The 57,671-nt window shown below is 62.2% G+C and carries 48 protein-coding genes and 3 pseudogenes (1 of these 51 cut by a window edge); 18 read left to right on the forward strand and 33 right to left on the reverse strand.

The genetic code is table 11. The annotated features are described in order from the left end of the window. The first annotated feature begins 242 nt into the window (after positions 1–242). The 4 genes from KWO_RS12615 (at position 243) to KWO_RS12630 (ending at position 5,711) form a co-directional block, all read left to right on the forward strand. Positions 243–902, forward strand: a complete 660-nt coding sequence (locus tag KWO_RS12615; RefSeq protein WP_026112444.1) for a TetR/AcrR family transcriptional regulator — start codon at positions 243–245, stop codon at positions 900–902. Between the two features lie 14 nt (positions 903–916). Further along, entirely contained in the window at positions 917–2,227 is a 1,311-nt protein-coding gene (locus KWO_RS12620) for an efflux RND transporter periplasmic adaptor subunit (protein WP_017112670.1), read from the forward strand. 12 nt (positions 2,228–2,239) lie between these two features. Beyond that, the gene (locus KWO_RS12625; protein WP_010376964.1) at positions 2,240–5,410 is read left to right on the forward strand and encodes a multidrug efflux RND transporter permease subunit; all 3,171 of its coding nucleotides are present in this window, start codon (positions 2,240–2,242) and stop codon (positions 5,408–5,410) included. A 79-nt stretch (positions 5,411–5,489) separates the two neighbouring features. Next, the gene (locus tag KWO_RS12630; RefSeq protein WP_010372231.1) at positions 5,490–5,711 is read left to right on the forward strand and encodes a hypothetical protein; all 222 of its coding nucleotides are present in this window, start codon (positions 5,490–5,492) and stop codon (positions 5,709–5,711) included. A gap of 204 nt (positions 5,712–5,915) precedes the next feature. On the opposite strand, the gene KWO_RS12635 is transcribed toward KWO_RS12630, so the two are convergent. The 4 genes from KWO_RS12635 to KWO_RS12650 form a co-directional block, all read right to left on the reverse strand. Beyond that, positions 5,916–6,485 carry a hypothetical protein gene (locus KWO_RS12635; RefSeq protein WP_010379687.1) on the reverse strand — a complete coding sequence of 190 codons (570 nt, stop codon included), beginning with the start codon at positions 6,483–6,485 and terminating at the stop codon, positions 5,916–5,918. Between the two features lie 30 nt (positions 6,486–6,515). Further along, positions 6,516–8,081, reverse strand: a complete 1,566-nt coding sequence (locus KWO_RS12640) for a phospholipase effector Tle1 domain-containing protein (protein ID WP_017113448.1) — start codon at positions 8,079–8,081, stop codon at positions 6,516–6,518. 25 nt (positions 8,082–8,106) lie between these two features. Further along, the gene (locus KWO_RS12645; protein WP_017112339.1) at positions 8,107–8,682 is read right to left on the reverse strand and encodes a hypothetical protein; all 576 of its coding nucleotides are present in this window, start codon (positions 8,680–8,682) and stop codon (positions 8,107–8,109) included. 196 nt (positions 8,683–8,878) lie between these two features. Next, positions 8,879–9,235 (reverse strand): DUF2235 domain-containing protein, encoded by a 357-nt coding sequence (locus tag KWO_RS12650; RefSeq protein ID WP_017113491.1) that lies wholly within the window; start codon positions 9,233–9,235, stop codon positions 8,879–8,881. A 101-nt stretch (positions 9,236–9,336) separates the two neighbouring features. Between KWO_RS12650 and KWO_RS12660 the strand changes: the two genes are divergently transcribed. Continuing rightward, complete coding sequence (locus tag KWO_RS12660) at positions 9,337–10,317, forward strand: IS5 family transposase (RefSeq protein WP_017114881.1); 981 nt, start codon at positions 9,337–9,339, stop codon at positions 10,315–10,317. 114 nt (positions 10,318–10,431) lie between these two features. On the opposite strand, the gene KWO_RS12665 is transcribed toward KWO_RS12660, so the two are convergent. Next, on the reverse strand, positions 10,432–10,743 hold the full coding sequence (locus KWO_RS12665; protein ID WP_010376662.1) for a DUF2235 domain-containing protein: 312 nt from the start codon (positions 10,741–10,743) through the stop codon (positions 10,432–10,434). Positions 10,744–10,942: 199 nt separating this feature from the next. Here KWO_RS12665 and KWO_RS12670 point away from each other — a divergent pair. Further along, a pseudogene (locus KWO_RS12670) lies at positions 10,943–11,026 on the forward strand (IS5/IS1182 family transposase); the annotation flags it as partial. A gap of 44 nt (positions 11,027–11,070) precedes the next feature. Here the strand turns inward: KWO_RS12670 and KWO_RS12675 are convergent. Next, complete coding sequence (locus KWO_RS12675) at positions 11,071–12,066, reverse strand: LacI family DNA-binding transcriptional regulator (RefSeq protein ID WP_010372270.1); 996 nt, start codon at positions 12,064–12,066, stop codon at positions 11,071–11,073. 161 nt (positions 12,067–12,227) lie between these two features. Between KWO_RS12675 and ptsP the strand changes: the two genes are divergently transcribed. The 4 genes from ptsP (at position 12,228) to KWO_RS12695 (ending at position 19,052) form a co-directional block, all read left to right on the forward strand. Further along, a complete protein-coding gene (gene ptsP, locus KWO_RS12680) occupies positions 12,228–14,744 on the forward strand; it encodes a phosphoenolpyruvate--protein phosphotransferase (protein ID WP_017112379.1) in 2,517 nt (838 codons plus the stop codon). Next, positions 14,741–15,697 (forward strand): 1-phosphofructokinase, encoded by a 957-nt coding sequence (gene pfkB, locus KWO_RS12685; protein WP_010376643.1) that lies wholly within the window; start codon positions 14,741–14,743, stop codon positions 15,695–15,697. The genes ptsP and pfkB overlap by 4 nt, the downstream gene beginning before the upstream one ends. Before the next feature lie 157 nt (positions 15,698–15,854). Beyond that, positions 15,855–17,597, forward strand: a complete 1,743-nt coding sequence (locus KWO_RS12690; protein ID WP_010376641.1) for a PTS fructose transporter subunit IIC — start codon at positions 15,855–15,857, stop codon at positions 17,595–17,597. 177 nt (positions 17,598–17,774) lie between these two features. Beyond that, a complete protein-coding gene (locus KWO_RS12695) occupies positions 17,775–19,052 on the forward strand; it encodes a carbohydrate porin (protein ID WP_010376638.1) in 1,278 nt (425 codons plus the stop codon). 329 nt (positions 19,053–19,381) lie between these two features. On the opposite strand, the gene KWO_RS12700 is transcribed toward KWO_RS12695, so the two are convergent. From KWO_RS12700 to KWO_RS12710, 3 genes are all read right to left on the reverse strand, one after another. After that, positions 19,382–20,305, reverse strand: a complete 924-nt coding sequence (locus tag KWO_RS12700; protein ID WP_010376635.1) for a hypothetical protein — start codon at positions 20,303–20,305, stop codon at positions 19,382–19,384. Positions 20,306–20,380: 75 nt separating this feature from the next. Continuing rightward, positions 20,381–20,749: a hypothetical protein gene (locus KWO_RS12705; RefSeq protein ID WP_010376626.1), complete on the reverse strand. Its 369-nt coding sequence runs from the start codon at positions 20,747–20,749 to the stop codon at positions 20,381–20,383. Between the two features lie 197 nt (positions 20,750–20,946). Then, the gene (locus KWO_RS12710; protein ID WP_010372294.1) at positions 20,947–21,354 is read right to left on the reverse strand and encodes a hypothetical protein; all 408 of its coding nucleotides are present in this window, start codon (positions 21,352–21,354) and stop codon (positions 20,947–20,949) included. A 473-nt stretch (positions 21,355–21,827) separates the two neighbouring features. Here KWO_RS12710 and KWO_RS12715 point away from each other — a divergent pair, with 473 nt between their 5' ends. Further along, the gene (locus KWO_RS12715) at positions 21,828–22,043 is read left to right on the forward strand and encodes a SymE family type I addiction module toxin (RefSeq protein WP_082320238.1); all 216 of its coding nucleotides are present in this window, start codon (positions 21,828–21,830) and stop codon (positions 22,041–22,043) included. Positions 22,044–22,135: 92 nt separating this feature from the next. On the opposite strand, the gene KWO_RS12720 is transcribed toward KWO_RS12715, so the two are convergent. Further along, a complete protein-coding gene (locus tag KWO_RS12720; RefSeq protein ID WP_010372297.1) occupies positions 22,136–22,720 on the reverse strand; it encodes a hypothetical protein in 585 nt (194 codons plus the stop codon). A gap of 223 nt (positions 22,721–22,943) precedes the next feature. Here KWO_RS12720 and KWO_RS12725 point away from each other — a divergent pair, with 223 nt between their 5' ends. Further along, positions 22,944–23,234, forward strand: a complete 291-nt coding sequence (locus tag KWO_RS12725; protein WP_017112382.1) for a phage integrase N-terminal SAM-like domain-containing protein — start codon at positions 22,944–22,946, stop codon at positions 23,232–23,234. 99 nt (positions 23,235–23,333) lie between these two features. Here the strand turns inward: KWO_RS12725 and secF are convergent, their stop codons facing one another. From secF to KWO_RS12760, 6 genes are all read right to left on the reverse strand, one after another. Continuing rightward, a complete protein-coding gene (gene secF, locus KWO_RS12730; RefSeq protein ID WP_010372305.1) occupies positions 23,334–24,302 on the reverse strand; it encodes a protein translocase subunit SecF in 969 nt (322 codons plus the stop codon). Between the two features lie 59 nt (positions 24,303–24,361). Then, complete coding sequence (gene secD / locus KWO_RS12735) at positions 24,362–26,206, reverse strand: protein translocase subunit SecD (RefSeq protein ID WP_010372308.1); 1,845 nt, start codon at positions 26,204–26,206, stop codon at positions 24,362–24,364. A gap of 186 nt (positions 26,207–26,392) precedes the next feature. Beyond that, on the reverse strand, positions 26,393–26,746 hold the full coding sequence (yajC, locus tag KWO_RS12740) for a preprotein translocase subunit YajC (RefSeq protein ID WP_010372311.1): 354 nt from the start codon (positions 26,744–26,746) through the stop codon (positions 26,393–26,395). A 131-nt stretch (positions 26,747–26,877) separates the two neighbouring features. Next, positions 26,878–28,023: a tRNA guanosine(34) transglycosylase Tgt gene (gene tgt, locus KWO_RS12745; RefSeq protein ID WP_010372314.1), complete on the reverse strand. Its 1,146-nt coding sequence runs from the start codon at positions 28,021–28,023 to the stop codon at positions 26,878–26,880. A gap of 74 nt (positions 28,024–28,097) precedes the next feature. Then, positions 28,098–29,168: a tRNA preQ1(34) S-adenosylmethionine ribosyltransferase-isomerase QueA gene (gene queA / locus KWO_RS12750; RefSeq protein ID WP_010372318.1), complete on the reverse strand. Its 1,071-nt coding sequence runs from the start codon at positions 29,166–29,168 to the stop codon at positions 28,098–28,100. Between the two features lie 506 nt (positions 29,169–29,674). Beyond that, entirely contained in the window at positions 29,675–30,106 is a 432-nt protein-coding gene (locus tag KWO_RS12760; protein ID WP_010376622.1) for an Lrp/AsnC family transcriptional regulator, read from the reverse strand. Between the two features lie 122 nt (positions 30,107–30,228). Here KWO_RS12760 and KWO_RS12765 point away from each other — a divergent pair, with 122 nt between their 5' ends. Further along, entirely contained in the window at positions 30,229–31,725 is a 1,497-nt protein-coding gene (locus tag KWO_RS12765) for an aminotransferase class III-fold pyridoxal phosphate-dependent enzyme (RefSeq protein WP_010376620.1), read from the forward strand. 356 nt (positions 31,726–32,081) lie between these two features. Here KWO_RS12765 and KWO_RS12775 read toward each other — a convergent pair. The 4 genes and pseudogenes from KWO_RS12775 to KWO_RS12790 all read right to left on the reverse strand — a co-directional run bounded on the left by KWO_RS12775 (position 32,082) and on the right by KWO_RS12790 (position 37,182). Next, a pseudogene (locus KWO_RS12775) lies at positions 32,082–32,790 on the reverse strand (glycosyltransferase family 32 protein). A gap of 467 nt (positions 32,791–33,257) precedes the next feature. Further along, positions 33,258–33,509 (reverse strand): hypothetical protein, encoded by a 252-nt coding sequence (locus KWO_RS12780; protein WP_010372333.1) that lies wholly within the window; start codon positions 33,507–33,509, stop codon positions 33,258–33,260. Continuing rightward, entirely contained in the window at positions 33,506–34,627 is a 1,122-nt protein-coding gene (locus tag KWO_RS12785; protein ID WP_010376612.1) for a phytase, read from the reverse strand. The genes KWO_RS12780 and KWO_RS12785 overlap by 4 nt, the downstream gene beginning before the upstream one ends. After that, entirely contained in the window at positions 34,624–37,182 is a 2,559-nt protein-coding gene (locus KWO_RS12790) for a TonB-dependent receptor (protein ID WP_017113565.1), read from the reverse strand. The genes KWO_RS12785 and KWO_RS12790 overlap by 4 nt, the downstream gene beginning before the upstream one ends. 151 nt (positions 37,183–37,333) lie before the next feature. Here KWO_RS12790 and upp point away from each other — a divergent pair, with 151 nt between their 5' ends. Beyond that, positions 37,334–37,966 carry a uracil phosphoribosyltransferase gene (gene upp / locus KWO_RS12795; RefSeq protein WP_010372342.1) on the forward strand — a complete coding sequence of 211 codons (633 nt, stop codon included), beginning with the start codon at positions 37,334–37,336 and terminating at the stop codon, positions 37,964–37,966. Between the two features lie 41 nt (positions 37,967–38,007). Here the strand turns inward: upp and KWO_RS12800 are convergent, their stop codons facing one another. Next, positions 38,008–39,753, reverse strand: a complete 1,746-nt coding sequence (locus KWO_RS12800) for a glycoside hydrolase family 9 protein (protein ID WP_010376606.1) — start codon at positions 39,751–39,753, stop codon at positions 38,008–38,010. Between the two features lie 610 nt (positions 39,754–40,363). Between KWO_RS12800 and KWO_RS12805 the strand changes: the two genes are divergently transcribed. The 3 genes and pseudogenes from KWO_RS12805 to KWO_RS22785 all read left to right on the forward strand — a co-directional run bounded on the left by KWO_RS12805 (position 40,364) and on the right by KWO_RS22785 (position 42,306). Next, a complete protein-coding gene (locus KWO_RS12805) occupies positions 40,364–40,993 on the forward strand; it encodes a LodA/GoxA family CTQ-dependent oxidase (protein WP_010376604.1) in 630 nt (209 codons plus the stop codon). 227 nt (positions 40,994–41,220) lie between these two features. Continuing rightward, positions 41,221–41,900 (forward strand): annotated as a pseudogene (locus KWO_RS22780) (phophatidylserine decarboxylase associated domain-containing protein). A 4-nt stretch (positions 41,901–41,904) separates the two neighbouring features. Then, positions 41,905–42,306: a phosphatidylserine decarboxylase gene (locus KWO_RS22785; protein ID WP_200858639.1), complete on the forward strand. Its 402-nt coding sequence runs from the start codon at positions 41,905–41,907 to the stop codon at positions 42,304–42,306. A gap of 73 nt (positions 42,307–42,379) precedes the next feature. Here the strand turns inward: KWO_RS22785 and ggt are convergent, their stop codons facing one another. The 5 genes from ggt to rsmD all read right to left on the reverse strand — a co-directional run bounded on the left by ggt (position 42,380) and on the right by rsmD (position 46,374). Beyond that, on the reverse strand, positions 42,380–44,158 hold the full coding sequence (ggt, locus tag KWO_RS12815; protein WP_010376601.1) for a gamma-glutamyltransferase: 1,779 nt from the start codon (positions 44,156–44,158) through the stop codon (positions 42,380–42,382). Further along, a complete protein-coding gene (locus tag KWO_RS12820) occupies positions 44,155–44,439 on the reverse strand; it encodes a YfhL family 4Fe-4S dicluster ferredoxin (RefSeq protein WP_003489796.1) in 285 nt (94 codons plus the stop codon). The genes ggt and KWO_RS12820 overlap by 4 nt, the downstream gene beginning before the upstream one ends. Positions 44,440–44,670: 231 nt before the next feature. Then, positions 44,671–45,168 (reverse strand): hypothetical protein, encoded by a 498-nt coding sequence (locus KWO_RS12830; RefSeq protein ID WP_010376600.1) that lies wholly within the window; start codon positions 45,166–45,168, stop codon positions 44,671–44,673. A gap of 46 nt (positions 45,169–45,214) precedes the next feature. Next, complete coding sequence (gene coaD, locus KWO_RS12835) at positions 45,215–45,721, reverse strand: pantetheine-phosphate adenylyltransferase (protein ID WP_017112388.1); 507 nt, start codon at positions 45,719–45,721, stop codon at positions 45,215–45,217. Further along, positions 45,718–46,374: a 16S rRNA (guanine(966)-N(2))-methyltransferase RsmD gene (rsmD, locus tag KWO_RS12840; protein ID WP_170962538.1), complete on the reverse strand. Its 657-nt coding sequence runs from the start codon at positions 46,372–46,374 to the stop codon at positions 45,718–45,720. Before rsmD ends, coaD begins: the two co-directional genes overlap by 4 nt. Positions 46,375–46,578: 204 nt before the next feature. Between rsmD and htpG the strand changes: the two genes are divergently transcribed. After that, positions 46,579–48,483, forward strand: coding sequence for a molecular chaperone HtpG (gene htpG / locus KWO_RS12845; protein ID WP_017112302.1), 1,905 nt, complete (start codon positions 46,579–46,581; stop codon positions 48,481–48,483). A 564-nt stretch (positions 48,484–49,047) separates the two neighbouring features. Here the strand turns inward: htpG and KWO_RS12850 are convergent. From KWO_RS12850 to KWO_RS12880, 7 genes are all read right to left on the reverse strand, one after another. After that, positions 49,048–50,031, reverse strand: a complete 984-nt coding sequence (locus KWO_RS12850; protein ID WP_017113471.1) for an IS5 family transposase — start codon at positions 50,029–50,031, stop codon at positions 49,048–49,050. Between the two features lie 183 nt (positions 50,032–50,214). Further along, a complete protein-coding gene (locus KWO_RS12855; protein WP_010375075.1) occupies positions 50,215–51,120 on the reverse strand; it encodes a hypothetical protein in 906 nt (301 codons plus the stop codon). 126 nt (positions 51,121–51,246) lie between these two features. Next, entirely contained in the window at positions 51,247–52,230 is a 984-nt protein-coding gene (locus KWO_RS12860; protein WP_017113471.1) for an IS5 family transposase, read from the reverse strand. A gap of 38 nt (positions 52,231–52,268) precedes the next feature. Beyond that, positions 52,269–52,709 carry a hypothetical protein gene (locus KWO_RS12865; protein WP_227479767.1) on the reverse strand — a complete coding sequence of 147 codons (441 nt, stop codon included), beginning with the start codon at positions 52,707–52,709 and terminating at the stop codon, positions 52,269–52,271. Positions 52,710–53,551: 842 nt separating this feature from the next. Then, positions 53,552–53,842 carry a helix-turn-helix transcriptional regulator gene (locus KWO_RS12870; protein ID WP_235047229.1) on the reverse strand — a complete coding sequence of 97 codons (291 nt, stop codon included), beginning with the start codon at positions 53,840–53,842 and terminating at the stop codon, positions 53,552–53,554. Between the two features lie 344 nt (positions 53,843–54,186). Beyond that, positions 54,187–56,568, reverse strand: coding sequence for a glycoside hydrolase family 127 protein (locus KWO_RS12875; protein ID WP_010378140.1), 2,382 nt, complete (start codon positions 56,566–56,568; stop codon positions 54,187–54,189). Positions 56,569–56,716: 148 nt separating this feature from the next. Continuing rightward, on the reverse strand, positions 56,717–57,671 hold the 3' end of the coding sequence (locus KWO_RS12880) for a TonB-dependent receptor domain-containing protein (RefSeq protein ID WP_010378142.1). 1,940 nt of this gene lie beyond the right edge of the window; only the last 955 of its 2,895 coding nucleotides appear in the window; the start codon falls outside the window, past its right edge; it ends in the stop codon at positions 56,717–56,719.

Genomic DNA, 57,671 nt, shown 5'->3' on the forward strand with positions numbered 1-57,671 from the left:
GTACCGGTGCGCGATGACGACGCCTTGCTGCATAGCGCAAATATGCGGCCCGTCGTGATCCATGGCAGCGCGCAAAAGCACTACAGCTGTGTAATGTGTGGAACAAGGCAGCGCGGTGCCGAAGTTGGATCGCCACACCCGGCAAAGTCCGGTCGAGTGCTTGGCACGTAAGGCGTTGTGCAGACAAAACCGCGACCGTCAAGCCTGTTTAAAAACTAAACTGGACGGTATAGTCTACCGCCATGACCACTCGTCCCCACCGTGCTGCCAGGCGTTCGGACTGCGACCGCCGTATCCATGCGGCTGTGCATGCACTGCTGGCCGAGCGTGGAATGCGCTTGAGCATGGACGCGGTGGCCGAACGGGCCGGTTGCTCCAAGCAGACCCTGTACAGCTATTACGGCTGCAAGGAAAATCTGCTGCGCGATGTGCTGCAGGACCACGTGCATCTGGCAGCAGGGCCGCTGGGCACGGTCTCAGGCGATCTCCACGCCGATCTGCTGGCCTTCGCGGTGGCACATCTTGGCCGTTTGAACAACCCCGATGTGCTACAGACCTGCCGTCTGGTCGAAGCCGAGTCGCACCGGTTCCCCGACCAGTCGCAGCAGATCTTCCACGACGGCGTGGTCGGCATGCAGCAGCGCCTGGCGCATCGCTTCGAAAAGGCGATCGAAGCGGGCCAGCTGCGACATGACGATCCGCACTTCATGGCCGAATTGTTACTGAGCATGATTGTCGGGCTGGATTTCGACCGCCAACGGTTTCAGGTTCCCCATCGCGCCGGCCTCCCCGCCAGGCAGCAGTGGGCGCAATTCGCCGTGGACACTTTCTTGCGTGCGTTTGCTCCAGCACCTGCCGCGCCGACGCTGGCCCCCCCCTCTTTTCTCACTTCAAGACCCTAACGGAGTTCCTCCTGATGATTGCCCCGCTCCGCTCATTCGGCTTGGCCTGTGCCATCACCGTGGCGCTCGCTGCCTGCAGCAAGCCCGAACAACAGCAGGCACCACCGCCGCCGCAAGTGTCGGTCCTGGAGATGAAGCCGCAGACGCTGCCGCTGGAACGCGACCTGGTCGGCCGCCTGTCGGCGTACCGCTCGGCCGATGTGCGCGCACGCGTGGACGGCGTGGTGCTCAAGCGCCTGTACACCGAAGGCGCCAACGTCACCGAAGGCCAGCCGCTGTTCCAGATCGATCCGTCACAGCTGAAGGCCACGTTGCTGCAGGCACAGGGCCAGCTGGCTGCCGCCGAAGCGACCTACACCAACGCCAAGATCGCCGCGACGCGTGCGCGCAGCCTGGCGCCGCAGCAGTACGTCTCGCGTGCCGACATCGACACCGCCGAAGCCAACGAGCGTTCTTCCGGCGCCAACGTGCAACAGGCGCGCGGCACGGTGGAAGCGGCTCGCATCCAGCTCGGCTTCGCCAGCGTCACCTCGCCAATCACCGGCCGCGCCGGCATTCAGCGCGTAACCGAAGGCGCGCTGGTCGGTGCCGGTGAAGCCACCCTGCTGACCACGGTCGACCAGATCGACCCGCTGTACGTGAACTTCGCCATGAGCAGCGAAGAACTGGCCGCCCTGCGTCAGGCGCAGAGCAGCGGCAACGTGCAGCTCAGCGGCGACGGCAAATCCACCATCAACGTGGAACTGGGCGACGGCACGCAATACCAACACCCCGGCACGCTGGACGTGTCTGCGGTGACGGTGGAACCGAGCACCGGTGCGGTGTCGCTACGCGCAACCCTGCCCAACCCCGAACAATCGCTGCTGCCGGGCGCGTTCGTGACTTTCAAGGCGAGCCTGGGCCAACGCAACAATGCCTACCTGGTGCCGCAGCAGGCGGTGCAACGCGATGCCGCCGGACCCTACGCCCTGGTGCTGGGCAAGGACGGCAAGGTGGTACGCAAGAACCTTACCGTCGACGGCCAGCAGAAGGGCCAGTGGATCGTCACCGGCGGCATGACCCCGGGCGACCAGGTCATCGTCGATGGCGTGCAAAAGGCCAAGGAAGGGCAGCCGGCCAAGGGTGTGCCGTGGGATCCGAACAAGCCGGCACAAGGCGGCCAGCCGGGTGCACCGGGTGCGGCGCCTGCCGCAGCAGCCCAGGGTGGCGATGCGCAGGCCGCACCGGCTGCCGACAAGGCCGATGCAGCGGCGCCGGCCGCTCAGCAACAGCCCAAGCAGGATGCGGCCGCGCAACCGGCCGACTCCCAGTCCAAGCAGCAGTGACGGAACCCGGACATGCCTAAGTTTTTTATCGAACACCCGGTCTTTGCATGGGTGGTGGCGATCCTGATCTCGCTTGCAGGCGTGATCTCGATCCTGAATCTGGGTATCGAGTCTTACCCGACGATCGCCCCGCCGCAGGTCACCGTCACCGCCAACTTCCCCGGCGCCAGCGCCGACACCGCCGAAAAAGCGGTGACCCAGGTTATCGAGCAGCAACTCACCGGTATCGACCACCTGCTGTACTTCAACTCGTCCTCGGCCGCCAACGGCCGTGTGACCATCACGCTGACCTTCGAAACCGGCACCGACGCGGATATTGCGCAGGTGCAGGTGCAGAACAAGGTGTCGCTGGCCACGCCGCGTCTGCCGTCGGAAGTGACCCAGCAGGGTGTGGTGGTGGCCAAGGCCAACGCCGGCTTCCTGATGGTGGCCGCCCTGCGTTCGGACAACCCGTCGATCGACCGCGACGCGCTCAACGACATCGTCGGTTCGCGCGTGCTCGAGCAGATTTCGCGCGTGCCCGGCGTGGGCAGCACCAACCAGTTCGGCGCCGAGTACGCGATGAACATCTGGTTGAACCCGGAGAAGCTGCAGGGCTACAACCTGTCGGCCACCCAGGTGCTGACCGCGGTGCGTAACCAGAACGTGCAGTTCGCTGCCGGTTCGGTGGGCGCCGACCCCACCCCGGAAGGCATCAGCTTCACCGCCACGGTGTCGGCAGAAGGCCGCTTCAGATCGCCCGAGCAGTTCGAAAACATCATCCTGCGCACCGACAACAACGGCGCCACGGTGCGTTTGAAAGACGTTGCACGCGTCACCGTCGGGCCGAGCAACTACGGCTTCGACACCCAGTACAACGGCAAACCCACCGGTGCTTTCGGTATCCAGCTGTTGCCGGGCGCCAATGCATTGAACGTGTCTGAGGCGGTCGGCGCCAAGCTCGACGAGCTGCAGCCGACCTTCCCGCAGGGCGTGACCTGGTTTGCGCCGTACGAATCGACCACCTTCGTGCGCATCTCCATCGAGGAAGTGATCCACACGCTGGTGGAAGCCATCGTGCTGGTGTTCCTGGTGATGCTGCTGTTCCTGCAGAACTTCCGCGCCACCGTGATTCCCACGCTGGTGATTCCGGTCGCGCTGCTGGGCACGTTCTTCGGCATGTACATGATCGGCTTCACCATCAACCAGCTGACGCTGTTTGCGATGGTGCTGGCGATCGGCATCGTGGTGGACGACGCGATCGTGGTGATCGAGAACGTCGAACGCATCATGAGCGAAGAGCATCTGGAGCCCAAGGCGGCCACCCAGAAGGCGATGACCCAGATTACCGGCGCTGTGGTGGCCATCACCGTGGTGCTGGCAGCGGTGTTCATCCCCTCCTCGCTGCAGCCCGGCGCCTCCGGTGCGATCTACAAGCAGTTCGCGTTGACCATCGCCATGTCGATGGGTTTCTCCGCATTCCTCGCGTTGAGCTTTACGCCGGCGCTGTGCGGCGCGTTCCTCAAGTCGACCCACTCCACCAAGAAGAACTGGGTCTACCGCACCTTCGACAAGTACTACGAAAAGCTGGCGCACCGTTATGTCGGCGTGGTCGGTCACACCCTCAAGCGCTCGCCGCCGTGGATGATCGCGTTCGTGGCGCTGGTGGTGCTGTGCGGCTTCCTGTTTACGCGGATGCCGGGCAGCTTCCTGCCGGAAGAAGACCAGGGCTTTGCGGTGGCCATCGTGCAGCTGCCGCCGGGCGCGACCAAGATCCGCACCAACGAAGCATTCGCACAGATGCGTGCGGTGCTGGAGAAGCAGCCGGCCGTGGAAGGCATGCTGCAGATCGCCGGCTTCAGCTTCCTGGGCTCGGGCGAAAACGTCGGTATGGGCTTCATCCGGCTCAAGCCATGGGAAGAGCGTGACGTCACCGCCGAGCAGTTGATTCAGCAGCTCAATGGCGCCTTCTATGGCATCAAGGGCGCGCAGATCTTCGTGGTCAACCTGCCCACCGTGCAGGGTCTGGGCCAGTTCGGCGGCTTCGACATGTGGCTGCAGGACCGTTCCGGTGCCGGCCAGGAAGCGCTGATCAATGCGCGCAACATCGTGCTCGGCAAGGCGGCGGAAAAACAGGACACCCTGGTCGGCGTACGCCCGAACGGCCTGGAAAACTCGCCGCAGCTGCAGTTGCACGTGGACCGCGTGCAGGCGCAGTCGATGGGCCTGAATGTCAGCGACATCTACAGCTCGATCCAGCTGATGCTGGCGCCGGTGTACGTCAACGACTACTTCGCCGAAGGCCGCATCAAGCGCGTCAACATGCGCGCCGACGATCAGTTCCGTGTCGGCCCCGAGTCGCTGCGAAACTTCTTCAGCCCCAGCGCCACCGCCACCGGCGCCGACGGTCAGCCGGCAATGATTCCGCTGAGCAACGTGGTCAAGGTCGAGTGGAACTACGCATCGCCTGCGTTGAACCGCTACAACGGCTATTCCGCCGTGAACATCGTCGGCAACCCGGCCCCGGGCGGCAGTTCCGGCCAGGCGATGAGCGCGATGGAAGATATCGTCAACAACGATCTGCCACCGGGCTTCGGCTTCGACTGGAGCGGCATGTCGTACCAGGAAATCATCGCCGGTAATGCCGCGACGCTGTTGCTGGCGTTGTCGGTGGTGGTGGTCTTCCTGTGCCTGGCCGCGCTTTATGAAAGCTGGTCGATTCCGGTCGCGGTGCTGATGGTGGTGCCGATCGGCGTGTTGGGTGCAATCACCTTCTCGATGCTGCGCGGCTTGCCGAACGATCTGTACTTCAAGATCGGCATGATCACGGTGATTGGTCTGGCGGCGAAGAACGCGATCCTGATCGTGGAATTCGCAGTGGAGCAGCGTGCGGCAGGCAAGACGCTGCGCGAGGCCACGCTGGAAGCGGCGCATCTGCGTTTCCGCCCCATTTTGATGACCTCGTTCGCGTTCATCCTGGGCGTGTTGCCGCTGGCCATCTCCACCGGTGCCGGCGCCAACTCACGTCACTCCATCGGTACCGGCGTGATTGGCGGCATGGTGTTCGCCACCGTGCTCGGCCTGATCTTTATCCCGCTGTTCTTCGTAGTGGTGCGCCGCATGCTGGGCGACAAGCTGGACGAGCAGTCCAAGGAATATCTGGCCGTTGAGAACGAAGGTGGAACCCACCGCCCGGATCGCTGAGTCAGGCATTTGCTGCAACCAACAGCCCCGGCACTGCCGTAATGCTGTTCACTTAAGCAACTGTGTCACCGAGAATCCGATGCCAGCCCCTGGCATCGGATTTTTTGTGTCCATCCACCAGCAACGGCTCGACCTTGGTGAGCTCTTCAACTTCTCCGACCTGAGCACATTTACGCAGAACATCCCGGTGGAGTGGATAACCAGCGCGCTTGATTTAGAGCGGGAAAGGAGCACCGCGCGCGATCTACTGGCACGCCCCAGTCATTTCACTCAATTGATGAAGGCGCCTGGCCAGTCTTGAAACGCGGCGTCACCGGACGACCACGGCAACCGGCGTGGATGTTCATACCGGGGCCGCAGCCATGCGGAGCCGGAACCGGATCCATCGCAATGCGCTCCTGCGCAGCGGCGGTGCACGGTATCGCCGACAGCGACACAATCGCACGCACGTCGCCCCTGATGCCTGAAACCGCGGGGCGCATCACCCGTGGCGGCGGCGCCGGAATCAGCGCGGTTTGACCTGCCGATACTGCCGGCGATCGCCGTAGGACCGGCCCTTGGTCTCCACGTTAGCGCAGAGCTGGCCGTTGCACAGCGTCACGTCGGCGGCGTTGTAGGCGCGCAGCAACTCGGCACGCAACTGGTTGTCTTTAATTTGCTGGCGATAATGGGCCAGCAACCATCCGCCACCGCCCAGCAACACCAGCAGACTTCCGACCACCACCGCGGCGCCTTTCCACAGCAACAGGCGCTGCGCCCGCTCGATACGCGTGAGTTGATCGGACAGCGATTGCGCCCCTTCGGCGATCAAGCGGCCGGCCTGCTGCAGCCGTTTCTCGAACCCGGCCACCGACTGGTCCATCCCCTGCTGCACATTTCTCACCAACGTGTCGGGAACGCGCTGCAAGGTCTGCTCTGCCGAACGGGTCATCACCCCGGGCAAGGACTGCGCCACCTGTTCCAACTGCTGCGCGAGGCGGCGTTGTTGTTGTTCCATCTCACTGCAGCGGCGCTCGAACTGCTCCATGAGTGCGGCGGTCTTGTTGACCAACGTCAGTGGGTCTTTTGTATCCATTGTGCATCCTGCCTTTGTTGTTGCCCCTTGTTACATGCTGCGCCCACCGATGCGCACCGTTTCTTGTTGCTGTTGCTGTTGTTGCTGCGCCTGCATCGCCTGCTGGGTGGCCAGCTGTTCCTGTCGATTTACCGTCTCGATAGCCTCGGCGCGCAACGCGCGGCCGGCTGGTTCATTGGCCAGGGTCTGGGTCATCAGACGGAACTGATCGCGGTTGTCGTTCTGTCCGGCGGACAACATGCGGTCCAGGAATGCTTCCGGGTCGTCATGCAGGGAGGGCAGTTTATCGGCCGCTTTCTGGGCATCGGGCTTCATCGGGACTTGCCACTGCTGCGGATCATGGCTGTGCTCACGCTCATGCTGGCGCTCCTGCCCCCGCTGAATCTGCTGCTGATGCCAGCTTGTCGGCTCGGGTGGGCCATTGTGCAGGACGAACGCCGGCACCGAGGAATCGGTGCGTTCCGGCGACAGCGCCACAGGGCGCAAAGGAAACTGCGCGTGCAGACCGGTATCCAGGGCCTGGGCATCGGTACGGTTGAGGCTGACTGTGGTGCCGGCCAGATCCTTCACATGTACGCGTTGGCCCAGCGTGGTCGCCGCCATCGTGGTGTAGAAGGACTGGTGCTGTTCGGAATGGTGGATGACGTTCATTTCAGGCGCGCTGGACACCGTGCGCGGTTTCAGGAACGGCGTGTCGCTGAGAGTGTTGACGTAATCGGTAAGCAGGTTGCCATTGCGCACGGACAGGCCATCGAGCCGGTAGGAACCGCCGATATCCGAATGCGCGCCCGGATTGACCAGATTGAGCAGGCGCCCGTCGGGGGTGCGGCCCGGATCGATGATGTCCTTGACCGGGAACAGATCACGGCGCTCGTCGCGGGCGGTGAGTTGCAGGCCCGACACCACCGACGGCGGCAGGCGCGTGTCGCGCAGGTTCATGTCCCCGGTGGCCACCGGGTCCAGCAAACCCACCGCCTGCGCGGTCCGCCCGGGCGGTACCAGTGGCGGATGGGTTGGGGTGAGTTTGAGGATTTCGCCGTCTGGGCCACGGTCGATCTTCATGTCTTTGGGATTTTGGATGCCGCGCTCATGCACCATGCGGGTGAACATTGCCGCGGTGACCGCGCCACGGCTGAAGCCGGTGGAGACGGTGCTTATCTCGGCTTTGGGATCTTCGATCTTCCAGTCGTTGGCTTGGTTGATGAACTCCAGATACATTTTTTCCATGCGTCGCCCGTAGCTGTATCCCAGACCGCCATCGAGGTCGCGGGTGAAAGCATCGTCCTGGGTTCCTACCCCTGGGACGTAGTAGCCGCCGATATTGCGAACATTTGATTTTTTAGCGGCTTGTACTTGGTCGTACAGAGTCCCGATATTGGTAATGTGCTCAGGATCCTTGTACTTATCGTTGCCGGTGCCGTCGAAGCAGGCAACAAACAAACGGGTATGCGGATTCTTCTGGCTGACCAGCAAGGGCGCTTGGAACTGAGTCAGCGCATGGCGGCTCTGTTGGTAAGCAGCCAAATCCTGTGCAGTCGCCGGATAGGTTTCCACACCATTGGCCCATTTCTTCTCGTCGTGACGCTCGTTACCCATTGCATGCTCCCTGGCGATGACGCCATCAGTAGGTTTTGGTATAGGCGAGGATCGGGTCGTTGCGGAAATAACTATATTCGTTACCCGGCTTCTGCTGCACCGTCGTCTGCACCATCGCTTTCATATACACATTGATGGTGCGGTCGTTCACTTCCAGGATGATATGAGGAGAGATATCGGCCTGCAGGATTGGTGGCAGCTGCTCCTGCGGCACATGGTGCAGAACCACCTTGTCCTTGAAGATGGCATCGAGGTCGACCAGCGCATGGTGCGGCTGGCCATCCTTGGAGCGCCACGTCACCTCGGCAGGGGGCGGGAAGTGTGGGAAGTTGCGGATGCCGATCGTGCCTGAGTCAAGGTTACCTGGGTAACCATCGCCTAGCGACGCTGACGAGATCTGTTTGACATCATCGGGATCGTTTGCCTCATACCTGCCGTCATACAGCACCTTGCAGCCATAGGTGTCATAACACATCGCCCCGAACGCATGGTCGGCGAACGGAATCGGCTTGCTGGTATCGATATGCACGGTGTTATGGGCATCGACGGGGATATTGCCGATCAGGTGAATACCGGATGGTTCGTTGGTCGGTGTATTCATGCGCGAACATCCACTCAGAGGGAGGGCGAAGATGGCGCACACAAGCAGAGGAAGCGCTGCTCGGTGCTGCGGGAAGCAATCCGGTCGCACAGCCATGGGGCCACCTGTTGGAAGGAAATATTAGCCTACTACAGCCTGCTTGCCGATATGTGCTCAGCGCACGCGACTGCCCTGTAGTCCTGTGACCTGCCAGGCGTTACGTGGCAGCTCGCTCCCTCGCTTCCATCTGTGGCCCATCGCTATAACCCAGGCCACCGTCGAAGTTGCGGGTGAAGGCATCGTCCTGGGCGCCTACGCCGGGCACGTAGTAGCCGCTGATATTTTTAGCACCGTTACTTACTGCCGTCTGCACCTGATCATCCAGAGTGCCGATATTGGTAATGTGCTCAGGGTCCTTGTACTTATCGTTGCCGGTGCCGTCGAAGCAGGCAACAAACAAACGGGTGTGCAGATTCTTCTGGCTGACCAGCAAGGGTGCTTGGAACTGAGTCAGCGCATGGCGGCTCTGTAGATAAACAGCCAAATCCTGTGCAGTCGCCGGGTAGGTTTCCACACCATCGGCCCATGTCTTCGTATCGTTACGCTCGTTAGGGAACCTCTGAACAACTCACCACAGATACGCGACACTACCCGCCTCATGTTGAGGAGTGATCCATGCAACTGACGTTCGGTGACGCTGAGGGCCTGGGCAAGCGCAAGCAGACCCGGCGCGAGATCTTCCTGGCCGAGATGGAGCAGGTGATTCCGTGGCAGCAACTGCTCGGGCTGATCGCGCCGCACTATCCGGTGTCGGGGCGGCCCGGGCGGCAGCCGTACGCACTGGCGACGATGTTGCGGATTCATCTGCTGCAGCAGTGGTATGCGTTGAGCGATCCGGCAATGGAAGAAGCGCTGCACGAGATTCCGACCTTACGGCGATTTGCCCAGCTCGGCGGGTTGGACGACATTCCCGACGCGACCACGATTCTCAATTTTCGGCGCCTGCTGGAGACCCATGGTCTTGCCGCGCGGATGCTGGAAGCGGTCAACGCGCATCTGGCGCGCAAGGGCCAGAGCCTGCGGTCGGGCACGATCGTCGATGCGACGCTGATCGCTGCACCCAGTTCGACCAAGAACGCCGATCACGCACGCGACCCTGAAATGCATCAGACCAAGAAAGGCAATCAGTGGTATTTCGGGATGAAGGCGCACATCGGCGTGGATGAGTTTTCCGGGCTGGTGCACCACGTCCATTGCACAGCGGCCAATGTCGCCGATGTCACGGTGATGCACACGTTGCTGCATGGCAAAGAAGACAGCGTGTTCGGCGACAGCGGCGACACCGGTGCAGACAAACGCGAAGAGCTGCAGGACTGCGAAGCTGCATTCTTCATCGCCGCCAGGCCCTCGACGATCCAAGGCATCGGCAACAACCGCGAGCGTGCCCGGCAACAGCGTTGGGAGCACTTCAAGGCCAGCGTGCGCGCGAAGGTGGAGCATCCATTCCGGGTGATCAAACGTCAATTCGGCTACACCAAGGTCCGCTATCGCGGCTTGGCCAAGAACACCGCACACGTGCTGACCTTGTTTGCGCTCTCCAACCTGTGGATGAAGCGAAAGCAGTTGCTGCCGGCTATGGGGAGCGTGCGCCTGTAAACCGGGCAATTCCCCCGGAAAGCGCCAGAAATGGCAAAAATCCGAAGCTCCAAACGCCACTCTTCGGAAACATGCCACCTTCCGCCCTGTCAGGCATCGTTGTTCAGACCTTCCCTAGGTGCCTACGCCGGGCATGTAATAGCCGCCGATATTGCGAACATTTGCTTTATTAGCAGCGTAAACCTGATCGCTCAACACGCCGATATTGGTGATGTGCTCAGGATCTTTGTACTTATCGTTGCCGGTGCCGTCGAAGCAGGCGACGAACAAACGGGTGTGCGGATTGTTCTGACTGACCAACTGCGGTGCCTGGAACTGCGCCAGCGCATGGCGGCTTTGTTGATATACAGCCAGATCCTGTGCAGTCGCCGGAAAGGTTTCCACACCGTCGGCCCATGTCCTCGTATCGTTACGCTCATTATCCATTGCACGCTCCTTGGCGACTACGCCATCAGCAGGTTCTGGTGTAGGCGAAGATCAGGTCATTTCATGAGTTGCCATATTTGTTCCTGGCTATTGCAATACGGCAGTCGCTATAAAATCGTGCATCTACATATTGATGGTGCGACCATTCACTTCCAGAACAATATGCGGGAGATATTTTCCTGCAGGATCGGCGGCAGCCGCCAAACTCAAGCCGTATCGCGCCATTGCGACTCGATACGACAAGACCGCCTGCAAATTCCTCGGCGCGATCTACTGGATCGCCTTCCACTCAATTGATGACAGATCCTGGGCGTTACTTCGGAGCAGTCAGGTGCTGTGCGCGTGTGGACCAGTGGAACCACGCACCACGCAGCGCCCGGTCATAACCATGCGGCGGATCGGCAATTGCGGATTGCTCATCCGTTCGAGCAATAGCGACATCGCCGCGCGGCCCATGTCTTCGACCGGCTGCTCGACCACGGTGATGCCCGGCTCGACCAGGTCGGTCCAGCGCTCGTTATCGAACCCGGCCAGGGCCAGATCCTGCGGCAGGCGCAGACCGGCGGTGCGCGCGGCCTTCAGCGCGCCCATCAGCAGCAGGCTGTTGCTGGTGACGATGGCCTCGGGCCGGTCGTCGTTGGCGAGCCATTGACCCAATTCGGCAATCGCCGCCTCTGCAGTCGGCGCCACTTCGCGGTAATCCGGCTCCAGGCCCTGCGCACGCATCGCGGCCAGGTAACCGTCGCGACGCTCTGCGGCCGTGGTACTGGTGCTGCCGAACAGACCACCGATGCGCCGATATCCCTGCGCCTGCAAGTGCGCCACCAGCTCGGCCATGGCCGCACCGTTATCGAGCACCACGCTGTCGTAGCGGCTGCCGGGGCCGGCGCGGTCCACCAGCACGGTGGGGTAATCCAGCGCCAGTTCATGCATGCGCCCCACTGTCACCCGGGTGGGCGCAAAGATCAGCCCGGTGATGCGTTCTTCCTTCATTAGTTCCAGATATAACGCCTCGCGCTCGGGATCTTCGTCGGTATTGCACAAAGTGACGCGCATACCGGCACGGTAGGCGACCTCTTCCACTGCACGGATCAGCGCCGTGAAGTACGGGTTGCGGATGTCGGCCACGATCACCCCCAGGATGCCGGACTGCTGCGAGCGCAGCCGCCGCGCCATCAGATTGGGCCGATAGCCGGTCTGGCGCACCGCCGCTTCCACCTTGGCACGCACTTCCTCGCTCACCGGGCCGGTGCCCAGCGCGCGCGAGACCGTGGATTTGGACACTCCGGCCACGCGGGCCACGTCATTGATGCTGATACTCACTGGGACCGTTCCCGCTCCATTTGCGCACCTTAGACCCAGGCGCCGTGTGGGCTTTGATGCTAACCCGAAAGCACTACACCGGTTTTGTGCAGTGCACATTGACGTCGAAGGTGGGAACGTTCCCACTATACTTCCCAGCCCGACCTCATCCGGAGCCCGTCTTGCCCTCTCCGTCGCTTGCCCCCGTCACCCCCGACCTTGTGCGCCTGCGCGCGTCTGCCCGCGACAAGGACGACGCCATCGCCCAGGCCGCCCAGCTGCTGGTCGCGGCCGGCTGCGTCGCGCCGGGCTACGACGCCAGCATGCGGCGCCGCGAAGGCCTGGCAAACACCTTTCTGGGCCACGGCCTGGCGATCCCGCACGGCGTCGGCGAAGACCGTCACCTGGTGCGCCGCGACGGTATCGCGGTGCTGCAGCTGCCCGAGGGCGTGGAATGGAATCCTGGCCAGATCACCCGGCTGGTGGTCGGCATCGCCGCGCAGTCCGATACCCACATCACCTTGCTGCGCCGGCTGACCCGGTTGATCCAGGATCCGGCACAGCTCGAAGCGCTGTTCAGCACCGATGACCCCAGCGTCATCGTCGCCGCACTCACCGGGGACCGTGCGCCCGACACCAGCACCGCGCCAGCCACCGACCTGGCCGAAACGTTCGAGTGGACCATTGCTTATCCCAGCGGCCTGCACGCCCGCCCTGCCACGCGCTGGGCCGAGACCGCACGTGGCTTCTCGGCCCGTGCGCAGGTGCGTGCTGGCGACCAGGCCGCCGATGCCAAAAGCCTGGTTGGCCTGCTGCAGCTTGGCCTGCGTGCCGGCGACAGCATCACCGTGTCGGCCGAAGGCAGCGACGCCGCCGCCCTGCTCAAGCGCCTGCGCGCGGTGATGGACAGCCTCACCGCGCAGGAAAAGGCCGATGCCGAGCGTGCCGCGCAACGTCGCGCCGCCCCGGTGACCGGCTGGACCCCGCCGCAGGCACAGCCGGCCATCGTCGGCATCGGCGCCAGCCCGGGCGTGGCGATCGGCATCGTGCACCGCCTGCGTGCCGCGCAGACCGAGGTGGCCGACCAACCGGTCGGCCTGGGCGATGGTGGCGCGCAGTTGCACGACGCACTGACCCGCACCCGCCAGCAGCTTGCGGCGATCCAGGACGACACCCAGCGCCGTCTCGGCGCCTCGGACGCGGCCATCTTCAAGGCCCAGGCCGAACTGCTCAACGACACCGACCTGATCACCCGCACCTGTCAGCTGATGGTCGAAGGCCACGGCGTGGCGTGGTCCTGGCACCAGGCGGTGGAACAGATGGCCTCCGGCCTCGCCGCGCTGGGCAACCCGGTGCTGGCCGGTCGCGCTGCCGACTTGCGCGATGTCGGCCGCCGCGTGCTGACCCAACTCGATCCGGCCGCCGCCGGCGCCGGTCTCACCGACCTGCCCGAGCAGCCATGCATTCTGCTTGCCAGCGACCTGTCGCCGTCGGACACCGCCAATCTGGACACCGCGCGCGTGCTCGGCCTGGCCACTGCACAAGGCGGGCCGACCTCGCACACCGCCATCCTCTCGCGCACGCTCGGCATGCCGGCGCTGGTTGCGGCCGGCGGCCAGTTGCTGGATATCGAAGACGGCGTCACCGCCATCATCGACGGCAGCAGCGGGCGCCTGTACATCAATCCGTCCGCGCTGGATCTGGACGCCGCACGCACGCATATCGCCGAGCAGCAGGCCATCCGCGAGCGCGAAGCCGCCCAGCGCGCGTTGCCGGCCGAAACCACCGACGGCCACCACATCGACATCGGCGCCAACGTCAATCTGCCCGACCAGGTCGCGATGGCGCTGACCCAGGGTGCCGAAGGCGTCGGCCTGATGCGCACCGAATTCCTGTTCCTGGAAAGCGGCCGCACCCCCAGCGAGGACGAACAGCACGCCACCTATCTGGCGATGGCGCAGGCGCTGGATGGCCGCCCGCTGATCGTGCGTGCGCTCGATATCGGTGGCGACAAGCAAGTGGCGCATCTGGAATTGCCGCACGAAGAAAACCCGTTCCTGGGCGTACGCGGCGCCCGTTTGTTGCTGCGTCGTCCGGATTTGCTGGCGCCACAACTGCGTGCGCTGTATCGCGCCGCCAAAGACGGTGCGCGGCTGTCGATCATGTTCCCGATGATCACCTCGGTGCCGGAGCTGATCGCGCTGCGCGAGATCTGCGCACGCATCCGCGCCGACCTCGACGCACCGGAAGTGCCGATCGGCATCATGATCGAAGTGCCGGCCGCCGCCGCGCAGGCCGACGTGCTGGCGCGCCACGCCGACTTTTTCTCGATCGGCACCAACGACCTCACCCAATACGTGCTGGCGATCGACCGCCAGAACCCGGAACTGGCCGCCGAAGCCGACAGCCTGCATCCGGCCGTGCTGCGCATGATCCGCAGCACGATTGAAGGCGCGCACAAGCATGACCGCTGGGTCGGCGTGTGCGGCGGGCTTGCCGGCGATGCGTTCGGCGCCAGTCTGCTAGCCGGCCTGGGCGTGCAGGAATTGTCGATGACACCCAATGACATCCCGGCGGTGAAGGCACGCCTGCGCGGCACTGCGCTGAGCACCTTGCAGCAGCTGGCCGAGCAGGCGTTGAGCTGCGAAACCGCCGAACAGGTGCGCGCATTGGACGCCAAGCGCGAGGACGCGGCATGAGCCTGCAGGCCATCACCGTTACGCTGAATCCGGCGATCGACCAGACCATCCAGCTGGACCACCTGCAGCCGGGCGCCGTGCACCGCGCCAACAGCGTGCGCAACGATGCCGGTGGCAAAGGCATCAATGTGGCCGCCTGCCTGGCCGACTGGGGCAGCCAGGTCGCAGCGCTCGGTGTGCTCGGGGGCGGCAATGCCGGCGTGTTCGAAGCCTTGTTTCGCGAACGCGGCATCACCGATCACTGCCAGCGTGTGGCCGGCGAAACCCGCACCAATCTCAAGCTGGTCGACGCACGCAGCAACGACACCACCGACATCAACCTGCCCGGCCTGCGCTTAGGCCAGCCGCACCTGCAGGGCGTCGCCGATCATCTCGCCCCGCTGCTGTGCCCCGGCCTGCTGGTGGTGCTGTCCGGCAGCCTACCGGCCGGGCTGCCGGACGACAGCTGGGCGCGGTTGCAGGCCCAGGCCAGTGACGCCGGTGCGCGCGTGTTGCTCGACACCAGCGGCCTGCCCTTGGTGATGGCGCTGAATGCCGCGTGCGAGGCGCTGCCGTACGCAGTCAAACCGAATCGCTACGAGCTCGAAGCCTGGACCGGTCGCCCGTTGAACGACCACACCGCCCTCAGCGCCGCCGCGCAGGAACTGATCGCACGCGGCGTCCAACTGGTGGTCATTTCGATGGGCACCGACGGCGCTCTGTTCGTGCAGCGCGACCAGCGCTTGATCGCCCGCCCGCCACGCTTGGCGCACGGCAGCAGTGTGGGCGCAGGCGATGCGATGGTGGCCGGTTTGGCCGCTGCGCTGCTGGACGACGCCATCACGCTGGAGCAATGCGCACGACTGGCCACAGCGTTTTCGATGTGCCGGCTGGAAAGCGGCGACGCGCGTCGGATTACGCCCGAGGGCGTGCGCAGCGCCGCAACCGACGTCGTGATCGAAGCGCTGTCATGAGCCGCCATCTGCAGCGACCGATGCCGGCACCCAGAGGTTCGTGGGTTGTGGCAGTCGCAGGCAGCGGCACAACTCGCGCGCTTAACCGCCACGCATCACGTTAAAAAAATTCCCCCGCCGGTGACACCGGCGACCGCAACACAGCAGGAGTTTTGCCATGTCCTCTTCCATCGTGGTCATCGCCGCTGGCGAACGCAGTACCGAAGCCGTCCTGGCGGCTGAGGCGCTGCGCCGCGCGGCCACCGCCGCCGGGCGCAGCGTGACGATCGAAATCCGCAGCGACCAAGGCGTGCTCGGCGCGCTGCCGAGCGAACTCGTCAGCGGTGTCGCACAGGTCTTGGTGGTGGGCGACGCCGATGCCGACAGCGCCCGCTTTGGCGATGCGCAACTGGTACGCCTGAGCCTGGGCGCGGTGCTGGACAACCCAGCCGCTGCGCTGAGCCAGCTTGCTGCACCCGCTGCCGCAAGCGCATCGACCGGCGCAGGCGGTGCAGGTACAGGCAGCAAGCGCATCGTCGCCATCACCTCCTGCCCCACCGGCATCGCGCACACCTTCATGGCTGCCGAAGGCCTGCAGCAGGCCGCCAAGAAACTCGGCTACCAGATGCGGGTGGAAACCCAGGGCTCAGTGGGTGCGCAGGACGCACTCACCGACGATGAAATCCGCGCAGCAGACGTCGTCATCATTGCCGCCGACCGCGAAGTAGATCTGGCCCGTTTCGGCGGCAAGCGCGTGTTCAAGAGCGGCACCAAGCCGGCGATCAACGATGGCCCGGCGCTGATCAACAAGGCCCTGGCCGACGCCAGCGTGCATGGCGGCGCTGCGCCTGCCAGCGGCACGACTGCCAGCGCCACCGCGAGCAAGGGCAACGGACGCACCGGCGCCTACAAGCATCTAATGACCGGCGTCTCTTTCATGCTGCCGTTCGTCACTGCCGGCGGCCTGCTGATTGCGCTGGCATTTGCGCTGGGCGGCATCTATGCCGGCGACGATGCGCATCAAGGCACGTTGGCTTGGTCGCTGTTCCAGATCGGCGCCAAGGCCGGCTTCACCCTGATGGTGCCCGCCCTGGCCGGCTACATCGCCTACTCCATCGCCGACCGCCCCGGCATCGCGCCCGGCATGATCGGCGGCCTGGTCGCGGCCAATCTCAACGCCGGCTTCCTCGGTGGGATCATTGCCGGCTTCATCGCCGGCTACGGCGTGGCTGCGCTCAACCGCTACATCAAGCTGCCGCGCAACCTGGAAGGCCTCAAGCCGGTGCTGATCCTGCCGGTGCTGGGCACCCTGGTGGTTGGGTTGGCGATGATGTACGTGTTCGGCCAACCGGTGGCCGACCTGCTGGCCTGGCTCACCGCCTGGTTGCGCGGCATGCAGGGCAGCAGCGCGTTGCTGCTGGGCCTGCTGCTCGGCGGCATGATGGCCTTCGATATGGGCGGGCCGGTCAACAAGGCGGCCTATGCGTTTTCCACCGGCTTGATCGCCAGCCAGGTCTATACCCCGATGGCCGCTGCCATGGTGGCCGGCATGACCCCGCCGCTGGGCATTGCGCTGGCGACCTGGGTGTTCCGCAACCGCTTTACCGCCGAAGAACGCGGCTCGGCCACTGCCGCCGGCGTGCTTGGGCTGGCCTTCGTCACCGAAGGCGCCATCCCCTATGCCGCACGCGACCCGTTGCGCACCATCCCGGCACTGGTGATCGGCTCGGCCGTGGCCGGCGCCATCTCGATGACCGCCGGTGCCGAATTGAAGGCGCCGCATGGCGGCATCTTCGTGCTGCTGATCCCCAACGCCGTCACCCACCTGCTCAATTACGTGCTGGCCCTGGTGGTCGGCGTGGTGGTCACGGCGATCGCGCTGCGCCTGCTCAAGAAGCCGGTTGCCGACGTCGTCGCCTGATCCAGCAACGGCGGCACGGAGCTGCCGTCGAACCCAATGCGCCTGCGCTCTACCGCGCGTCCCCTGACCTGCTTCTACCGCTGCGCTGCACACCCTGGTGCGCGGCCAGCGGCTTGTCCACCCACCTGTTGTCGCGTTCGCCCCCAAGGCCACGCCCTTTTTGCCCGGAGTCCTGCCATGACCGCCCTCGCCCCCCGCCGTGCCCGCCCCCGTCTGCTGTGCCTGTCGCTGACCTTGGCACTCACCCCGCTCGCCTACGCGCAAGACGCCACCGACGCCTTCAAGCTCAAGCTGGGCTACACCGGCGAAGCAGCTTCGATGATCGACGGCGGCCGCAAAAGCGGCAACGCCTATGCCGGCCAGTTGATGGTCGGCACCGACGTCGACATGGACCGTCTGTTCGGCTGGAACGGCGCCACGGTGAAGCTGTACGTCATCAACCGCCACGGCACCAACCTGGCCAACAGCAGCCTCGGCAACAGCACCTCGGTACAGGAAATCTACGGCGGCCAGGGCACGCGTCTGGCCAACTTCACCCTGCTGCAGAAGCTCTTCAACGACCGCCTGGAGCTGGAAGCCGGCCGCAGCGTAGCCAACACCCACTTCCTTGGCTCGGACCTGTGCCAGTACTTCCAGGGCAACTCGGCCTGCGGCAACCCCACCTTCGTGTTCCGCACCAGTAACTTCACCTACTGGCCGGTCTCCAGTTGGGCCGCGGATGCCACCGCGTGGGTCATGCCCAAGGTCTACGTCCACGTCGGTGCCTATGAAGTAAACCCGGTGCAGGCCCAAGACGGCCAGCACGGCTTGAACTGGAGCACCAACGACACCACCGGCGTGGTGGTGCCCTATGCCGTTGGCTACAAGAACAAGGGCGGCGACGGCAGCATAGCGGCCATGTACGAACTGGGCGGCTGGCAGGACAACTCCGACTACACCGACCCGCTGCGCGACCGCAACGGCAACCCGGCCGTGCTGAGCGGCCTGTCGTATGAGAACAAGCAGGGCCGCTCTGGCCTCTTCGCGCGCTTCGAACAGCAGGTGACCAACCCCGACCCGTCGGGCACGCGGGGCCTTACCGTGTTCGGCGCGATCCTGCAAAGCACCAGCGGCCAGGCCATCGAAGACCATTTCATCGAGCTCGGTCTGGTGCAGAAAGGCACCTTCGCCAGCCGCCCGCAGGACAACATCGCCTTCGTCATCACCCAGCAGAAATACAGCGACGAAGCGATCGAAAACCTGCGCCTGGCGCGCGCCTCCGCCGGCGGCACCGGCACCCCCGCCGACAACCAGATCATGATGGAGCTGAGCTACGGCATCCAGGTCACCAAGCAACTGCGCATCGCGCCGAACCTGCACTACGTGATCAACCCCGACCAGTTCAACGAACCGACCCGCACCAACGATCTGAAGAACGCCTTGATCGCCGGCCTGCGGATCGACTGGAATCTGTGACCCTTAGCGAAGCTGCGCGCGTTGCGCGCATGCTTGGCGGGCACCACTATTTGAAGTGAGTGGCGGGTGCGTTGCATTTGACTGCAGTGCAACGCATTGCGTCGACTCGGTTGGCTTGGGCATTTGCCGGATGTGGCCGACGAGTTCGATGAGCCGCGCCGGTGCGCAATCGCACGTAATGAGGCGTTATCGGCCCATCTGGTCGCGCACAAGCCAGTCGCTGGACATGCAAGATCACGCGACAGCGGATGCCGAAGCTGTAATGCCTCACCACTGCCTAACGCCGGAATTAAGCCGACCCGAGAAGCGGGTTTGGCTTGAACGAATTATTATACGCCAGCCAGTTCATCGAGCAGCCTCGTGTAAGGCTCCGGGACGAGTGCAAACTCTCCCCAGCCGAGCTGCTCAGCGCAGTATCCGATGCCGTTGCCAGTGATAGCAGACCAGAAGAGTACGTAGCGGCCTACCTTGTCTGCGCCAATACCTTTGCCCTCTTGTGCGGCGTTGTTCTGCTTCAGATAGAAGTCCACGATGCGACCGCTAGCCTGTAGTTTTGTCATCCTGAGGTGGGAAGGCTGTGGATTCGCGCTCATGACAGAGCTAGACAGGATCTTGCCGTAGTAGAGCTTCGGCGTACTGTCCTCACCCGTTATCCAGGTCACCGGGTTGAGCAAGTCGTGCAAGGGCTGCGGGTTGGAATGGCCAGGAAATTGATAGTAGCGATGCAGGTTTTCATCAAGGCGCCGGCACAGCGTCTGTACCGACGAGATACGCGTTGGCAAGCGGAACGTCTGACCGCGATGGCGCGCTATCGGGAAGTTGGCTAGCGGCCCGGCTACATCTTCGACTGGTGTTTGCTGGTAAGTGCCGGAGGACTCTGGCGGTTGAGGCTGTTGCCTCATAAACTGATTAACTAGTACTAGGTCTCCGCGATCTAACGCTTGCGCGGCGGCCTCTTCCGTGGCGAAGCGCATTCCCTCAGGTTTTGTAGAGCGCAGCGGACATTTAATGTGCTGGTAAGAAGGCCAGTGAACGAAGCACGCCTTGCGGCCATTTTTGAACCGCTGGCGAGTTTTCGGGGATTTCGTTACGTTCGTGCAGCATTCCGGACAGAAGAGATGGCCCTCCATCTCATTTGTCACGTCCACTGCGACGACACTCTGGGCCTGAGATCGCAACGTGGCGGGGTCCCCGGCATCTGCTTGCCAGCTCGCATCGTAGTAGGCAAATTTGATTCTTTGGGTATCGGCCATGGTCTTCTGGCGTATAACGCTTGAGTTAAGCGGCGCGCGGCTTTTCGCGCGTCTGCTTGGACGAGTGGTTAGACCTCATCTTAGCGCGACGGGTGACAGCATTGACCTCCATGTAGCAAGGACTGTGCGGACGGCCGACAGCAAAGAGAGCGTGGTGCCGTCATCCAACGTGACGATAACCTCCGCTGCTTCGGCGAACACGCCATAGCCGAACGGTGCTTGAAAGATTCCTGGGGTGGCCGACAATTGCTCGGTCGATGAGAGCTGGCGCGGAAAATTTTTTGACAAAGCCAACTTCGCATGTTTAGACGCATCTGCCACGTCTCGGATTATTGCGAAATCTGGACATCCGGCTTGTAAGCCCGCCCGCACATTGGCGACCTCTTTGTCCATGAGGGTGCGATCGCGGCTTTCGAAGCCGTCGAGCGCGAAATGGTCTGCCATGTGATACAGGACAATTGCAGCTAACCTGCCGCGACGGATGTCGTACGGCGCCTTCTCGAACTCCGCAACTGTAGGCTCGACCGTGTGAGCGAGAAATATTGAGGCGTTCGAGCGCGCGGGAACTTCCGTATGAGCCTAACGCTTGAAATAAGCCGACTGGCGAAGCCAGTTCGGCTTGATTGAGTTGTTAGGCGCCATTACCGCGCAACCACCTGAGCAATGATGGCACCGACCGACAGAGCAAGAGCCACTAGAGAAACGCCAAGAGACCACGCGAACTTTGAATGCTCCTGATCATGCCCCGCAAGTATCGCTGCCAGATATGGGAAATTGACTGCATTCCTCATGTCCCCAACAACCGGAGCAAACAGATGCACGGCGCTGTTCTCTCCTGTCTTTTGGCGATATTTGTGATCTAGGTAAGAATTTAGATAGCCAAAGAGCAAATACTTGCTTGTGCCAAGGCGTGTAGCAACTGCCTCCACATCTATGGGGATAATGAACTGTCCGATAGAACCCTTTTCCGGCTGGAATGGATAGTTCGGCAAATACATGTCGTAGATGCAGCGGAGCACTTGTCTTTCAGTTGGGATCTTGTCTGACATGGTGCCTAACGCCGGAATTAAGCCGACCCGCGAAGCGGCTTCGGCTTGAATGAATTGTTAGGCGGGTCCGACAGTTGACCGGCGCCTCATTGCCGGCTAGCTTACATCACTAGGGAAGTTCTGAACAACTCCTCCATCGGCTTCTGATCGCCCCTGAGGTTGGAGCCATCACGCGTAAGCGATTGATTTTCAGCAACGGTGATTGTTGCAAATCAAGCGAAATCCCAAGTTCGCTCGTAGCGCCACGAGTTGTTCAGAGGTTCCCTAGGTGCTCAACACACCTTACCCGCTAGCAGTGCCCGCGGCTGTCATCGCGGTTTTTTTGCGCCCATAGATTCTCTATGGTCGAGTAGCGTCCAGTGATACAAGACCCGGCTTGCCGGGGAAAGCTGGGGGCCGTCTAGCGGCGGTGTTGAAGTACTCGGCCGCCCTCTCAACAAGGGCGTAAATCAACGAACCGCTAGGAGGCCGTCATGGCTGCTCGTACTCAAATCTCCGCTCGCCGTTTGCTTACAGTTGGTTACAGTTCCTATCCGCGCAAGCGGGACCGCTGGCCGGCGCCGCCGGCTGTCCCATATCTGCGACTGCGGGGGCACTGGCTAAAGCTGGCAGGCTTTGCTGTAGGTCAAAAAGTGACACTCCACATTGCTGATGGATGCATCACGATCATCCCGAGCACGGAAATCTGATCTGCATTGGCGGGTAGAGGAAGTATGCTTTTCCACCCGCCTAACGCCTGAATTAAGCCGCGCCGCGAAGCGGCGTCGGCTTGAATGAATTGTTATGCCCCACGCCGTTGTTCCACCAGTGCTGCTGCTGCACGCTTGAACTTGAAGATTCTTGCACCTTTGTCATTGCGCTCAAGATCTAGCAGGCCGAGGCTGACCAGTGTGGTCAGATCGTCCCCAACGAAGCGAGTCTCCGTGTAGGAAATGCTTCCGTTGCTTGGCGCATCCATGTACGCAAGTTCCATTTCACCAGACAAACACTTCACTTCCAGGATAGATGTTGCGCCAGAGTCATAGAATTGCTCAAGGATTGCGTACGCTTGTCCAGACAGCTCTGACGACGGGTAGGCGACTAAGGCAAGATCGCGATAGCTAGCAATGCCGGCAGCAACAGTCGCCATCATCTTGTCTAGGGTAGCGAGGCGTTCAAGGATGGTCTCGCGTGAATCGTTTAGAAGAGCCTTGATGCTGACAGTTGTGGTGGCATTGGTCTGCAAAAGGCTTCTAATCTCGGCATGGTGATGCTCTGTCAGCCAAGCCATGAAAGAATCAAAGTCTTTACTCTCCTTTCCTTCGCGGTGCGAAACGAAGTTAGAGAGCAGACTGACGATAGTTGCAAATGCAGTGACTGGGTCCATGTGCGGCCTAACTTTTATTGGATCGCCTAAACGCGGTGTTGTACCTAGTATCCGCAATCCGCGGATGCCAGGGAATAGGCTCGTCCCAATGAATATCAAACGCTTACCTGATACTGGGGCCACGCCCAACGTCGATGCTGGTGGTGTTACCCAACGGTTGAGCAGGCGTATGAATTACACCCCGGGAGATGGAAGCGTAACAGTGCGGTCGGGGCCGAAGCTGTTGGATCAGGTGCGCGACCGCCTGCGCGTACGGCACTACAGCCTGCGCACCGAGCAGGCATATCTGAGTTGGATACAGCGCTTCATCCTGGCCAGCGGCAAGCGTTATTTGGTGCAGATGGGCCAAGTGGAGGTCCATGCGTTCCTCATCCGCTTGTCGATCCAGGCACAGGTGTCTGCAGGCAAACAGAACCAGGCGTTGGCGGCTCTGTTGTTTCTCTACCGCAACGTACTACGTATCGATCGGCATCACGTGTCCGACGAAATCCCTAATGTTCAAGATCTTGAGTAGTGGCGTCACAGTGCATAACCGTGCAGTTACGACGCCCAACGCCAGAAACGAAAAAACCGCGCAATGCGCGGTTTTTTCGTCACACCGTTTGCCAACCGATCAAGGACGACGCGCCAGCGCCTCCACGTCCTTGGCCTTGGGCAGCAGATCCTGCTTGGTCACCGCAAACGGCCCGATGCTCAGCATCGGCACGGCCACGATCACCGAGGAGATCACCACGATCACCGCGCCAATCATGTGGGTCTCGGCCAGGCCTTCCATCGACTCGCCGCCGTAGATGTACAGCGCCAATGCCGACAGGAAGAACATCACCGCGGTGATCACCGTGCGCGAGAGCGTCTGGTTGATCGAACGGTTGAGCACTTCCAGCGGCTCCACGCGCAGTGCGCGGAAGTTTTCGCGTACACGGTCGAACACCACGATGATGTCGTTGATCGCAAAGCCCATCACCGACAGCAGGCCGGCCAGCACAGTCAGGTCGAACTCGCGGCCGGTCAGCGACACGAAGGCCACGGTGACCAGCAAATCGAACAACGCGGTCAGGCTGGCGACCACTGCGAACTTCCACTCGAAGCGGAACGCGATGTAGATCAAAAAGCCCACCAGCATGAACACCGTGGCATACACGCCGTTCAAGGCAAGGTCCTTCCCGACCTGCGGGCCGACGAATTCGCCAGGCTGCACGGTGGCCGGATTCTCATCGCTGGTCACCGCCTTGCGCACATCTTCGGCAACGGTGCGAGCGGCGTCGTCGCGATTGTTGTTCTGGCCATGCGGCTGCAGGCGAATCATCACTTCATTGCCGCCGCGGGCATTCTGCACCTGGGCGTTTTCGAAGCCGGCCTTGGACAGCTTTTCGCGCACCTGGTCCACGTCCACGGTCTTCTGGAACGAGGTCTGCACCAGCGTGCCGCCGGTAAATTCCAGCGCGTAGTTGAAACCCTTGCCGACGATGATGCCGACCGAGGCGACTGCCAGCACCAGCATCAAGATCAGCACCGGCTTGCGCCAGCTCATGAAATCGATCTTGGTGTCGTTGGGAATCAGGTGAAGCGGAAAAATTTTCATTGAAAGATCTTCCTAAAAAGTCCGCACATGGATGTGCGGGCTCTTGCGAGGGACTCGCATTAAATAGCGACAGACTTCAGCTTCTTGCGGCTGCCGTAGATCAACACCGCCAGCGCACGCGACACGGTGATCGCGGTGAACATCGAGGCGAAAATACCGATCATCATGGTCAGCGCGAAGCCCTTCAGCGGGCCGGTACCAAACGCGTACAAGGCCACCGCCACGATCAGGCCGGTGAGGTTGGCGTCGAGGATGGTGCCGCCGGCCTTTTCGTAACCAGCCGCAATCGCCGATTTGGCCGGTACGCCAAGGCGCAACTCTTCACGAATACGCTCGTTGATCAGCACATTGGCGTCCACCGACAGACCCACCGACAGCGCAAGGCCAGCAAAGCCCGGCAGCGTCATGGTGGCGCCGAACAGCGACATCACCGCCACCACGATCAGCAGGTTGAACAGCAGCGCCACCGAGGTGATCGCGCCGAACACGCGGTAGTAGATGGTGAAGAACACCAGCGTAAACAGGAACGAGTAGACCACCGCAGTGACGCCGCGTTCCACGTTCTCTGCACCCAGGCTCGGGCCGATGACGTATTCCTCGACGAAGTCCATCGGCGCGGCCAGCGAGCCGGATTTCAGCAGCTTGGCCAGGTTTTCGGCTTCGGTCTTTTCCAAACCGGTGGTCTGGAAATTCTTGCCGAATACACCGGCGATGCGTGTAGCAGGCAAGGCTTCTTCCTTGACCCGCACGCTACGCACTTCCTTGCCGTCGACCATGGTCACGGTGGGAATGCGCTCGATGTACACCACCGACATCAGCTTGCCGACGTTGGCGCTGGTGTAGTCGAACATGCGCTGGCCGGCCACGTTGTTGAGCGTCACCGCAACGGCCGGCATGCCGTTCTGGTCGGTGCTGACCGAGGCGCTGACCATCTGGTCACCGGTCACCAGTGCGCGCTTGTTCAACAGTACCGGAGCATTGCTGTCGCGCAGGCGATAGACCTTGGCCTCCGGCGGGATGTTGCCGCTGCGCACGGCATCTTCGGCGTTACCGTCGACCACAGCGCGGAATTCCAGCGAGGCGGTGGCACCGATCAGGCGCTTGGCTTCGGCGGTGTCCTGCAGACCGGGCAGTTCGACCACGATGCGATCTTCGCCCTGGCGCTGGATGGTCGGCTCGGACACGCCTAGGGCATTGACGCGGTTGCGCAAGGTGGTGAGGTTCTGCTCGATCGCACCGCTGGCGATCTGCTTGAGCTCGGCCTCCGGCACTTTGACTGCGATGTTCTGGCCGCTGACGTCGTAGGTCAGGGTCGGCTGCGCCTTGCCCAGCGCCACGCGCGCAGCATCGGCATCGGCGCCCTCGCCCAGGCTGACCTGGATGCTGTTATCGGCGCGACGCTCCACCGAGCGATAGGCGATGCGGGCATCGCGCAAGGTGGTGCGGATGTCTTCGGCAAAACCGTCCAGACGCTTTTCCAGCGCGGCTTTCTGGTCGACCTGCATGGCGAAGTGCACGCCGCCCACCAGGTCCAGACCCAGCACCATCGGCCGGCCGCCCAGCTTGGCCAGCCAGTCCGGCACGGTGGAAGCCAGGTTCAGCGCCACGGTGTAGTTCTCGCCCAGCTGCTGACGCAACACGTCATTGGCGCGGGTCTGCGCCTGCAGCGAGGGCAAGCGCACCATCAGGCTGTCGCCTTCCTTGGTGACTGCCTTGGGCGTGATGCCGGCAGCCTTGAGGTCGGCGTCGATGCGACTGCGCAACGCGTCGTCGAGCTGAGCACCGCGGCTGGCGGTGATCTGCACGGACGGGTCCTTCTGATAGATGTTGGGCAGCGCATACAGCGCACTGACCGCCAGCACCAGCAGGATCAGGAAGTACTTCCAGCGAGGAAATTCGAGCATTGCGACAGTCCTGCGCGACACCATCCCGGCGACGCGCCTAGCAGTGAGAACGACGTCAGGCGGCCGATACAGCGTCGCCAGCAGTCTTCAGATGGATACGGGCGGTACAGCAGAACCGGCAGTGTCAGCATCCGGCTGCGCGTGTCGACTGCGCCCGCCTGGGCGGCGCAGTCGTTTTAAAGACACTTAGCTAGCCGACTTCAGCGTGCCCTTCGGCAGCACATGGCCCACGGCGCTCTTCTGCACGCGGATGCGCACGTTGTCGGCCACTTCCACGCTGATGAAGTTGTCGCCGATGTCGGTGATCACGCCGGCAACGCCGCCGGAGGTGATGACTTCATCGCCGCGCGCCAGCTTGTCCAGCAGCGACTTGTGCTCCTTCTGACGCTTCATCTGCGGGCGGATCATCAGGAAGTACATGACCGCAATCAGGATGACCGGCAGCGCGAAGGTGGACAGACCACCCAGCGGGCCGGGTGCCGGCGCGGCGCCAGTGGCTTGCGCCTGGGCGACGGGAATCAGGAAATCGAGCAAATTCATTCAATGCATCCTAGTTTGGTGCCAGCGCGCCCATGAGGCCGCTCGCTATTCAGGTACCGCCGGAGCGGAACAGCCGGGAATTATGCCACGCAGGTTCCACGCCGTCCGCGCCAGGGCGCGGATGGCCGGTCTCAGCTGGTTTCCCCAGGCAACGGCGGCGTGGTGGCGCCGCGTGCCGCATAGAAGGACCGCCGGAACTCCACAAAGGTTCCCGAGGCGATCGCCGCACGCATGTCGGCCATCAGTTTTTCGTAGTACCAGAGGTTGTGCAGGGTGCCCAGCATCGGCGCCAGCATCTCGTTGCAGCGATCCAGATGGCGCAGATAGGAGCGCGTATAGCCACTGCTGCAGGCATGGCAGCCGCAGCCCAGCTCGATGGTATCCAGGTCGCGCTCGTACTTGGCGTTGCGGATACGTACGGTGCCGAACGAGGTGAAATAGTGGCCGTTGCGCGCATTGCGGGTGGGCATGACGCAGTCGAACATGTCTACCCCGCGGGCCACACCTTCGACCAGATCCTCCGGGCGGCCGACGCCCATCAGGTAGCGCGGGCGCTCGGCCGGCAGGCGCGGGTGCAGGTGTTCAAGCATGGCATTGCGCTCATGTTCGGGCTCGCCGACCGCCAGCCCGCCGATCGCATAGCCATCGAAGCCGATGCCTTGCAGGCCGTCCAGCGAGCGGCTGCGCAGGTCTGGATGCACCCCACCCTGCACGATGCCGAACAGCGCCGCATCGTTGCCCAGCCCGTCGTGCGCATCCCGCGAGCGCTGCGCCCAGCGCAGGCTCAGTTCCATGGAGCGCCGCGCCACTTCCTCGGTGGCCGGGTATGGCGTGCACTCGTCGAAGATCATCACGATGTCCGAATCGAGCACCTTCTGGATCTGCATGCTTTCCTCGGGGCCCAGGAACACCCGCGCGCCATCGGTCGGAGAAGAAAAGGTCACGCCCTGCTCGGTGATCTTGCGGCGATGCGCCAGCGAAAACACCTGAAAGCCGCCGGAATCGGTGAGGATCGGCCCATCCCAGCGTGCAAACCGGTGCAAGCCGCCGTGATCGCCGATCACATCCAGACCCGGGCGCAGATACAGATGGAAGGTATTGCCCAGGATGATCTCCGCACCCAGCGCACGGATCTGCTCGGGCAGGATGCCCTTGACCGAGCCATAGGTGCCCACCGGCATGAACGCAGGCGTTTCGACCGTGCCGCGCGGAAAGGTCAGGCGCCCACGCCGGGCATGCCCGTCGGTGGCTTGAAGCTGGAACTGGAGTCGGGACATTGAGAGGCCGGGAATGGGGAGTCGGGAATCGGAAGAGCGGTTAGCAGGTGGCTGATCGTTCGGTGGGTACCGCCTTACGATTCCCCATTCCCGACTCCCGATTCCCGGCTCCACAACAACATCGCATCGCCGTACGAAAAGAAGCGATAGCGCTGGGCGATGGCGTGGTCGTAGGCCTCGAAAATGCGCTCGCGGCCGGCGAAGGCGGAGACCATCATCATCAAGGTGCTTTCGGGCAGATGGAAGTTGGTGACCATCGCATCGACGCTGCGGATGCGGTAGCCAGGCAGGATGAAGATCTGGGTTTCGCCGGCGAATGGCTGCAATTCGCCCTCGGGCGCGGCATCAGTCTTGCGCCAGGCGCTTTCCAGCGAGCGCACCACCGTGGTGCCCACCGCGATCACGCGGCCGCCGCGGGCGCGGGTGCGGCGCACCTGTTCCACCAGCGCCGCACCCACGTTGAGCCATTCCTTATGCATCACGTGCTGGTCGAGCTTATCCACGCGCACCGGCTGGAAGGTGCCCGCGCCCACGTGCAAGGTGACGTGGCCGAACTCCACGCCGCGCTCGCGCAACTGCGCCAGCAACGGCTCGTCGAAATGCAGGCCGGCGGTGGGCGCGGCGACCGCGCCGACTTCGCGCGCGAACACGGTCTGATAGCGCTCGCGATCTTCAACGCCCGGCTCACGGCGGATGTAGGGCGGCAGCGGCAGGCGGCCGGCTTCCAGCAGCCAGTGTTCCAGCGGGGTCGGGATCTCGAAACGCAGCAGATAGAACTCGCCATCGCGGCCCAGCACCTCGGCTTGGCCACCGGCATCCAGCGCGATCAGACTGCCGGCCTTGGGCGATTTGCTGGCGCCGATCTGCACCCGCGCCTCGCGTTCACCGAGCAGGCGCTCGATCAGGATTTCCACCCGCCCGCCACTGGCCTTCTGCCCGAACAACCGCGCCGGAATGACCCGGGTGTCGTTGAAGATCAACAGATCGCCCGGCTGCAGCAGCTCGGGCAGATCGCGCACCTGGCGGTCAGCCAGCGCCTGCGGCGACGGCGGCACCACCAGCAGCCGGCTCGCTGCGCGCTCGGCCAGTGGCGCCTGGGCGATCAGTTCTTCGGGTAGCGAATAGTTGAAATCGGACTTCTTCAAAGGTTCGGCGGTGCAGCGATTGGGGGCGCTAGTTTAGCGGGACATGCTGGGGACATCCTTCTCCCATCGAGAGGCGACGCGAGCAGATTCAGCAGTCGGCGATGGCAAACGCGTCGCCACGCGCCAGCAAACGTGAATCGTCGACTGGTAGACGATGGTTCGCCCTATACCCGTTCGCACCCTCCCCGTCCAAGCCCCCTGCCCGCGCTTGCGAGTCGCGTGCTCCAAGGCACGCGCGGCAGTGACGCACAAACCGTGCCTTCTCGCCCTGGGGGAAAGGGGCTTTATTCACCAGAGCTGCGACCTGCTCCCTTCTCCCATTGGGAGAAGGTGGCGCGTAGCGCCGGATGAGGGTACGGGCGACGCCTCATAGGGTTGAAATGACACATGGGCTTCGCCCCCGTACCCTCACCCCCCCTCTCCCGGGGGGAGAAGGGCTTGGTTCGTTCGCGAATAATGGCTCTTACGATCCCCGATCCCCGATCTCCGACTCACGATTCCCGTCCCTACCGCTCGAACTTGGTCGACAGAATGATCGAGGTGGTAGTGCGCTCCACCCCGTCGATGGCACCGATGGCGTCGGTGAGCACGTCCATCTCGTTGACGCCGCCGACCACACCCAGGGCGACTAGGTCGTAGGCGCCGCTGACCGAGTGCAGCAGGCGCACTTCCGGGATATCGCGCAGCGCCTTGACCACGGCGGGCATCTTCTTGGGCAGCACGGTGATCAGGATGTGCGCGCGGATGCGGCCCTGTTCGTAGTCGTCATGCGTGCGGACGGTGTAGCCGCTGATCACGCCGTCGCGTTCTAGCTTTTCGATGCGGCTCTGCACCGTGGTGCGCGAGAGCCCGAGCCGGCGTGCGATTTGGGCGGTGGAAGCGCGCGCGTCCTCGCGCAGCAGTGATAACAGGCGTTCGTCGGAGGGGGTGATCTTCACTTCTGCGAATTTGTTTCGGCGATTCGACGAAAATAGCGCACTTCCTGCCCAGATTCACGCTGCCAAACGCCGATCTTCTGCCGATAATAGAGGGCGAATGCCACCATTGAAGGAGATGCGCCATGTCCGTCCTTGCCCCGCTCGCCCCGCTGCGTGCCCATGCCGGCCTCCGCCTGACCGAAGGCCTGGACGACGCGACCATCGCGCGCCTGGCGCCCAACCACCCCGATCTGCAACACGCCATCGCAGCGGCGGCGGCCGAATATGCGCTGGTGCGTGATGATGTCGCCGACCTGCTGGATCTGGATGAAGACGCCCAGATCAGCGCCGTGCAGGAAGTTTTCATCAACTTCTATGCCGACGACGCAGTGACGCCGTACGTGGCGCTGGCCGCACGCGGGCCGTGGGTGGTCACGCTCAAGGGCGCGCTGCTGTACGACGCCGGCGGCTACGGCATGCTGGGCTTCGGCCATACGCCGGCGGCGGTGCTCGACGCCATGGCGCGCCCGCAGGTGATGGCCAACGTGATGACGCCCAGCCTGGCGCAGCGCCGGCTCGATCGCGCCCTGCGCGCCGAGATCGGCCACAGCCGCGGCGGCTGCCCGTTTGTCCGCTTCATGTGTCTCAACTCCGGCTCCGAAGCGGTGGGCCTGGCCGCGCGTATCGTCGATACCAATGCCAAGCTGCACACCGACCCGGGCGCGCGGCATGCCGGCGCCACCATCAAGCGTCTGGTGGTCAAGGGCAGCTTCCATGGCCGCACCGATCGCCCTGGTCTGTATTCGGATTCCAGCCGCAAGACCTACATCAAGTATTTGGCCAGCTATCGCGACGAGGCCTCCGTCATCGCGATCGCGCCGTATGACGTGGCCGCGTTGCAACGCGCCTTCGATGAGGCCGCGCGCAATCACTGGTTTATCGAAGCGGTATTCCTGGAGCCGGTGATGGGCGAAGGCGACCCGGGGCGTGCGCTGCCAGCCGAGTTCTATGCCGCCGCGCGTGCGCTCACCCGCACCCACGGCAGCCTGCTGCTGGTCGATTCCATCCAGGCCGGGTTGCGCGCGCATGGCGTGCTGTCGGTGGTGGACTACCCGGGCTTCGAGCAGCTCGACCCGCCGGATCTGGAAACCTACTCCAAGGCGCTCAATGCCGCGCAGTATCCGCTGTCGGTGCTGGCAGTGAACGAGCATGCCGCGCAGGTGTATCGCAAGGGCACCTACGGCAACACCATGACCACCAACCCGCGCGCGCTCGATGTGGCCTGCGCCACGCTGGCGCTGTTCACGCCGCAGGTGCGCGAGAACATCCGCATCCGCGGCGCGCAGGCGATTGCCAAACTGGAAGCGCTGCAGGCCGAGCTCGGCGGCTTGATCACCAAGGTGCAAGGCACCGGCCTGCTGTTCTCCTGCGAACTGGCACCGCACTTCAAATGCTATGGCGCTGGTTCGACCGAAGAGTGGCTGCGCCATCGCGGCGTCAACGTGATTCACGGCGGCGAGAATTCGCTGCGCTTCACCCCGCATTTTGCGATGGATGAAGACGAACTCGATCTGATGGTCGGCTTGATCGCGCGTGCGCTCAAAGAAGGCCCTCGTCAGGTGCAGGCCGAGGCGGCCTGATCTAGTCCAGACGGCACACCGGCGCGCATACGCCATCGGTGTGCAGCCTGGGGCAGATGGTGAATCTGCCGCTAGTCAGATGCTGTGTGGCTTGACGTTTTGACCGACGCAAGCGGCGGTGTCGCAAGAGATTGGTTACGTTCAACTGAGCCAAGGCAGCGCCATCAGCCACGACGCTGCCTGCAGTGCATTCCTGACTTCGCGCAACACTTGCAACACGCAATGCGAAGCTAATTGAACATGCAAGCTTGCGCTTGTATAAATCGCCTGCAGCAGGCAGGCGAATGACCTCACTACAGATTCGACCTGGCAGCTCTGCGCCAGGTCGATTGCCGTATCGCCCCGCACGCTGCCATTCAAATCGGCACAGCGTTTAACTTGCGGCGCAGGTAGTTGGTCAGCGCGCGCCGCGGCGACTTGCCGCGCCACGATGCCCAACACAGGTGCGAGCCCACTGCGATCTTGCCGCCCCGGTGGCCGAGCCCGAACCAAGTGCGATCCGGGTGGAAGGCGTCGCGTGGCGGGAACAGGATGTCGGCGAACTGCCCACCGTGCGCATTGTAAAAACGCGTCAGGCCACGTGGGCCGGAAATCATCGGAATCTCGCGGTGATCTTGCAGCCTTTCCGGCGCATGCGCGGTAAAGATGTGCTCGATAAACGCGCGCCAGAACGGATGGCCTGGTTCGGAGCCGAATACAGCATTGCCGATCTTTGAAGTCATCATGGCCCGGCGCGCCTTCTTCGACGGGCAGCACGCAATGTTGCGAGAGCACCTGCGCATCCAGTGGCCGTAGCAGTTTGTAGTCGGTGTCGAAGTAGAAGCCGCCATGTGCGTGCATGTACGCGCAGCGGGCGATGTCGGCTTTCATCACGCCGAAGCGGATCTGCTCGTAGCGCTCGGCGAACTCGGGGAACGCACGCCGCATCAGTTCTGAGTTATCGGCGTCGTCCCAGACGTAACAGGTCCATCCTGGCAATAGACGCTGCAGGCGATCGCAAATCCTGCGCTCTTCCCACAGCAACTGCTTGGTGGGGGCGGTCAGGTGAATAAGGTGGGGGATCATGGCGGGCGACTCGGGGAACTGGGGGAACCAGAGCCGCCGCCGCAGCGCCGCATCGATTTGGCTACCCGGTTGGTGGCTTGGCTGCACCAACCGTAGTCGCGCTATCGACGTGACATAAGTCGCACTACATGATCATCAAACGCACGCTGATAGAAGAAATCTATGCGCATGCGAAGTTTTGAAACAACGTGTAAATGCAGTCGAAATCCTGACTAAACCCCTTGCCGTTTTGTCATATTCAACTCGTCTGTTGCGAGCCTTGAGGATTAATGCCAGTGCAAGACACAGAACCGTGCGCATGCGGCTCGCAAGTGCTTCGCGCACTGCTGGCACACCGGCCAGCAGTACAGCGTTGCCGGGCAGGCCGTTGCCTGCCCTCACTCATTCCCAACACCGATCCGCACGCCCCTTGAGCGTGGCAGTGCGCGGACAATCGCGCGGCGCAATACGTCCTGCTGCGTGTTCGATCAAGCGCTTGCTGCCGTTGCTGTCGCGCTGCAGTTCAAACGCGTCGTACAGCCGCCCAGTAGCAGCCCGGTGGCGGCGTCCTGCGCTGGCGTAGCAACAATACGGTCCGGGAAACCATCGGCAACGTAGTGCGTCGAGCCCAGCGGCACCTGCGTGTTGGGTTCGGCAGCACGGTCGGCCGCAGAGGCGGTCCCACGGACTGTCGCGATCAACCCCAGCAACGCATAGACCGACGCACGCGCAGCCTTCATGGCGCGCAGTCTTCCAAGCGCAACGTGCGCGCGATATCGCGCCAATCGAATGCCGCCACCGCTTGGTCGTCATGCAATGCATAGAACACACCAACCGGGAAGCGTGCATCGCTGCGTTGATCCAGCCACACGCCATCGGTATTGGCGGTAACACGGCCGGCGAAAGCGCCTACATGCGCCAGCGTCTTGCGATCAAACACCTGGAACACGCTGCGGTCCTTGAACTGATCGGTGGCAATCCAGTAGCCGCTGCCATCGTTGCACGCAAACAAGCTGATGCCTTCTGCCTGCGCCTTGAATAACCCCGTGACGACATCGCTGCCGCGATAGCGCCCGTCCATGCCGTAGTCGCGCAACTGCGTACCCACGGCCACATCTTCTTCGGCAATCATCAGCCGCGCATTGGCTTCATCGCCGAAGACTGATTCGGCAATCCGCACTGCGCCCGCCTCTGTGGTATCGCCAAAACTTTGGGTCAGGCGCGCCTGCCAGCCCTGCCCTGCCGCATTGATTTGATAGCGGCGAAAGCGCTGCCCAAGTTCGGCCAATGCCGGCGGCAGATCACTGTTGGTGGGCGACATGTAGTTGTCGCTGACCACCACCTCGTAGCCGCCCTCATGCTTGCGCACCCACAGGCCATAAGGTTCGCGCAACGTATCCTGGCCGAAGGCCGTCAATGGCTTGAGATCCGGCAACGAAAATACCTGCACACGGCGATTATCACGCTCCACCACGAACACCAGGTCATCGACGATCGAGATGCCGTTCGGGCGGTCGAGTTTGCCCAGGGCCTTGCCCTTGCCGCCGACCACCCGCAGCCGCTTGCCGCTGTCGCCATCGAAGACCACTAGCGCATGCGTGCCCTTGGCCGTGGCGATCAGCCAACGGCTGCCATCCGGCGCCATCCAGCTGGCCGGCGAATCCAGATTGTCCGATGGCGTCAGCGTGGTGATGAAGGCTTCCGGCACCACTTGGTGCGCGACCTTGGCCTCGCTCAGCAACGGCTCTTTCAGTAGCGCTTCGTCGGCTTCGCGGCCGGCCGGGGCGCTGGCGCACCCGACCAGTGCCATGGCAGCGACCAGCAGCGTGGTCTGCAGTAAGTGGCGCGGTGCGCTCACAGCGCCACCTTCAGGCCGAGCGCATAGGTGCGGCCGTATTCTTCATTTTGCAGGGTGCGCGAGGGGATGCCCTGATACAGCTCCAACGGTTCGTCCAGCAGGTTCTGCGCTTCCAGATACAGGCTCACGTGACTGTTGAACTGGTAGCTCATGCTGAAATCCATCTGGGTGTGCGGGGCAACGTAGATATCGTAGGCGCGGCTCTGACCGATGGTGTCCAGGTATTGGCTGCGATACACGGCCGCCACGCGTGCGCTGAACTCGTATTTTTCGTAGCCCAGGTGGCCGCTGTAGATGCGCTTGGACGAACGCGGCAGCATGAAGTCGTCGCCGGCGCGGTTGGCCAGGCCCGGAGCGAAATCGCTGTCCAGGGCGGTGGCGCTGGCGCCCACCAGAAAGCCGTTCCAGCCTTCGGGCAGGAAGTCCAGGGTCTGCTGCCAATTGAGTTCGGCGCCACGCACTTTTGCGGTATCGCCATTGATCGAGCGCGTGACCTGCAACCCCGGAAATTCCGCGTCGTTGGTATTGAGCGTCTGCACGATGTAGTCGTCGATCGACTTGTGGAACACGCTCAGCGAGATCAGGCCGGTGCTGCCGATGTATTTTTCGAACGACAGGTCCAGATTCTGCGAGCGGTACGGATTGAGATCCGGGTTGCCGATGCTCACCTCGTTATCGCCGCGGTTGATGCTGACGCGCGGCGACACATCGCCAAACGACGGGCGCGACAAGGTCTTGTTGGCGGCAAAGCGCAACACCCAGTCGTTGCCACTGTCGTAGCGCAGATGCAGCCCGGGCAGTACGTTGGTGTAGCTGCTGGAGGCCTCGCGCGGCGTCACCGTGGCGGTGCGGCCATTCGGCGCCACATCCACCTGGTTGCCGGTGGCGTTGAACTGGGTGTTTTCCACGCGCACGCCGGCAATCATGCGCAGTGCGCCGATGTCCCAGGTGCCCATCGCATAGGTGGCGAAGACATCTTCGCTGGCGTTGTAATCGTCCTGCAGCGAGGTCTGCAGATTGCCGCCCACATCCTGCGGGCGTGCGCTGTACAGATTGCCGGAGGTGTTCCAGTAACGGCGCATGCCGTCTGAGCCGACGCTCTCGCCCAAGGTGCCACCACGATGTTCGGGCGCGGCGGTGGTCCAATCGCTCAGGTCGATAGCCGGACCACGACGCAGCTCGCTTTCGTCCACGTTGACGTCGCGCTCGCGCCAGCGGCCGAGCACGCCCATCTTCAGGCTGGAATGTTCGCCGTCGAAACGCACGTTGATTTGCGCGCTACGCTCGCTGTCGTCCACCTGCTTGGGCGCAATCACGAAGCGATCGAACACAAAATCGTCATTGCTCTGCCAGCCGTTGTCGGAGAAGCCCAACTTCGGAATGCCGCTGCGCTGATCCACCGTCGCCGATAGATCGGCGCCGTCGTAGTTGAAGCGCGCCTCCTTTTCGTCGTTCACGCGCTCGGTGGTCTTGGTATAGCCCACCTTGTAATCGACGGTGGCGCTGCTCAGGCGGTTCTCACCGCCAAAGCTCACCGCCCTGTTGTCTTCCTTCTTGGTGCGGTAGCGCACGCGCTTGGAAATGCTGTCGGCCGGCAGGTCGGCCACGTTGTAGGTGCCGTCGCCATTGGCGCTGACCTCACCGTCGCTCAAGCCGAAGATGGTGCGCTGACGCGTTTCGGCATCATCGAAACGGCTGTACAGCGAGCGCAGGTAATAGCGGTTGTCCGCATCCGGGCGCCAGTCCAGATTGAGGTTGGCACCCATGCGGGTGCGTTCGATGAAATATTTACGACGTTGCACTTCACCGGCGAACAGATCGTCATCCGCGCCGCCTTCAAAGGTGTCGTAGGCCACTTCGGTGTTGTCGGATTCGAACTCGCGGTCCTGGTAGTTCACACCCACCGCCACACCGAAGGTACCGCCGAAGATATCGCTGTAATTGAACGCGCCCTTCGGGCTGGTCTTGCCCGACAGCGACTGATGGCTGCCTTCGATGGAGCCGCGCAACGTGCGTCCATCGCGGTCGAATGCGGAGGTGGACTCCACCTGGATCGCGCCGCCGATGGAATCGCCCGGCATGTCCGGGGTTGGTGACTTCACTACCTTCAGGCGCTCGGTGGAATCGGAAGGAATCACGTCCAGCGGCGTGGAGCGCGTGCCGTCTTCCGGGGTGCCCATGTTCATGCCGTCGATGGTGACGCTGTTGAGCGACGAATCGAGCCCGCGGATGACAACAAAGCGGCCTTCACCCTGGTCGCGGGTGACGCTGATGCCGGGTAGGCGCTGTAAGGATTCTGCAACATTCTTATCCGGGTAACGTCCCATCGCATCGGAGGCGACTGCGTCCTGGATGGCATCGGAGGCGCGCTTGAGATCGACCGCGCGCTCCTGCGCTTCCAGTTGCGGGCGCACTTCCAGCCGCTCCAGGTCGATTGCCGCAGCACCGACGGCGCCGCTAGCGGCCACACCCTCAGCCGCATTCGCCAGCGGGCTCCACGTGGCTGCGGCCAACGTCAGCGTGATCGCCAGGCAGAGCGGAGTCTTGTTCAACACGGGTGCTTCCCCAATCGGTTAAGAATGGGTGGGCACACTATGTCTACGACGTTTCACTGACATGACATATGCATGGACGATCACACCCGAAGTGTGGCGACACACCGCGCGGCTGCGGCACACTGTGCCCTTCTCTCGCCTGTCGCTGCCCATGAAAATCGTCGAAGTCCGCCACCCCCTCGTCCAGCACAAGATCGGCCTGCTGCGCGATGCCGCCTTGAGCACCAAGGGCTTCCGCGAGCTGGTCACCGAACTGGGCACGCTGCTGGCCTACGAGGCCACCGCCAACCTGGACACCGAATCGCACACCCAGCCGGGCTGGGCCGGCCCGGTGACGGTGCAACGCATTGCCGGTGCAAAGATTACCCTGGTGCCAATTTTGCGTGCCGGCCTGGGCATGTTGCCCGGCGTGCTGGCATTGATTCCCACCGCGCGCGTGAGCGTGGTCGGCCTGCAGCGCGACGAAGAGACCTTGCAGCCGGTGCCCTACTTCGAACGCCTCACCGGCCGTTTGGAAGAACGCGACGCCCTGATCCTGGACCCGATGCTGGCCACCGGCGGCACCCTGATTGCCACCATCGACATGCTCAAGCGCGCCGGCGCGCGGCGCATCAAGGGCATCTTTCTGGTCGCTGCACCGGAAGGCCTGACGGCATTGGAAGCGGCGCATCCAGACGTGGAGGTCTACACCGCCGCCATCGACGACTACCTCAACGACAAGGGCTACATCCTGCCCGGCCTGGGCGATGCAGGAGACCGGATTTTCGGTACGCGGGTGGAGTGAGTTGGTAAGGATAGAGAGGAGAAAGTCGCGCTGACCGGAGCTCAGTGCGTCGACGCCTCGATCGCCGCGCTCACATACACCAGCGGTGCATTCCAATTGATCGCCACTTCGTTGGTGGAGTAGCTGCAGAAGTTGTCCAAATACGACAGCGCCGGCAGGTTCGAGGGGTACGGCACCTTGCACTCCTTGGCATCCTGATGCCCCGGCTGCGGGCCACCGACCAGCCAACCCGGCACCGGCGCTTCGATGCCGTCGGCTTGGGAGGGGCGGTGGTGGATATGCATCGGCGTGCGCTTCCCCATCCCGGTAACGAAGGACAGACCCAGCGGATTGCGGCCCAGGATGTAGTCCAGCTGAGATTGCGCGGCATCCAGAAACTGCCGTTTTTGCGTCAGCCGGTAGCCCTGTAGCAGCATCATCGCGCGGTTGAGCACTCCGCCATTGCTGCCCCACACGAAATTGCTGTCTGCCATGGACAAACGCCACGACGACGATTGCCAGCTGTCGGCCAACTGCTGCGCCAAGCCGGTGATCTCCCGCTCGATCCGCGCGCGATCGGCATGCGGCGTGAGTCGGTCGCGGTGCTCGGCCAACGACATCCAGGCAAGGCCACCGACATTGCCCCACGACGGCACCGTGGCCGGCACGTTGCGCGCAATCATCGCGTCGTAAAACCCGTCCTCGCGCGTGGCGATGTATAACTCGGCCGCTGCCCAAGCGAATTCGTCGTCCAGATGCGCATCGTCGTAACCGCCGGTGAGCACGTCGCTGGGCTGGTGATAAATCACATCCGGATGCTGCTTCGCCCATGCCCACGCAGCCCGCGAGGCTTTCAACATGCGTGCCGACATGCCCGGATACTGCTCTTCAAACGGCGCATACACGCGGCTGGCCACGGCCATCACTGCTGCGAAGTCCAGGGTCGCGGCAGTCGTCTTCATCACCACGTAGCGTTGCTGCTTGGCATGATCCGGCATCACCAAACCATCGAACCGCTTGTTGGTGAGTTTGTGGTACACGCCGCCATCGGCGGGGTCCTGCATGGCAAGCATCCAGTCCAGATTCCACCAGGCCTCCTGCAGGATGCCGGGCACGCCGGGCGCATCGTCGGGGATGGTCAGCGGTTTCGACTTAAAAAAGGCCGAATACTGCGCGTAAGCCGCCAGCAAGGTGTAGGTGCTGATGCCGGAATTGACGATGTACTTGTTGTAGTCGCCTGCGTCGTACCAGCCCTTGGGCGCGCTGATCACGCTATCGGTCGGGCGCGTCGCCGACGCGGCGGACGGATGGATGCGTATCTGCGTATCCGGATGCCCGGCCGCACGCGCGTAGCGCCCGGCGTACCGCGCCGGCAGCGCAGTGCTGGCACGGTTGAAGTAGAACGCTTTCAACGCTGCATCGACCAACGGCTGATACGCATGCGCGTTGATTGCAAACGTATCCGATGCCGGCAATCCATCGACCTTTAACCGATAGGTACCGGCAATACGCAGGCCGGAAAAATCGGCCACCTGTGCCTGCTGATCGGCCGGCGACCACACCGCGGCCGGCTGCAGGGTTCCTTGCAATACGCTGTGGCCCTGCGCATCTTCGACCGTGAAGCGATTCGAACGAATTGCGGCACCTTGTGGCAGCCCGACCACGGCCAGTTTTTCCGAACCCGGTAGATAGCCGAGTTGGTTGACGTGGATCTGGGCCGCTGCGCCGTCAGCAGCAGCCTGTGCAAAGCACGCGGTGGATGAGAGCACGAAAATCGCCGAGGTCAACAGGGTATGCAGTGTCTTCATGCCGCAATGGTGGTCGCATCGGTGCGTGGAAACAAGCACGTGCAGGAAGATGTGCACGCATGGAAGCAGCGACCTCGTATGACCAGTGCCACGCCGACCGGCACCGGGCTGGCGCAGGCCGCAACGGTGGTTGTCTACATGGCGCCGTCCGGACGTGCCATGCCTGTTCTCGAATGGAAAGATTATCAAACATGGGCAAACCCGCGAGCGCTCCGGACATCCAAATCCACAACCACCCGATCGCATTTAGATAAGAACTAGCATGCGGTTAAAACCAATACCCGACAAATCTCCTCAAAATTTTACGAATCACTTCTTTGCCATCTTGCATCTGCACTAGCTCACACAAATGCACGATACAAAGATGTCATTCCACGCTAAAAAACCTATAAATACAGGGATTCCGCACGCAACGAAGCCAATTCCAATCACATAGAATTCTCACCGACAGCGTGACTTCATTCGATCAATCAACAAAGCAAAAAAATTTTTATTGCATTATATTCGAACGCATGCTGATGTAAGCACGCTATCGCTGTTCGCAAAAGACCACTTTCCGGTTCCGAACAGTTCGCACCCTCAACTGGCAGCGAGACATGGAGCGTGCCTAATGGAAAACTTTCGTATCCATGCCGCCATCGGCATCGCGCGGGTGGGCAATAGTAACGAGCATGTCATCGCGCCAGAGAGCATGACCGGCGCTCCGCTTTCCGGCGCATCGGATGTGACCGGAGGCCTGCCGATCCGGGCCGGGACCGAGTCGGAACCGGTGCGCAGTTCCGATCTGCGCGATATCCACGGCGCACTCAAACGACATGCCGCCCGTTTCCGCATCTTTGCGTATCCGGACCTGGCCGAAAAACGCTGGCCGCGGGGCGGCGGCCAGGAAATCGTCATCGGCTCGACGGTCGGCGACAACACCGTCATCGATATCGTGTGGACCGTGCACGTGGCCAAAAAAAAAACCACTACCTTCATCCTCCCCGAAGCCGGGCGCCAGCGCATCGCAAGCTATAGCGACGGTCACCTGCCGCCGATCCGCAACCCCAGCCTCGACAAACCGCATGCGCCGTTGACCACCGATCGCGATCTGTCCGATGACTACGCCACTGCGGTGCAGGCGCGTTTTTCCGAATATCTGATCAACCGCAATCATTTCGACGACCTCGAACGCCGTTGGCCGGACTCTGCGTTCTGGGCACGCCGCCAAGCCCGGCTCGACCTGGCAGGCGTGGCCTGACGCCACCGACCCGCCGCAGCTGTGAGAGACCTACGACAACCAACTTGCATTGCCATATCGCCCACCGGGTCGGCCAGTGGCTGCCCAGCGATCAGCGCGTTCTGGATGACTGGCTGAACGCGCTGGTGCGCGAGGTCGACGCCGACACGCTGAAAGCCTCTCCGCGGCCGTTGCATCCGGTCATCGAGGATTTCAAGGCACTGATCGAAGGCGATGCGCAGATCTACATGCTGTTCCATCAGATGTTCGAGCAGGTACCGCACAAACAGCCCTGCAACCGGTATCCAACCGGCAAGCCGCAGGTCCGCGATTATCACCTGATGCTGAAATTGTTCGACGCCATCATGACGCGTGCGCCGGAGTTCAATCAGACCGGCCTTGTGGGTTTCCCGATCAATGCAATCTCGATTGGCCGATGGGCACCGGGAGCGGCGCCAGCGCGGTCTTGAACGAAAAGGTCAACGCGGCATTTCGCGCGATGCTCAACGAGTGGGCACGGTTTCTGGCCTCGCCGGATTCAACCTACGTGCTCAACAGCGATCCGGTCAGCGGCTGGTTCGGCCGCGCTGCAAAGACTGCCATGCCTTACTTCGCAACCAACCTCATCTGCGAGCCCACTGCGCCCCATTACGAATTCACCTCCTGGGACGATTTCTTTACCCGCCGCTTTCGGCCAGGCGTCTGTCCGTTCGACGCGCCCGACGACGATGCGGTCATCGTCAACGCTTGCGAATCCGCGCCCTACCGGCTGGCGCACGGCGTGCAATTGCGCGACCGTTTCTGGCTCCAGGCGCAGCCCTACTCGCTCGACCACATGCTTGCGCACGATGCATATGTCGAACAGTTTGTGGGGGGCAGCGTCTACCAGGCATTTTTTGGATGCACTCAGCTATCACCGCTAGCATAGTCCGGTGTCCGGTCGCATCGTCAAGACGCATCTACAACCTGGAACCTACTACGCACAAGCGCTTGCCGAAGGTTTCGATTCGGCCGGGCCCAACTCCTCGCAGGCCTACATCACCGAGATCGCCACGCGCGCGATGATCTACATCCAGGCCGACAATCAGGCCATCGGCGTGATGTGCTTCATGGCGGTGGGCATGGCCGAGGTCCCCACGTGCGAGCTCGGCGTCTACAAGGGGCACTACGTCAGAAAAGGCGATCCGCTCGGCATGTTCCACTTCGGCGGATCGACCCATTGCCTGATATTTCGATCAGGCATGCGCCTGACATTCGATCTTCATGGGCAGCCCCCCGGTTTGAACGCAAAAAACATTCAGGTCAACGCACGCATCGCTCGCGTGATCGCGTAAAAAAAACGAGGCGCACCGGTGTGCACCTCGCTGTTTGTCCATCGCAGACGCAGTCTGCGACGTCGTCTCTCACTCAGCGCGTCGCTGCATCCAACTGCACTTGCGCCTTGCCCACCGGGTTGCGCGGGTCGCTGCCGCCGCTGAGCACGTTGCGGCGCTTGTCCCATTCCACCGTTTGCAGGTTGCCCCACACGTGGCTGGAGCCGCGGCCGCCTTCGGCGGTGTCGCCGGGCAGTTTAAGTGCGTGTCCCATCGCTTGCAGGCCCTTGACAGTCTGCGGGGAGAACGCGTCGGTTTCGGCCTCGATCACGTCGGGAAGCCATTGGTGGTGATAGCGCGGCAACGCGCTGACTGCTTGCGCATCCAAGCCGGCGTCGTACCCCAGGATACCGAGCAGCACCATGGTGATGATGCGGCTACCGCCCGGGGTGCCGAGCACGATCGCCTTGTCGGCCGATTCCATGAAGGTCGGCGTCATCGAGCTGAGCATGCGCTTGCCCGGCTTCGGCGCGTTGGCGGCGTAGCCCATCACGCCGAACGCATTCGGGGTGCCGGGCTTGAGCGCGAAGTCGTCCATCTCGTTGTTGAGCAGCACGCCGGTGCCCTTGGGAATTAGCCCCGAGCCGTACAGCAGGTTCACCGTCTGGGTGGCGCCGACGCGGTTGCCTTCGCCATCGATGATGGAAAAGTGCGTGGTCTCGTCGTCTTCCAAAGGCGTGGGGTTGCCCGACAGCAGATCGCTGGGCGTGGCCTTGTCCGGGTTGATGGTGGCACGCAGGCCTTGCGCGTAATCCTTGCTGGTCAGCACGCGCTGCGGCACGTCCACAAAGTCCGGGTCGCCCAGGAAGAAGGTACGGTCGCGGTAAGCGCGGCGCATCGACTCCACCACCAGATGGGTGCGATGCACGTCATCGAGTGTGTTCAAGTCCCAGCCTTCCAGAATCTGCAGCATCGCCGCCAGCGCAATACCACCGGACGACGGCGGCGGCGCGGTGGTGATCTTCCAGCCGCGGTAATCGAACTGGATCGGCGTGCGCTCCTTGACCCGGTACCCTGCCAGCTCGGCCGCCTTCCACTGGCCGCCCGCCTGCTTCACGCCGGCCAGCAGCTTCTTGGCAGTTTCGCCCTTGTAGAACCCGTCGAAGCCCTCGTCGCCGAGCAGCTGCAGCGTGTGCGCCAGCTCCGGCTGCTTGAAGGTTTCGCCTTCGGCGATGGGTTTGCCGCCGCGCAGATACACCTCGCGCGTGCCGGGGTAGCGCTCCATCACCTCGCGCCGCGAGGCATAACCCTTGGCCATGCGCGCGTATACGGGGAAGCCCTCGCTGGCAATGCGAATCGAAGGTGCCAGCGACTGCTTCAGTGGCAGGCGGCCATGTTTGGCAGCCAGTTCCACCAGTGCCGCGGGCAGGCCCGGGATGCCGGCCGACCATGGGCCGTTGACCGACCGATCGCGGTCCAGCTCGCCTTTCTTGTCGAGAAATTGCGCTTCGGTGGCCGACTCAGGCGCAGTCTCCCGCGCGTCCAGCATCACATCCTTGCCGGTCTTGGCATCGTGCAGCAGGAAGAAGCCACCGCCGCCAAGCCCTGAGCTGATCGGCTCAACCACCGCCAGCGTGGACGACACCGCCACCGCGGCATCGAAGGCATTGCCGCCTTCGCGCAGGATCTGCAGGCCGGCATCGGTGGCCAGGGCATGGCCGCTGGCAATCGCCGCGCCGGGCGGATGCGCGGCAACCGCTGCAGTAGTGACCGCTGCTGGCTTGGCGGCATCGGCGCACCAGGCGGTAGGCGCCAGCACCAAGGCCAGCAACAACAGGCCACGTGCGGAGAAAGCTCGGGACAAAGTGCTCACGGGGCGGGAGGCTCCTGTTCGTACAGTTCGGGATGATCGCGCTGCAGCTGCATCAGCTTGGCCAGCAATTGATCATGGGTTTCCGGAATGGCCGGATCCGGGTCGATGCATTCGACCGGGCACACCACCACGCATTGCGCTTCGTCGAAATGGCCCACGCACTCGGTGCAACGCGCCGGGTCGATGACGTAGATGGTTTCGCCCATCGAGATGGCCTGATTCGGGCACGCCGGCTCGCAGACGTCGCAATTGACGCAGAGCTCGTTGATTTTCAGAGACATATCGGCACTACGATGCGACGTGACACAGCGCGCTTCAATCGCAAGCGCTGGAACGCAATGTACTGCTGCAGCCGAGCGCAGATGGCGCGTAGCGACAGGTGGACAACGCCGTGGGCGCTGTCGGAGACCGGCCTGACACGGCCGGCTCCGGTGGAGTGCGAACTCAGCAGCATGGTGCGTTTCCACGCCGCAGCCGGATACGCCCTCCCGCGCATCCGGCTTGGTACGGCATTACTTGGCTTCAACGAAGATGTATTCCGCGCCCTTGGGCTGGACGATGGTCTGCACACGCGCGTTGTCGGCCGCATTGCCGATGAACAGCACGCGCACACCCTTCATCGAGTCCGGTGCCACGTCCTTGAACGCCGCATCGATCAGGTCGGCCATCTTGCTGGACGCCGACGAACCGAAGGCCAGCATGTTGCCCGGCTGCACGCCGCGCGCCAGTGCGGTCTTGACGCTATCCAGCTGACGCTCGTAGCTGCCGGCAAATTCGGCGTCGGACTCCGGCGGCAAGTAGTACAGGAACGGGCTGTTGGTGGTGGTGCCCAGGTTCTGGCCGACCACTTCCTGCAGGTACTTCTTCCAGCCGGCGTTGTCATCCTTGGCCGGTGCGGTCAACGCAGCCGGAGCGGCGGCAGCGGTCGGCGCCGGCGCTTCCTTCTTGCAGGCGGTGAACGCCAGAGCGGTGATCGAAGCGAGCGCCAGAGCGCGCATGGTGTGTTTCATGAAACTCCTCCCTTTGAAAGGCGTGTGGTGATGTAACTGCAACTGATCAAGCCTGCGCGCGGGATTCGCGCACCTGCCGCAAGGCCTCGACAACCGATGCCGGCACGAAGCCGGAAACATCCCCGCCCAGCCGCGCGATTTCGCGCACCAGCGAAGACGAAATGAAGCTGTACTGCTCGGCAGGGGTGAGAAACAGCGTTTCCACTTCCGGAATCAGATGGCGGTGCATGCTGGCCATCTGGAATTCGTATTCGAAGTCCGACACCGCGCGCAGGCCGCGCAGCAGCACGCCGGCGCCCATCTCGCGCACGAAATGGGCAAGCAGGGTATCGAAGCCGCGCACTTCCACATTGGTATGTGCCGCAAGCGCTTCCTGGGCCAGCGCCACGCGGCGTTCCAGCGACAGCGCCGGGCCCTTGGACGGGCTGTACGCCACGCCCACCACCACACGCTCAAACAATGGCGCGGCGCGATTCACCAGGTCGATATGACCGTTGGTGATCGGGTCGAAGGTACCGGGATAGACCGCAGTGCGGCTATTGGCAACGCTCATACGGAGACTACCGGGGTCGGATCGCTCTTCAGTGTAGCAGCGGCCCGGCGGTACAGCGCATAGCGCACCTCACGGGTGGCGCCCTCGCGGTGCAGGTGCCAGCCGGCCGGCAGCAGCGGCGCATCGGCGGGCGCTTCCAGGTACAGCCAGGCATCGGCGGCCACATGCGCGGGCAGGCGTTCCAGCACTGCCGGCCATAGGCCAGCGGCGAACGGCGGGTCGACGAACACGATATCGGCCAGCGCTGCGGGCGCACGCTCCAGCCAGCGCACTGCGTCCTCCTGCAGCACCTGCACCTGCTTGGCGGCGTCCAGCCGGGTCACGTGCTCGCGCAGCCGCTGCGCCAGGCCGGGGTCGCGTTCGATCAGGGTGGCATGCGCGGCGCCGCGCGACACCGCCTCCAGGCCCAGCGCGCCGGACCCCGCGAACAGATCCAGCACGCGCGCACCGGGCAGACGCGGCATCAGCCAGTTGAACACCGTTTCGCGCACACGGTCGCTGCTGGGGCGCAGGCCGGGCAAGCTGGGCACCGCCAGACGCGTATTGCGCCAGCGCCCGCCAACAATGCGCACCTGCCCTTCCGCGGCCCGCGGTACCGGCCGCTGCGGGCGGTTCATCGCCAGGCGCCTATCGACGGCAAGCGGGTGAAGCATGGCAGTAGCGCGGTTGGCGACATGGTTCGAAGCAAGACGAATGGCCGGCCATGATAGCGCCCGCATCGCTACAGCCACCCTGCCCCGCGCCGGGGGCGACGCACACCTCGATCGCGCAGGCCTGCCTTGAAAAATCGGCAGACGGCCTCATCCCCCAGGCCATCGGCCGCATTGCGGCCTGGACCACCACGGAGCACGACCCCAATGACCGTTGATACCGACAAGCAGACACTTGGCTTCCAAACCGAGGTCAAGCAGCTGCTGCAGCTGATGATCCATTCGTTGTACTCGAACAAGGAAATCTTCCTGCGCGAGCTGGTCTCCAATGCTGCCGACGCCGCCGATAAGCTGCGCTTCGAAGCCTTGGTCAAGCCCGAGCTGCTGGAAGGCAGTGGCGAGTTGCGCATCCGCGTCGACTACGACAAGGACGCGCGCACCGTCGCCATCGACGACAACGGCATCGGCATGAGCCGCGAAGATGCGGTCTCGCACCTGGGCACGATTGCCAAGTCCGGCACCGCCGATTTCCTCAAGCACCTCAGTGGCGACCAGAAGAAGGACGCCAACCTGATCGGCCAGTTCGGCGTGGGCTTCTATAGCGCGTTCATCGTCGCCGACCAGGTCGATGTGTACTCGCGTCGCGCCGGTCTTCCGGCCAGCGAAGGCGTGCATTGGTCTTCGCGTGGTGAAGGCGAATTCGAAGTTGCCAGCGTCGACAAGCCCGAGCGCGGTACCCGCATCGTGTTGCACCTGAAGGACGGCGAAGACAACTTCGCCGATGGCTGGACGCTGCGCGGCATCCTCAAGAAATACTCCGACCATATCGGCCTGCCGATCGAGATGCGCAAGGAACATTACGGCGAAGACGCCGACAAGCCAGCAGAGCCGGAGTGGGAAGCGGTCAACCGCGCCAGCGCCTTGTGGACACGCCCCAAGTCCGAAATCAAGGACGAGGAATATCAGGAGTTCTATAAACACGTCGCGCACGACGTGGGCAACCCGCTGGCGTGGAGCCATAACAAGGTCGAAGGCAAGCTGGAATACACCTCGCTGCTGTTCGTGCCCGGCCGCGCGCCGTTCGACCTGTATCACCGCGATTCGGCCAAGGGCCTGAAGCTCTACGTGCAGCGCGTTTTCATCATGGACCAGGCCGAACAGTTCCTGCCGCTGTACCTGCGCTTCATCAAGGGCGTGGTGGATTCGTCGGACCTCTCGCTCAATGTCTCGCGCGAAATCCTGCAGTCCGGCCCGGTGGTCGATTCGATGAAGTCGGCGCTGACCAAGCGCTCGCTGGACATGCTGGAAAAGCTGGCCAAGGACAAGCCGGACGACTACGCCACGTTCTGGCGCAACTTCGGCCAGGCATTGAAGGAAGGCCCGGCCGAGGATTACGCAAACCGCGAAAAGATCGCCGGCCTGCTGCGTTTCTCGTCCACGCACGACACCAGCGGCGCGCAGAGCGTGGGCCTGGCCGATTATGTTGGTCGCCTCGCCGAAGGCCAGGACAAGCTGTATTACCTCACCGGCGAAAGCTACGCGCAGATCAAGGACAGCCCGCATCTTGAGGTGTTCCGCAAGAAGGGCATCGAAGTGCTGCTGCTCACCGACCGCATCGACGAATGGCTGATGAGCTACCTCACCGAATTCGACGGCAAGTCGTTCGTGGACGTGGCGCGTGGCGACCTGGACCTGGGCAAGCTGGATTCAGAAGAAGACAAGAAGGCGCAGGAAGACCTCGCCAAATCCAAGGAAGGCCTGGCCTCGCGCATCAAGGCAGCGCTGGGCGACGACGTCGCCGAAGTACGCGTCTCGCATCGCCTGACCGATTCCCCGGCGATCTTGGCCATCGGTCAGGGCGACCTGGGCCTGCAGATGCGCCAGCTGCTGGAAGCCAGCGGCCAGGCGGTGCCGGAAAGCAAGCCGGTGTTCGAGTTCAATCCCACCCACCCGCTGATCGAGAAACTCGACGCGGAACAGGATATGGATCGCTTCGGCGACCTGAGCCGCGTGTTGTTCGACCAGGCTGCGTTGGCTGCGGGCGATAGTTTGAAGGATCCGGCCGCGTATGTGCGGCGGTTGAATAAGTTGTTGTTGGAGTTGTCTGCCTGAGAGCTGCGATGGAGCAGCTGAAATTACAACGGCCGGCGCAGACTCTGGCCGTTGTAATTCTTCTGGCAACTGCTTGAACAATTCTCAGCGCCCGTTCGACCAATGCCTGGGAAACGTATAACCGCAGACCAAATCCACCATCCATCCAGAGCTATTCGTGAGTCTCGAAAGATGTCTACCACATTACCGACATAGAATGCTCATCGAATTGGATTCAATGCAACTTCTAGTCATTCTATCCAGCCGTCGTTTTAAACCGCCACGAAAAGCTTTGCATGGGCGGCAACGAATCACGACTTACCAAGCTAGCCAAAGGTCAATCCACCTTAAACAGCTTCTTTACCCTGATACAGCAGGGCACGATTATGAAGGCACTAATAACCGACCAGTTCTGCCGCAGCTGAATTCCAATAAATAGGACGAATACATCCACGCCAATCATGTTCACTAGGGATGGTCTGATCAACGCGACCGGAAAACGAAGCAACCGCATCCGCCGCGCTGAGGGCGCTCAAATCGCCGATTTTTTGCCGGTTTCGGCACGTTTGCGGGGTGTTGCCTGGATTACAGGCACAGCTTCCCCGCAGCAGGCATTAACGCTTTGCGCGTCAGCCACAGATTCGATAGTGCAAACAGCGTCAGCACCTGTGCGGTGTTCTTCGCCAAACCGCGATAGCGCACCTTGACGTAACCAAACTGACGCTTGATCACCCGAAACGGGTGTTCCACCTTCGCACGCAGGCTGGCTTTGGTGTGCTCCCAGCGCTTGGCCAACTTCAGTTCGCGCTTATTCTTGATCTGCTTCAGCTTCGAGGGCTTCTCCGCGATCAGGTAGCGCAGCGTGCGCTTGCCCTTCATCTCATCGCGCTTGTCCAGCCCGGTGTAGCCGCTGTCGCCGCTCACAGTGTCTTCCTTGCCGTGCAGCAGCTTGTGCGCCTGCGTGATGTCCGCTGCGTTGGCCGCCGTGCATTCCACGTGGTGCACCAGGCCCGACTCATCGTCCACCCCGATGTGCGCCTTCATCCCGAAGAAGTACTGGTTGCCCTTCTTGGTCTGGTGCATGTCCGGATCGCGCTCGCCATCCTTGTTCTTGGTCGAACTTGGCGCCGCAATGATCGTGGCATCCACGATCGTCCCGCCCCGCAGACTCTGCCCTTTACGCGACAGGTGCGCGTTGACCCGGTTGAACAGCTTGCGCGCCAAATCATGCCGCTCCAGCAAATGCCGGAAGTTGAGAATCGTCGTTTCATCCGGCACCTCATCCAGCCCGCCGATCTTCGCAAAACGGCGCATCGACACCGTGTCGTACAGTGCTTCTTCCGCCGATGGATCGCTCAGTGCGTACCACTGCTGCAAAAAGTGGATGCGCAGCATCGTCTCCAGCCGATACGGCTGTCGCCCCGGCTGCCCCGACTTCGGGTAGTGCGGTTCGATCAGTGCCAGCAGATCCTTCCACGGCACGACCTGGTCCATCTCGGCCAAGAACACCTCACGCCGCGTCCGCTTGCGCTTGCCGTTGTACTCCGCATCGCCGAAGGTCAGTTGCATCGTCGTTGTCCCGTTGCGTCTGTGTGATTGTCGCAGGATCAAGGGGAGTTGTTCAGAGTTTCCCTAGCAGCACAGCCGAGAGCAACTCGGGATTCGACAAAAACAAGATGACCGTTGCAAATAGGATGCCCCCCGCCCACCGGCGGGCGAACGGTGTTTTTAATTTTTCTCGAAAGAAACCGGTCATTTGGCTTCGCTCTGCTCCCGGTCCAGCCACCTCCTCGCCGAACGGCGGACCGCCGGATCTGCATGACGTTCGGCTCTGCGCCACAGCCCGTCTCTCTCCCCTGGAGCAAGCAGGCTAGCCACTTCTAGTGCCGCATTGCGCACACGCCAATGACGGCTACCAAAGGCGAGTTGCTCTATGGAGTTGTAGGCTTCAGTCGTTCCCAGCAGCGCGGCAAAGGTTAGCAACGACATGCACCCCACGTTAGGAGAAGTTATGACTCCGGTGATCTGCGATTTGGTGACGTCGAAGCTGTACTGATCAGCAAGCCGCTCATACGGCGGCACGACAAGAAGGTTAAGCGATATCGACAATTCCTCACAAGGCAGTTGGGTATGCACATCTTCGCAAGCTCGGAATAGGATAACCTTGCCCCGAGGCAATGACGTCTTTTCCATATAGGCAAGCTCCACCCTTTCACCGATGTAGCCCTGGATACGATCTGGCTTGCATTCATGAATTTCTGTCCAATAGCCACTACCTAGATAGCCTACCGTCAGCAACTCAAAGTTGTGATTATGTGCGTAATTGTATGAATAGAGATTGGAGTCGTGGACCATGCTACCTGCCCGTGCAACGGGCGCCTTCCACACATTCGCGCGAATCTTGAATGTCGGATCGGAATGCAGAATGATCGATTGGCTCGAAACGCCCATATTATCATTGAAGTAGTCATCCCGCTCCAGCAACGTCGAATTGATTGCCCTCACCAGTAGTTCGCGGTCGTTGGCCAGTGCCGAGAGCACGTCCGAGGCACCCAAAATGCTGTCGTAGTCGCCATAATTAACGTGGCTGCGGCAGTAAGAAACAAGGTCTTCCACGCTAGCGCTGCCTTGCACTGCGGGATATAGACTGAATGCCATTAAATGTCCTTAGGGATGGTCTGATCAACGCGACCGGAAAACGAAGCAACCGCATCCGCCGCGCTGAGGGCGCTCAAATCGCCGATTTTTTGCCGGTTTCGGCACGTTTGCGGGGTGTTGCCTGGATTACAGGCACAGCTTCCCCGCAGCAGGCATTAACGCTTTGCGCGTCAGCCACAGATTCGATAGTGCAAACAGCGTCAGCACCTGTGCGGTGTTCTTCGCCAAACCGCGATAGCGCACCTTGACGTAACCAAACTGACGCTTGATCACCCGAAACGGGTGTTCCACCTTCGCACGCAGGCTGGCTTTGGTGTGCTCCCAGCGCTTGGCCAACTTCAGTTCGCGCTTATTCTTGATCTGCTTCAGCTTCGAGGGCTTCTCCGCGATCAGGTAGCGCAGCGTGCGCTTGCCCTTCATCTCATCGCGCTTGTCCAGCCCGGTGTAGCCGCTGTCGCCGCTCACAGTGTCTTCCTTGCCGTGCAGCAGCTTGTGCGCCTGCGTGATGTCCGCTGCGTTGGCCGCCGTGCATTCCACGTGGTGCACCAGGCCCGACTCATCGTCCACCCCGATGTGCGCCTTCATCCCGAAGAAGTACTGGTTGCCCTTCTTGGTCTGGTGCATGTCCGGATCGCGCTCGCCATCCTTGTTCTTGGTCGAACTTGGCGCCGCAATGATCGTGGCATCCACGATCGTCCCGCCCCGCAGACTCTGCCCTTTACGCGACAGGTGCGCGTTGACCCGGTTGAACAGCTTGCGCGCCAAATCATGCCGCTCCAGCAAATGCCGGAAGTTGAGAATCGTCGTTTCATCCGGCACCTCATCCAGCCCGCCGATCTTCGCAAAACGGCGCATCGACACCGTGTCGTACAGTGCTTCTTCCGCCGATGGATCGCTCAGTGCGTACCACTGCTGCAAAAAGTGGATGCGCAGCATCGTCTCCAGCCGATACGGCTGTCGCCCCGGCTGCCCCGACTTCGGGTAGTGCGGTTCGATCAGTGCCAGCAGATCCTTCCACGGCACGACCTGGTCCATCTCGGCCAAGAACACCTCACGCCGCGTCCGCTTGCGCTTGCCGTTGTACTCCGCATCGCCGAAGGTCAGTTGCATCGTCGTTGTCCCGTTGCGTCTGTGTGATTGTCGCAGGATCAAGGGGAGTTGTTCAGAGTTTCCTTAGAGTCTGGCGGAAAGTAATAGCGTGCAATCGAAAACTCCTGACCGCTCATGTTACCAACAAGGCAGTTGAAGTTTAGGCTCTGCAGTAATGGAGCCGGGCGAGGTTTACGCGCAACCAGTCGCAGTGAATAATCCCTTGTCTCCAAGACCACCCATTCCTCGGCAGTCTTGGAGAGCCAATCGGGGTGCACGAGATCTCCATTGGCTACGGACTGCAAGGATTGGACAACAATTCGTGACAAGTCATCCGAGAGCAACAGGCTATCGAACCACGCCCGGCAATCATGGGTCAGGTGCTCAGCCCTACCTTTTGCCACGCAGTCATCGGCTGCGGCTGCTAATGCACTGAGCTGCGGGAAACATTCTTTGTCAGACAGATAGCTTCTTTGGTCATGCATTGCTTTCACCATCACGTAAGCGTTCAAAGTCCGTATATAACGCATCACTTGCCATAATCAGGCCCCCCTCCTGCAGACGACGGAGGGGGGGGTGCGTCGGCACTTACTTACAAAATGACGACGGCGATAGTGATCACGATACCCAACTCGGTGGTCGTGTTGGTGGTGGGAGCGACATCATCCAATAGATCTTCCAGTACGACAGACTTGCGTTCCATGCTGCATCCTTTTTAGGAAGTTTAAGTAGGCTCTTGCTTAAATCAGGCGAATGCATCGCAAGGCGATCCATGCCCGACCTAATTAATCTACACAAGGACTTCACATGCAACTGCGTTGCTGTGCACAGCACAGCAACTGCTGTTTGTCATTGACGACATAAACGAATCTAGATGTCCTGCAGCGATCACGCTTAACCTAACTAGGCGACAACGATGCAGCTCTCCATTACCAGCGCGTGGCACAACGGCAAGCGTACGCGCCAGGAGGCTTGTCGCTGTGATGAATGAAGTGGTGCGTGGATGGCCTTGACGAGAATCTTCTGATCCGCACTCCTAGAAGCCAGCACAGCCCGACCGTCAACCTTGCCTGCTGGAAACGATGCGACACCCCAATTTTTTACAACAGTTGTATGCGCTATCCAGGCATAGCGAAGAACACTGCACAGATACTGACGCTGCGTGCGCTATTGAACCTACGACTAAAGCGAAGACAATTTCAGCCTGCCACTGCAGAGGGCGCCTGTGATCTGGGAACTCACCACGAGCAATCTGGAGACAGCAGAAAGTCGATGGACTGAACACGACCTCCGTGTTCGAGGTCGTTGTCCTGCTCCCTGAGTAGCGTTGATCAGTGCACATCTATAAATAATTTTCAGCATTCTCAAGAAGCGCTACCACGCTTGCCAGGAATGACACTGGCAGATGCTTTGATAGGGAAAGCATTTTTGACTCGAGCCCCGCACGTACTCCGCCCACCTCTGGGAGCTTCGGACGATCCTCACCGTGAAACAGCCAGTTTGGACTCACTCGCAGTACACTACTCATCGCATACAGGTGATCGATGCTAGGAGCAAATCCGTTTTTACGTTCCCAGTGCCCGACCGTTGCCCGGTTGACGTCCAATTTTTGCGCTAGCTCGGTCTGAGACATTCCGACCCCAATCCTGGCGGCCCGAATCCTCGCTGCTAGCGAATTTGTTTCGCTGTCCAATTAGCCTCTCCACCATCTCCCAAATGCACAGTTTCGAAGTCTCCTCACTTGAAGAGCCGAAGTCAAATGCAAGAAAGCGCTTTAACCGGATGAAAGCAAGGACCATCGAAGCTCTAGTTACTTTGCGCGGAAGCAGCGAATTTGCGGCTGGGTGAAATGGTGTTATCCCACTTATGCAGAGCACGATTCGTTCTGCTTCATCAGCCTTTTTGCCTTCAGGCAGAGCTACTCCCTGGTCGACTGCAGCCGCCGGTCCCACTCATAAAGCGAAGTCGTGATCGCTGCTATCTTCGCGCCGACTCCAGCACCCAACACCCAAATGCAGGCCCTGCCGAATAACCGGTCTCCGGTTCGATGCGAATCTGCAGGGTGTCGCGGCCGGCGATCGTTGCTGGCAATGCGTAGTCCACATCGACGAACTCCAGGCCGCGGTTGCCGTCAAGGCGTTCGTTGGCGATGAGTTCGCCGTCGGCGAGGATGCGGAAGCGGCGGCGGGTTTCGTCGCCCCAGTAGCGTAGGCGCAGGATGCGGGCCTGGGCGGTGTTGCGCAGGATGAAGGCGATGAAGCCGCCGGTGCGGGCGTCGCGTCCCGCGCGGCGGCGGTAGCTAAGTGGATACGAGCTTTCGCTTTGTAGGGCGTGTGCTTTTTCGGAGGCTTCATCGCCCAGCGCGATGCGATCGAGCGCGCGGGTGTCGAGTGCGTGTTGCGCCGCCGCGACTGCCGCCAGTTCGGTCTGGCGTTGCTGCCATGCGGCGGCGTCGCGGTGTTCCAGATAGACCGCGCTGCGGCGGTCGAACTGGGCGTAGAACGGCGACAACTGCCACTGTTGTGCGCCATCGCTGTAGGTGAACGCGTTCTTGCCCGGCACTGGCTGCAGGCGTTGCAGGATGTCCTGGCCGCCGATCAATGCCGGGCTCTTGCCCGACCACGGTTTGGCGGCATCACCCAGATCGACCGCAAGCACCAACGGCCCGCGCAGCACCGAGACCCAGGCCGGATCGTCCGGGGTCGTTTCCAGGCGCAGCGGCATGTCGAACGACAGGCTCAAGGTATCGCCGGGCTGCCAGACGCGCGTGATGCGTAGATAGCCATCGCTGGCGCTGCCATCGACTGGCTGGCCATTGAGTTGCAGGTGCGGCTGTTGCACCCAACCTGGCACGCGCAGTGCGAGCGTGCGTTGCGCTGGCGGCGCCGCATCGATGCGCAGTGATGCACTGCCCTGCTCCGGCAAGGCGCTGTGCAAGGTCATGTCCAGGCCGGCGGCATCGCGCACCGTGGAGGGCACGTACAGATTGATGTAGACGCCCTGCCCGTCCTGCCAGTAGATGGAATCGCCGAATTGTGCGTGCGCTTCCATGCCACTGCCGACGCAGCACCAGAAATCGTCGAATGGCGACGACCAGCCGCGCGCTTCGCCGGCCAGCAGCGGTGTCATATAGGTAAACATGCCGGTACGTGGATGCTGCTGCGCCATCACATGGTTGAGCAAGGTGCGCTCGTAGTAATCGAACAGCTCCGCCTGCGGCCCCCATTGATACACATGACGGGTGAGCTTGAGCATGTTGTAGCTGGCGCAGTGCTCGCAGGTCTGCTCGGTGAGAAACTTCGAAATGCTGTCCGGCTGCTGGAAATATTCGCGGTCGCCGTTGCCGCCGATCACATAGGTGTGGTGGTCGGTGACGGTGTGCCAGAAGAAGCGCGCTGCGGCGCCGGATGCGGCATCGCCGGTGACCTCGTACTCGCGGGCAAGGCCGATCAGCTTGGGGATGTTGGTGTTGGAATGCTGGTGCACCAGTTCATCGCGCTGGGCGACCAATGGGTCGAGCACGGCGTGGTGATGCAGGCGCTGCGCCAGCGCCAACCATTGCGCATCGCCGGTTCGCACATGCAGCTCGACGAACGATTCGTTGAGGCCGCCGAATTCGCACGACAACACTTTTTGCAATTGCGCGTCGTCGAGCGCTGAGAAAATTCCCTGCAGGTATCCAGCCAAGCTCACCGCCACCTGCAGCGCTTGCACGTTATCGCAATGCGCATGCACGTCGAGCAGTCCGGCAAACAGTTTGTGCCAGGTGTACAGGGGTGCCCAGCTGCCGTTGAGATAAAACGGCGCCGGGTCGATCTTGCCGCGTTTGAGTTCGTCGAAGACCGCCCGCCCACTCTCGATTTTTCCCGCTGCATTCTTGCGCGTGAAACCGGCCACATAGCCATCGCCTGCATGTGCCTGGCAGCGCGCCAGTTCACTGACCAGATAGCCGGCGCGCGTGCGGCACTGCGCATCGCCGGTTTGCGCATGCATGAGGGCCAAAGCGCTGAGATAGTGACCGAGCGTATGCCCGGCGATGGTGTCCGCTTCCCAACCGCCATAGGCCGGCGCCTGCGGGTCGAGGCCGGCATACAGCACGAAGTTATGCAGCAGGCGGTCCGGCTGCAGCCGCATGAGATAGCGCCGGTTAGTGTTCAGCGCATCCAGGAACAGCGATGGCATGAGCCGGACCTGGGCAAGCGGCACTGCGCGCACGCTGCCCGGTTGCGCAGCGCTGGCCTGGGCCGGAAACCGCAGGAATCCTGCCGCAACCGCCAGGCTGCTCCAGGCCAAAAAGCGCCGCCGCGATAGCGACAGCGTGTGGGTGCAGGTCGATTCGCTTGCGTGCGTATCGGTCATGAGGTCAGCTCAACTCCTGATGGCGCGCACGCACTGCGCGCGCAGTTGCAATAACGTCATCGTCGCTGCACTGGCAAGGCTGGCCGTGACGTGGCGTCTGCACGACCGGTCGCACCCGGCCGCGCAGCGCGGCAAGACACCAGCGCACTCAGAACTTCACCGTCGCACGTGCCCAGTAGAAGCGGCCGAGCAGATCATAAGTGGCCACGTCGGTGTTCGCATTGCCCACGTTGTTGGAGTAATACAGCGGCGGCTGCTTGTTGGCGATGTTGTCCACGCCCACTTCAAAGCGCGTATGCCAGGGCTCCACGTTGTAGCCAAGCTGCAGATTGTTGTAGACGTAGGCGCCGATGTTGCGCACCACCGTCGGTTCGCTGGAATCGGCCGACAGGCTCTGGTCCGGATCCGAATTGCCGATGGCGGTATGCCCCACATAGCGGATGCGCCAAGTGGCGCTCCAGTCGTCCAATGCCCAGCTCAGCGTGCCCAATGCGCGCCAGCGCGGGAAATTGCCGTAGGCCTGGGTGTAGCGGCCCACGTTGTGGATGGTGACCGAGCTGGGATCGGTGGTGTCGGGCAACACATCGTAACGGGTGAGATAGGTGCCGTTGAGGCCGGCGGTGACATTGCCCCATGCCATCGCAGGCAAGCGGTAAGTCAGGTTGAAGTCCATGCCCTTGGCCCACAGCTTGCCCAGATTGACGGTGGGCTCGGCGATGTAATTGATGGTGCCGTTGCCATTACGATGGATCAATGCGCAAAACGAACTGGCCGAGTTGGCGAAGCACTGATTCAGCACGGTCTGCGCCGACACCGTGGTGATGGTGTCTTCCAGATCGATGCGCCACCAGTCCGCACTCAGCGACAGGCCATCAATCCACTGCGGGTCGTAAACGAAGCCCACGTCGTAAGACTTGCCGGTCTCAGGCTTGAGCTGGTAGCCCGCCACTGCCGCACCGGAAGCCTTGCCCGACACCTGCCCGTCCGACTGCTGGTAGCTGCCATCGGTGGGCACGTTGGCGCAGGCCACGTTGTTGCCGCCGGTGTAGCCATTGCACGGGTCGTTGACCGTTGCCGCATCGCCGGTCACGCCGGTGTAGAGC

It is taken from the genome of Xanthomonas vasicola pv. musacearum NCPPB 4379, assembly GCF_000277895.2.
GTDB classification, from domain to species: Bacteria; Pseudomonadota; Gammaproteobacteria; order Xanthomonadales; family Xanthomonadaceae; genus Xanthomonas; species Xanthomonas vasicola.

Coding starts and splice junctions, on each gene's coding strand:
- KWO_RS12615 (WP_026112444.1), top strand. CDS start 243: ATGACCACTCGTCCCCACCGTGCTGCCAGGCGTTCGGACTGCGACCGC.
- KWO_RS12620 (WP_017112670.1), top strand. CDS start 917: ATGATTGCCCCGCTCCGCTCATTCGGCTTGGCCTGTGCCATCACCGTG.
- KWO_RS12625 (WP_010376964.1), top strand. CDS start 2,240: ATGCCTAAGTTTTTTATCGAACACCCGGTCTTTGCATGGGTGGTGGCG.
- KWO_RS12630 (WP_010372231.1), top strand. CDS start 5,490: ATGCCAGCCCCTGGCATCGGATTTTTTGTGTCCATCCACCAGCAACGG.
- KWO_RS12635 (WP_010379687.1), bottom strand. CDS start 6,485: ATGGATACAAAAGACCCACTGACGTTGGTCAACAAGACCGCCGCACTC.
- KWO_RS12640 (WP_017113448.1), bottom strand. CDS start 8,081: ATGGGTAACGAGCGTCACGACGAGAAGAAATGGGCCAATGGTGTGGAA.
- KWO_RS12645 (WP_017112339.1), bottom strand. CDS start 8,682: ATGAATACACCGACCAACGAACCATCCGGTATTCACCTGATCGGCAAT.
- KWO_RS12660 (WP_017114881.1), top strand. CDS start 9,337: ATGCAACTGACGTTCGGTGACGCTGAGGGCCTGGGCAAGCGCAAGCAG.
- KWO_RS12665 (WP_010376662.1), bottom strand. CDS start 10,743: ATGGATAATGAGCGTAACGATACGAGGACATGGGCCGACGGTGTGGAA.
- pfkB (WP_010376643.1), top strand. CDS start 14,741: ATGAGCCTGCAGGCCATCACCGTTACGCTGAATCCGGCGATCGACCAG.
- KWO_RS12690 (WP_010376641.1), top strand. CDS start 15,855: ATGTCCTCTTCCATCGTGGTCATCGCCGCTGGCGAACGCAGTACCGAA.
- KWO_RS12695 (WP_010376638.1), top strand. CDS start 17,775: ATGACCGCCCTCGCCCCCCGCCGTGCCCGCCCCCGTCTGCTGTGCCTG.
- KWO_RS12700 (WP_010376635.1), bottom strand. CDS start 20,305: ATGGCCGATACCCAAAGAATCAAATTTGCCTACTACGATGCGAGCTGG.
- KWO_RS12705 (WP_010376626.1), bottom strand. CDS start 20,749: ATGGCAGACCATTTCGCGCTCGACGGCTTCGAAAGCCGCGATCGCACC.
- KWO_RS12710 (WP_010372294.1), bottom strand. CDS start 21,354: ATGTCAGACAAGATCCCAACTGAAAGACAAGTGCTCCGCTGCATCTAC.
- KWO_RS12715 (WP_082320238.1), top strand. CDS start 21,828: ATGGCTGCTCGTACTCAAATCTCCGCTCGCCGTTTGCTTACAGTTGGT.
- KWO_RS12720 (WP_010372297.1), bottom strand. CDS start 22,720: ATGGACCCAGTCACTGCATTTGCAACTATCGTCAGTCTGCTCTCTAAC.
- secF (WP_010372305.1), bottom strand. CDS start 24,302: ATGAAAATTTTTCCGCTTCACCTGATTCCCAACGACACCAAGATCGAT.
- secD (WP_010372308.1), bottom strand. CDS start 26,206: ATGCTCGAATTTCCTCGCTGGAAGTACTTCCTGATCCTGCTGGTGCTG.
- yajC (WP_010372311.1), bottom strand. CDS start 26,746: ATGAATTTGCTCGATTTCCTGATTCCCGTCGCCCAGGCGCAAGCCACT.
- tgt (WP_010372314.1), bottom strand. CDS start 28,023: ATGTCCCGACTCCAGTTCCAGCTTCAAGCCACCGACGGGCATGCCCGG.
- KWO_RS12765 (WP_010376620.1), top strand. CDS start 30,229: ATGTCCGTCCTTGCCCCGCTCGCCCCGCTGCGTGCCCATGCCGGCCTC.
- KWO_RS12780 (WP_010372333.1), bottom strand. CDS start 33,509: ATGAAGGCTGCGCGTGCGTCGGTCTATGCGTTGCTGGGGTTGATCGCG.
- upp (WP_010372342.1), top strand. CDS start 37,334: ATGAAAATCGTCGAAGTCCGCCACCCCCTCGTCCAGCACAAGATCGGC.
- KWO_RS12800 (WP_010376606.1), bottom strand. CDS start 39,753: ATGAAGACACTGCATACCCTGTTGACCTCGGCGATTTTCGTGCTCTCA.
- KWO_RS12805 (WP_010376604.1), top strand. CDS start 40,364: ATGGAAAACTTTCGTATCCATGCCGCCATCGGCATCGCGCGGGTGGGC.
- KWO_RS12820 (WP_003489796.1), bottom strand. CDS start 44,439: ATGTCTCTGAAAATCAACGAGCTCTGCGTCAATTGCGACGTCTGCGAG.
- KWO_RS12830 (WP_010376600.1), bottom strand. CDS start 45,168: ATGAAACACACCATGCGCGCTCTGGCGCTCGCTTCGATCACCGCTCTG.
- coaD (WP_017112388.1), bottom strand. CDS start 45,721: ATGAGCGTTGCCAATAGCCGCACTGCGGTCTATCCCGGTACCTTCGAC.
- rsmD (WP_170962538.1), bottom strand. CDS start 46,374: ATGCTTCACCCGCTTGCCGTCGATAGGCGCCTGGCGATGAACCGCCCG.
- htpG (WP_017112302.1), top strand. CDS start 46,579: ATGACCGTTGATACCGACAAGCAGACACTTGGCTTCCAAACCGAGGTC.
- KWO_RS12850 (WP_017113471.1), bottom strand. CDS start 50,031: ATGCAACTGACCTTCGGCGATGCGGAGTACAACGGCAAGCGCAAGCGG.
- KWO_RS12855 (WP_010375075.1), bottom strand. CDS start 51,120: ATGGCATTCAGTCTATATCCCGCAGTGCAAGGCAGCGCTAGCGTGGAA.
- KWO_RS12860 (WP_017113471.1), bottom strand. CDS start 52,230: ATGCAACTGACCTTCGGCGATGCGGAGTACAACGGCAAGCGCAAGCGG.
- KWO_RS12870 (WP_235047229.1), bottom strand. CDS start 53,842: ATGTCTCAGACCGAGCTAGCGCAAAAATTGGACGTCAACCGGGCAACG.
- KWO_RS12875 (WP_010378140.1), bottom strand. CDS start 56,568: ATGACCGATACGCACGCAAGCGAATCGACCTGCACCCACACGCTGTCG.